We start from the raw sequence: 57671 nt of genomic DNA on the forward strand, positions 1-57671 counted from the left end.
CGCTGCAAGGGTGGCCCGCCGTCGTCGTACTTTCTTTGCTTCAGACCTTGGCGCCGCTGAGGAGTTCGTCCAGCCGCTCGTAGCCCTCGCTCATGCCGCCTTCCATTCCGGACTGTGCCATCCCGTCGCGCGCCTCCTGGCTGGGATAAACGGAGTGGCCCCGCATCCGGGTCCGCCCGTTGCCGAGGTCCTCGAACGTCATGAATTCCAGGCTGACGATGTCCGGGTAGCCGCCAAACTCAAAGGTTTGGATGGCAAACTCGTTGTCGCGGACGGTGTGGAAGATCCCCCTAAATTCATAGGGGACCCCCTCGGGCCCGGTGTGGAGGTAGCTGTAGCTGCCGCCGGTGCGGAAATCGTAATGGTCGATCTCCATCTTGTAGCCCCGCGGGCCCAGCCACTGGACGATCAGGTCAGGTTCCTTGTGGGCACGGAAGACGTCCGCCACCGGGAAATCGAACTCGCGCTCATAGTCGATGAAGGGGACGCCCTCAGGAACGCTGAGTTTCAGGGAATTGCTCATGATGACTCCTTGGAGATTAGTCGCTGCCAGACGCAGCATGTGATCTAAGTACGGCGTCGAGGTTCCGGAACTGCCCTTCGCGTACCAGCCTGTACTGGTCGATCCAGGCGGTCAGCGCCTCAAGCCGCGCCGGGTTCAGGTGGACGGGCCGGCGCTGCGCATCCCTGGTCCTGGTGACCAGTCCCGCCTGCTCGAGTACCTGGATATGTTTCGAGACCGCCTGCTTGGAGATCTCGAACGGTTCTGCCAATTCGTTCACGGTGGCCGCACCCCGGCTGAGCCGGGCGATGATGCTCCGCCGCACGGGATCGGCCAGGGCCATAAAGGCCGAGTCCAAGGCCGCGCTTTCGGAACTCATCAGAGCCCTCCTTAATCAATCTCTTCGTTTATCAACCTTTCGGTTGTTTAAGACTAGGCGTGTCCCGCTGCCCTTTCAAGCCTCTTGGCCTTGTTTCTGGCTCACGCGATTTGTTAGTATGTCAGTACAAACTCTGAACGGAGCGAAACATGCCGCTTGTGCGCATTGACGTAAATGAAGGACGCAGCCGCGGGGAGCTGCAGCAACTCAGCAGGGGAATCCATGATGCCATCCTCGCTGAGTACGCCATCCCCGAGCGCGACTACTTCCACATCCTCACCGAGCATCCCGAGGGGCAGATTTTTGCCCAGGATGCCGGCCTGGGGTTTGAGCGGACCCGGGACGTGGTGATGATCCAGATCTTCACGCAGGGCGGCCGGTCCCAGGAAGCGAAGCAGCGGCTGTTCGCTGCAGTGGCGGAAAAGCTCGCCGAGGCGGGCACTGCGGGGGAGGACGTGTTCATCGGCTACGTGGAGAACACTGCCGGTGACTGGTCCTTTGGATTTGGCCGTGCGCAGTATGTCACCGGCGAGCTTGCTGTGCCCAAAAAGTAGCCCCTCCGTGCGGGGCGGCTGTGTGCATTTTCATAGCCACGTCTCGTTGTAAGTATGTCAGTACAAACCTTTGACAGGACATCCAAACTAGGGCAAAGTAGTGCCCGTGGCGTAAGTCACGGCAGCGAGTCCAGGGCTCCCTCAGAACAGGTTTAGAGTTCCACACCAGAAAGGTCCACGATTACCGTGACCCACGAGCTTCTTACGATCGGGCGCATCAGCGTTGATATCTACCCGAACGACATTGGGGTTGACCTGGAGGACGTGACGTCCTTTGGGAAGTACCTTGGCGGTTCTCCGTCCAATGTCGCCGTCGCTGCCGCCCGGCATGGCCACCGGACGGGTGTGATTACCCGCACCGGGGACGATGCGTTCGGAAAGTACCTCCACCGCGAACTGCACAAGTTCAACGTCGATGACACCTTCGTATCATCCGTCACGCAGTACCCGACGGCCGTGACCTTCTGCGCCATCAAGCCGGCTACGGACGAGTTCCCGCTCTACTTCTACGGACGGTTCCCCACTGCTCCGGACCTGCAGATCAGGGCAGAGGAGCTGGACCTCGATGCCATCCGCGAGGCCGGTATTTTCTGGTCCACGGTAACGGGCCTGTGCCAGGAGCCCAGCCGCAGCGCGCACCTTGCCGCCCATGAGGCCCGGCCGCGCACCGCCCTGGCCGAGGGCCAGTTCACCATCCTGGACCTGGACTACCGGCCCATGTTCTGGGACTCGGAGGAGGAAGCCCGGGCCGAGGTGGCCAAGATCCTCCCGCATGTCACCGTTGCCATCGGCAATGACAAGGAGTGTGCCGTGGCTGTGGGGGAGGGCACTCCGGATGAGCAGGCGGACCGGCTCCTGGCAGCGGGCGTGGAAATCGCCGTCGTCAAGCTCGGACCGGAAGGCGTGATGGCCAAGACCCGCACCGAGCGCGTGGTCTCCGCCCCGGTCCCGGTAGAAACCGTCAACGGCCTGGGCGCCGGCGACTCCTTCGGCGGCGCCTTCTGCCACGGACTGCTGTCCGGCTGGCCGCTTGCCCAGGTCCTCGATTACGCGAATGCCGCCGGCGCGATCGTCGCCTCCCGCCTCTCCTGCGCCGACGCCATGCCGACGCCGGATGAGGTCACCTCGCTGCTGGCCGAACGCGGCCGCCCGGTTCCCGGCACCTCTGAGCAGCTTGCCACTGAAGGAGCAGCACTGTGACCCTTACGCCTCTCGCCTCGAACAATGACGTGGACGACGACCCCCGCCGCTATGAGCACCTGAGCACCATCCGGCTCGAAGACCCGGATGCCGTAGCCCGGGCCGCCAAAGCCCGCCGCCGCCATCCCGGCGTGAAGTCCGGCCGGCAGAACTTCATCGTCGCAGCCGACCACCCCGCCCGCGGCGCCCTTGCCGTCGGCAGCGACCCGGTGGCCATGGCGGACCGCCGGCAGCTGCTGGACCGGCTGCAGATCGCGCTGGCCAACCCGGCCGTTGACGGTGTCCTGGCCTCGCCGGACATCATGGATGATCTGCTGCTGCTCGGTGCACTGAACGGCAAGCTGGTCTTCGGCTCCATGAACCGCGGCGGCCTTGCCGGGCTGGTCAATGAGTTCGACGACCGCTTCACCGGCCACACCGCTGCAGCGCTCGAAGCCTTGGGTGCGGACGGCGGCAAGATGCTGACCCGGATCTGCCTGGGCGACCCCGACACGGTGGTGACCCTCGAAGCTACCGCCAAGGCCATTGACTCGCTGGCCGAGCGGAAGCTCATCGCCATGGTGGAGCCGTTCCTTTCGGTCCGCGAAAACGGCAGGGTCCGCAACGACCTCACGCCGAACGCCGTGATCAAGTCGATCGCCATCGCCGAGGGCCTGGGCTCCACGAGCGCCTATACCTGGATGAAGCTGCCGGTCGTGGCGGAGATGGAACGCGTTATGGCCGCCACCACCATGCCCACGGTCCTCCTGGGCGGGGATCCGGACAGCAGCCAGGATGAGGTTTTCGCCAGCTGGCAGGCAGCCCTTGCCCTCCCCGGAGTGCAGGGCCTCACCGTTGGACGAACCCTTTTGTACCCTGCTGACGGGGATGTGGCAGGCGCCGTGGCCACCGCCGCTTCCCTCCTCAGCCACAACGCAGAAGCATCGGAGTAGCTTTCCATGGGAACCACATCAGGAACGCGCAGGATGACGGTGGCGCAGGCCGTCGTCGAATACCTTTCCAAGCAGTACACCGTGGACTCGGTCAACGGGGTGGACTACCGGGAGCGCCTGATCCCGGGAACGTTCGGCATTTTCGGGCACGGCAACGTGGCAGGCGTGGGCCAGGCGCTGAAGCAGTACCAGCAACTGGACCCGGCCATCATGCCGTACTACCAGGGACGCAACGAGCAGGCCCAGGTCCACCAGGCCGTGGGGTATGCCCGGCACACCCGCCGTCGCCAGACGTTCGCGGTCAGCACCTCCATCGGCCCGGGTTCCTCCAACCTGCTGACCGGCGCCGCGCTGGCCACCACCAACCGGCTGCCGGTGCTGTTGCTGCCCAGTGACACGTTCGCCACCCGCGCCGCGGACCCGGTGCTGCAGCAGCTCGAGCAGCCCTACGCCTACGACCTGACGGTCAATGACGCGTTCCGGCCGCTGTCCAAGTTCTTCGACCGGGTCAACCGGCCCGAGCAGCTGTTCTCCGCCTTCCACCACGGCCTGCGGGTGCTCACCGACCCGGCCGAGACGGGAGCGGTGACCATTTCGCTGCCGCAGGACGTCCAGGCCGAAGCCTTCGACGTGCCCGAGGAATTCCTGGCCGAGCGGGAGTGGCGGATCCGCCGACCGGAGGCGGACGACGACGACATCCGCCGCGCCGCCGAGGCGATCCGTGCCGCGAAGCGCCCGCTGATCATCGCCGGCGGCGGCGTCCTCTACGCCTACGCCAACGACGAGCTGGCGAAGTTCGTGGAGCTGACCGGTATCCCGGTGGGCAACACGCAGGCAGGCGTCGGCGTCCTGCCCTGGGACCACAAGTTCAGCCTGGGTGCCATCGGTTCGACCGGCACGACGGCGGCGAACGCCATCGCTGCCGAGGCGGACCTGATCATCGGCATCGGCACCCGCTACGAGGACTTCACCACCGCGTCCCGGACGGCGTTCCAGAACCCGGACGTGCGCTTCATCAACATCAACGTCGCCCCGATCGACGCGTACAAGCACGGCACCCCGCTGCCGATTGTCGCCGATGCCCGCAAGGCACTGGTCAAGCTCAACGCAGCCCTCGGCGGCTACCGCGTGGGCGGCGACCTTGAGCGACGCGTCGCGGCGGAGAAGGAGCGCTGGGACGCCACCGTGGATGAAGCCTTCGACACCCGCTACACCCCGCTGCCGGCGCAGAATGAAATCATCGGCGCCACCAACCGGGCCATGGACGCCCGCGACGTGGTCATCTGCGCGGCAGGGTCGCTGCCCGGTGACCTGCACAAGATGTGGCGCGTCCGCGACCCCTTCGGCTACCACGTCGAATACGCCTACTCCTGCATGGGGTACGAAATCCCCGGCGGCCTCGGCGTGAAGCGCGCGGTCCTCGCCGAAGCGGCAAGCACGACGGCGGCAGGCGGGTCAGGCGATCAGGTGCGGGACGTCGTCGTCATGGTAGGGGACGGCTCCTACCTGATGATGCACACCGAACTCGTCACCGCGGTCGCCGAACGCATCAAGCTGATCGTCGTCCTGATCCAGAACCACGGCTACGCCTCCATCGGTTCCCTCTCGGAGATGCTCGGCTCGCAGCGGTTCGGCACAAAGTACCGGGCACTGGATGAGGAACACCACAGCTTCGACGAAGGCGAAACGCTGCCGGTTGACCTGGCCCTGAACGCACAGTCGCTGGGTGTAAAGGTGATCCGGATCGAACCGGGGGAGAAGGTCATCGCCGAACTCGAGCAGGCCATCCGCGACGCGAAGGCCGCACCCGAGCGCGGTGGACCGATCCTGATCCACGTCGAATCCGATCCGCTGCTGGACGCGCCGTCCTCTGAATCCTGGTGGGACGTGCCCGTCTCCCAGGTCTCCGAACTGGAATCCACCAAGCAGGCCTTCCAGACCTACGCCGACCACAAGTCCCGCCAGCGCAAACTGCTCGGCTGACCCCCTTTCCGCTACTCAAGGAAGAGTCCAATGACTGCCACCACCACTGAGACCACCACCATCAACCACTTCATCAATGGCGCCGAAACCGCCGGTGAAGGTGACCGAAGCGCTCCCGTCTACAACCCGGCCACCGGCGCCGTGTCCGCCCAGCTGCGCCTGGCCAACCGCGCCGACCTGGACGCCGCCGTCGCCGCCGCCCGCAAAGCAGCCGACACGTGGGGCGACATCTCCCTGGCCAAGCGCACCGCCGTGCTGTTCAAGTTCCGTGAACTCGTCGCTGCCCACGTGGACGACCTCGCGGCCCTGATCACGGCCGAGCACGGCAAGGTCCTCTCCGACGCCAAGGGTGAGATCGGCCGCGGCCTGGAGGTTGTGGAGTACGCCTGCGGTATCCCCACCCTGCTCAAGGGCGACTACTCGGACCAGGTCTCCACCGGCATCGACGTCTTCTCCTTCCGCGAACCCCTCGGCGTGGTAGCCGGCATCACCCCGTTCAACTTTCCCGTGATGGTCCCGCTCTGGATGGCGCCGATGGCCATCGCCACCGGCAACGCCTTCATCCTCAAGCCCTCCGAACGCGATCCGTCCGCCTCGCTCCTGCTGGCGAAGCTGTGGAAGGAGGCCGGGCTGCCCGACGGCGTGTTCCAGGTCCTGCACGGCGACAAGGAAACAGTGGACGGGCTGCTGACCCACCCGGACGTTGACGGCATCTCCTTTGTCGGCTCCACCCCGATCGCCCAGTACGTCCACGAGACCGCCACCAAGCACGGCAAGCGCGTGCAGGCCCTGGGCGGGGCAAAGAACCACGCCATCATCCTGCCCGACGCCGACCTGGACAACGCCGCAGACCACCTCGCCGCCGCCGCATTCGGCTCCGCCGGTGAACGCTGCATGGCCATCTCTGTCGCCGTCGCCGTCGGGGACGCCGCGGACCTGCTCGTGAAGAAGGTCGAAGAGCGCGCCCTGGCCGTGAAGGTCAACAACGGCACCGCCCCCGACGCCGAAATGGGCCCGGTCATCACCCCGGCCTCCAAGGAACGCATCGTCAGGATCGTCACCGAAGCCGAAACCGCCGGCGCTGTCATGGTGGTGGACGGCCGTGGCCTGGTGGTCCCCGGCCACGAAGACGGCTTCTGGGTGGGACCCACCGTGATTGACCACGTCAAGACCGAAATGACCGCCTACAAGGAGGAAATCTTCGGACCCGTCCTCGTGGTGGTCCGCGTGGATACCCTCGAAGACGGCATCAAGCTCATCAACGCCAACCCCTACGGCAACGGCACCGCCATCTTCACCTCCTCCGGCGCAGCAGCCCGGAAGTTCCAGCGCTCCGTCACCGTCGGCATGATCGGCATCAACGTGCCCCTGCCCGTCCCGGTGGCCTACCACTCCTTCGGCGGCTGGAAAGCCTCGCTCTTCGGTGACAAGCACATCTACGGCCCCGAAGGCGTCTCCTTCTACACCCGCGGCAAGGTCATCACCTCCCGCTGGCCCGAAACCCACCACGCCTCCGGCGCCTCCTACAACTTCCCGTCCCACGCCGACGACAGCCATGCCGTCCGCCACGACGGAATCGCAGAAGGCCTCCCTGACGAGCTGGCGCACGGCGAAGACGCCGTTCCAGGCCGGGCCGACGATGCAACTGAAGGCCGCGGACGGCGCGATTGACCCCCTTCGCTATCCCAGCTGAGCACCCCGACAATAGAAAGACAACGCTGTCATGACTGAGAACAAGCTGATCATCGGCACCGCTCCGGACTCCTGGGGCGTCTGGTTCGCGAACGATCCCAAGCAGACGCCGTGGGAGCGGTTCCTCGACGAAGTGGCCGAATCCGGGTACAAGTGGATTGAACTGGGCCCCTACGGCTACCTGCCCACCGACCCCGCCCGCCTGGCCGAGGAGCTCAAGGCCCGTGACCTCAAGGTCACCGCCGGCACAGTTTTCACCGCCTTCCACCGCGGCCTGGACCAGTGGGAAACCGCCTGGGAGCCGGCCCGCAAGGTGGCCGAACTGACGGCAGCAATGGGCGGCGAGCACATTGTGGTCATCCCGGCCATGTGGCGCGACGACGTTACGGGTGAGGCTGTGGAAAGCGGCACCCTGAGCGACAAGGCCTGGAGTGACCTCTTCGACGGCCACAACCGCCTGGGCAAGACCCTGCTGGAAGACTTTGGCCTGAAGCAGCAGTTCCACTCCCACGCCGACTCCCACGTTGGCGCGCAGGAAGACATCGAGCACCTCCTGGCTGCAACCGATCCCAAATACCTGAACCTTTGCCTGGACACGGGCCACGCCGAGTACTGCGGGGCGTCCAGCCTCGAGCTCATCAAGAATTACCCGGACCGCATCGGCTACCTGCACCTGAAGCAGATCAACCCGGAGATCCTGAAGAAGGTCAACGAGGAAAACATGACCTGGGCCGCAGCCAACCTGGCCGGCGTCATGACTGAACCGCCGAACGGACTGCCGGACCTCCGCGCGGTCATCGAGGCTGTGGAAGGCTTGAACCGTCCTATCTTCGGCATCGTGGAACAGGACATGTACCCGGTGGCGTTCGATGTTCCGATGCCCATTGCCAAGCGCACCCGCAATTACCTGCTGTCCTGCGGCTCCCGCACAGCCGTCAACTGATTACCTCCAAGACACTTAAGGAAAAGACAATGACTGAAACACTGCGCGTAGCCGTCATCGGCGCCGGCCGCATGGGCGCGGACCACATCCAGCGCCTCAGCAAGCGCATCCACGGAGCCGAAGTTGCCGCCGTCGTGGACGTGGACCTGGCCCGTGCCCAGGCCGCCATCGAAGGCATCCCGGGCGCCGTGGCACTTGCCGACGCCGAGGAAGCCCTCAACAACGGCGACGTCAACGCGGTACTGATCGCCACCCCCGGTTTCCTGCACGAGGACATCCTGTTCAAGGCCCTCGCCAAGGACATCCCCATCCTCTGCGAAAAGCCGCTGACCCCCGACGCCGAATCCTCCTGGAAGATCGTCGAGGCCGAGGTGGCGCTGGGCCACAAGCGCATCCAGGTGGGCTTCATGCGGCGGTTCGACGCCGAGTACGCGGCATTGGGCGGAATCATCCGGAACGGCGAACTGGGCGAATTGCTCATGCTGCACCACCAGCACCGGAACCCCACCACACCGGATGGCTTCACCAACGAGATGCTGATCAACGACTCCGTGGTGCACGAGTTCGATGCCATCCGCTACTTCACCGGCGAGGAAATCACCAGTGTCCAGGTCCGCCTGGGCAAGGCCACCAAGAACGCGCCCGCAGGCCAGCACGATCCCCAGCACGTCCTGCTCGAGACCGAGTCAGGCGTCCTGGCCGACGTCGAGATCTTCGTCAACGCCAAGTTCGGCTACGAAGTGGCCACCCAGGCTTCCTTCGAAGAAGGCATTGTCAACATTGGCGGCGACAAGGGACCATACACCCGCAGCGCCGGCCACTGGGGCGGCAACGTCACGCCCGGCTTCGAGGAGCGCTTTGGCGCGGCGTACGACGTCGAAATCCAGTCATGGGTGGACGCGGCGCTTAAGGGCGAAATTGGCGGTCCCACCGCCTGGGACGGCTACGCCACCGCAGCGTGCTGCGAAGCAGGCGTCGAAGCGCAGAAGAACGGCGAAAAGGTCGCCGTGAAGCTCGCCGCAAAGCCCCACCTCTACAAGTAGCCCCCGCCCTGCCGTTCTGATCCACGATGGAGTGTTTTCGTGAAAATCGCACTTGACCCCACGCCGTTCCACCACTCGCATAGCCTGCTTGAGTTCCCCAAGGTGGTGGCGGACCTCGGCTACAAGTACATGCAGATGACCCCGCACGCCGATTTCATCCCCTTCTTCAACCATCCCAAGGCGGATGACGAACTGGTGCGCCAGCTGAACAAGGCCTGCAAGGACGCGGGAATCGAAATCGCCTCCGTGCTGCCGGTGCTTCGCTGGTCCGGACCGGACGAGGATGCCAGGGAAGCGGCTGTCCGCTACTGGAAGCGTGCCATCCAGATCACCGTGGACCTTGGCGTGAGCACCATGAACACTGAGTTCAGCGGCCGCCCGGAGAAGGCGGAGGAGTCCGAAAGGGCCTTCTACCGATCCATGGAAGAACTGCTGCCCATCATCGAACGTGAAGGCATCGACCTGCTGATCGACCCGCACCCGGACGACTTTGTGGAAGAGGGCCTCGCCGCCATCCGCGTGATCCGCGGGGTCAATTCGAAGAATGTGGGCATGGTCTACGTGGCCTCGCACAGCTTCCACATGAAGAACGCGCCCCTGGACATCATGCGCGCCGCAGGTGACAAGCTGCGGCTGGTCCACGTGGCGGACACCATGGACCATCACGCCTCCCATGGCCTGCGCTACATCACCAACCCGCCGGGCAACCCGGTCCGTGTCCACCAGCACCTGAAAATCGGCGATGGCGACGTGAACTGGGATGAGTTCTTTGGTGGCCTGAAGGAAATCGGGTTCCTGGACCGGGATGACACGGTCATGGTGTCCAGCGTTTTTGCCGAGGACGAGCATGCGGAGGACGTCTCCCGGTACCAGCTGGAGACGATGCAGCAGTACGTCCAGAAAGTGAATGGATGAGTACCCCTGTTCCAACCGACACAAAATCCAAGCAGCCAGCGAACCACAAACGGGCGCTCCGCACTGTCACCATCATCTCCACCTTTGGCGGCCTGCTCTTCGGGTATGACACCGGCGTCATCAACGGCGCCCTCCCGTACATGCAGGAGGACCTGGGGCTGACTCCGCTGACGGAGGGGCTGGTGACGTCCTCCCTCCTCTTCGGCGCCGCCTTCGGTGCCCTGTTCGGCGGCCGGCTGGCAGACCGGAACGGGCGCAGGAAGATGATCATCGTCCTTGCGGTCATCTTCCTGCTGGGTACCTTGGCCTGCACTTTTGCGCCGAATACGGAGGTGATGATCGCTGCCCGGTTTGTGCTTGGTCTCGCCGTCGGCGGTGCGTCGGTTACGGTGCCCGTCTACCTGGCCGAAGTTTCCCCCAGTGCCCGCCGCGGCAGGATCGTCACGCAGAACGAGCTGATGATCGTCACCGGGCAGCTGCTGGCCTTCATCTTCAATGCATATTTGGGGAACACCTTCGGTGAAGCAGGCGGCATCTGGCGGTGGATGCTCGTCATTGCGACGCTCCCTGCCATCGCCTTGTGGATCGGGATGAACTTCATGCCGGAAAGTCCGCGCTGGCTGGCTTCCATGGGCAGCTTCGGCGAAACGCTCAGCGTGCTGCAGCGCATCCGTTCGCAGGCTGAAGCGCGCGCGGAGTTCGAAGAGGTCAAGGCCATGGCCGTAGAGGACTACAAGTCCAAGATGGGCTCCTGGAGGGATCTGGGCATTCCCTGGCTGCGGAGGATCTTTGTGGTGGGCCTCGGCCTGGCGGTGATCCAGCAGATCACGGGCGTGAACTCGATCATGTATTACGGCACCCAGATCCTGGCGCAGTCCGGCTTTGGCCGGGAGGCGGCGCTGACTGCCAACATCGCCAACGGCGTCATCTCCGTGCTTGCCACGTTCGTGGGCATTTGGCTCCTGGGCAGGGTGGGCCGCCGGCGGATGCTTATCACCGGGCAGGTAGGGACGACGTCGGCCCTGTTGCTGATTGGCTTCTTCTCGCTGATACTGCCGGAGGGCGCTGCGCGGGGTTTCGTGATCCTGTCACTGACTGTGACATTCCTGGCCTTCCAGCAGGGAGCTATTTCGCCCGTGACCTGGCTGATGCTCTCCGAGATCTTCCCGCTGAAGATGCGCGGCCTCGGTATGGGCGCGTCCGCCTTCGTACTTTGGATCGTGAACTTCCTTGTGGGCTTTGGCTTCCCGCAACTCCTGGCCGCCATTGGGCTCTCCAACACCTTCTTCGTCTTTGCCGTGCTGGGGGTTGGGGCTATCGCCTTTGCCACCAGGTACGTTCCTGAGACCAAGGACAAGAGCCTCGAGGACCTGGAGCATTACTTTAAGAATGTGGCTGGGGAGCGGCCCGGAGCTGCGGCGGCCCGCGACGGCGAGGCCGTGCCGAACGCACGCTGAATCCCCTGATGATGCCCCCTTGAGACCATCTCAAGGGGGCATTTTCATTGTCCGCAGATGTCCCGGGGACTGTGTCGAACGGCTTGGACACCACGGAAGGGCAAGTTTCCTTACGTTAGAACATGCTAATGTCAGGACAAAGTGTTGACTTTTGTGAACCGGATCACCATGATCTAGTTGAAGGCATTTTCAACACACGCGATGAGGCGTGTTGTCAGCCCGAAATCGAAGGAGATTTATCGTGAAGAAGTTTTCCTGGCGGAAGGCGGCGCTCGTAGCCGCGGTCGTCCCCATGATGGCACTTAGCGCCTGCTCCAGCACCGGCGGCAGGACCGAACAGGGCGGCACGTCCGGCGGCGGCCAGGTCGCCACCACTGAGCGCATGAAGATTGCGCTGGTCACCCACGCCGCTCCGGGTGACACGTTCTGGGACATCCTGCGCAAGGGCGCCGAGGAAGCCTCTGCCAAGGACAACGTGGAGCTGCTCTACACCTCGGACCCTGAGGGCGGCCGCCAGGCGCAGCTGATCCAGCAGGCTATCGACCAGAAGGTGGACGGCATCGCGGTGACCCTCGCCAAGCCGGATGCGCTCAAGGACGCGTTGAAGAAGGCAACGGACGCCGGCATCCCGGTGGTGAGCCTCAACTCCGGAGCCGACGTCTGGCAGGGCCTCGGCGCCTTCACCCACTTCGGTTCGGATGAAAACCTTGCAGGTGCCGCCGTGGGTCAGAAGCTTCTGTCCATGGGCGTCAAGCGTCCCATCTGCGTCATTATGGAGCAGGGAAATGTCGCCCTTGATTCCCGCTGCGCCGGAGTCAAATCCAAGATTCCGGCCACCGAGAACCTGTTCGTCCAGGGCACGGACATGACGCAGGTTTCCTCCACTGTCACCGCGAAACTCCAGGCCACGCCTGAAGCCGATGCCATCATCGGGCTTGGAGCCCCGTTCACGCTGACGATCCACAAGGCCGTGGAGTCCCTGAACCTGAAGGACAAGGTCAAGATTGCTTCCTTCGACATGAACGGCGATCTTGCGCAGGCGATCATCGATGGCAAGGTTGCCTTCACAGTGGACCAGCAGCCCTGGCTGCAGGGCTACGGCGCCATTGACGCGCTCTGGCAGGCCAAGCGTGCAGGCATCCATGTTGGCGGCGGCCAGCCCGTGCTGACCGGCCCCTCAATCGTCGACCAGGCAGCAGCCCCCGACGTCCTCAAGTTTGCCAAGGAGGGTGTCCGCTAGGACACCCGCCCCGCTTGGTCCGCGGCCACATGCCGCGGGCCAGGCGCTAGGTAGGAGAAACATTATGACCATCACCCAAAGTGTGACCAAGTCCCAGGCGGTCCGCGACGAACGCGTCAGCAAGCGGAACCCCTTCCAGAAACTCCTGGCACGTCCCGAAGTAGGCGCCCTCGTCGGCGCAATCGTCCTCTTCGTCTTCTTCGCTTCCGTCTCGCAGACATTCATCCAGCCGAACGCCTTCGCCACTGTCCTCTACGGCAGCTCAACCATCGGCATTATGGCCGTTGGGGTGTCGCTGCTGATGATTGGCGGCGAGTTCGACCTTTCAACCGGTGTGGCCGTGATCAGCTCCGCACTGACAGCCTCGATGTTCAGCTGGTACTTCAGCATGAATGTGTGGGTGGGCGTGGTCCTGGCCCTCCTAGTGTCCCTGGCCATTGGTTTCATCAACGGCTGGATCCTGATGAAGACCAAGCTGCCGAGCTTCATCGTCACCCTTGCCACCTTCCTGATGCTCACCGGCCTCAACCTGGGCCTGACCCGTATGATCGGCGGCGGCGTGTCCTCCCCGTCAATCTCGGACATGGATGGCTACCAGGCGGCGCGTGCCATCTTTGCCTCCTCGGTGAAAATCGGCGGCGTGGACGTCAACAACACCGTTTTCATCTGGATCGCGCTGGTGGCCGTGGCGTCCTGGGTACTGCTGCGGACCAAGGTGGGCAACTGGATTTTCGCCGTTGGCGGCGACGCTAACGCCGCCCGCGCTGTGGGCGTGCCGGTCAAAGCCACCAAGATCGGCCTCTTCATGGCGGTCGGTTTCTGCGCCTGGATCCTGGGCATGCACAACCTGTTCGCGTTCGATGCCGTGCAGTCCGGTGAGGGCGTGGGCAACGAATTCCTCTACATCATCGCTGCCGTCATCGGTGGCTGCCTCCTGACCGGCGGCTACGGCTCAGCCGTCGGTGGCGCCATCGGTGCCTTCATCTTCGGCATGGCCAACAAGGGCATCGTTTACGCCCAGTGGAATCCTGACTGGTTCAAGTTCTTCCTGGGCCTGATGTTGCTCCTGGCCACCATCGTGAACCTGTACGTCAAACGCCGCGCAGACGCAAGTAAGGGCTGATAACCATGAACGCCAAGCAGATTGACCAGCAGCAGCTCCTCAAGGACGAAAAGGATCCGCTGACCCACACGCCCGTGCACCTGCTGTCCCTGGAGAGTGTGGGCAAGCACTATGGCAGCATCGTTGCCCTCACGGATGTCACCATGGCCGTGGACAACGGCCGCGTTACGTGTGTCCTCGGCGACAACGGGGCCGGCAAGTCCACGCTGATCAAGATCATCGCCGGGCTGCACCAGCACGACGAGGGCGTCCTGAAAGTCATGGGGGAGGAGCGCAAGTTCAGCTCTCCAAGGGACGCTCTGGATGTAGGCATCGCCACCGTGTACCAGGACCTGGCCGTGGTGCCACTGATGCCGATCTGGCGCAACTTCTTCCTGGGCTCGGAGCTGACCACCGGCTTCGGACCGTTCAAGAAGCTGGACGTCCAGAAGATGAAGGACGTCACCAAGAAAGAGCTCGCCGACATGGGCATCGACCTGCGCGACGTAGAGCAGCCCATCGGCCAGCTCTCCGGCGGTGAGCGGCAGTGTGTCGCGATCGCCCGCGCAGTCTACTTCGGTGCCAAGGTCCTCATTCTGGACGAGCCGACGGCGGCCCTCGGCGTAAAACAGTCGGGTGTAGTACTGCGCTACATCCTGCAGGCCCGCGACCGCGGACTCGGCGTCATCTTCATTACCCACAACCCGCACCACGCCTTCCCCGTCGGTGACCGGTTCCTGCTGCTCAAGCGCGGCAGGTCGATCGGCTACTACGACAAGAAGGACATCACCCTTGATGAACTGACGGCACAGATGGCCGGCGGCGCCGAGCTCGCCGAACTCGCCCACGAGCTCGAACAGATCGGCGGGCACGGCGACATCGTCAAGGAAGTACAGGCCGAGGTCGCCGACGTCGGCGACAAGCGCTGACGCCGGCTGGACAGCAGCCACACTGAGCCCAGGCCCGCTTCCCGGGTGCGCAGGGGCCCGCCACGCTTCTTGCGGACCCCTGCGCCGGGGCAGTGGAAAGACCAAAAACCAGACGGGAAGACAGAATGACGATTCGGGTTGGCGTCATCGGCGCCGGTGTTATGGGTGCAGACCATATCAGGAACCTCTCCACCACCATCAGCGGCGCCGAAGTCACCTATGTGGCAGACCTCGACGCCGGACGTGCGGCAGCGGCTGCACCACCATCCGCACGGGTCACCACGGATCCATCCGAGCTGATCAACGCCAGCGACGTTGACGCTGTGGTGGTGGCTTCGCACGACTCGACGCACGCCGGTTTGGTGCTTGAGTGCTTCGAGGCAATGACACCGGTTCTGTGCGAAAAGCCGCTTGCGCCCTCGCTCCTGGAAAGCCTTGAGGTGGTCGAGGCTGAGGCCGACATCATTGCAGCGACCGGTACCCGGCTGCTGTCCATGGGGTTCATGCGCCGCTTCGATCCGGGATACGTGGCTCTGCGCCAGTCAGTGGAGGACCGGGTCCAGGGCGAGCCGCTGATAGTCCACTGCACCAGCCGCAACGCCTCGGCCGGTCCCGGCACCACAGCCGAATCCGCCATCACCAATTCCGCCATCCACGAACTGGACATCGTCCCCTGGCTGCTGCACTCGCCCATCGCGGAGGTCTCGTGGCAGGCGGGCCGGAGTTCCCGCTGCGCCGCCGGCGGCCTCCAAGACCCGGCGTTCATGCTGTTCCGCCTGGCAGACGGAACCCTCGCCACCCTGGAGTTGTTCCTCAATGCACAGTACGGCTACACAACCGCCTGTGAGGTCGTGTCGGAGCGGGGCACCACCGCCCTGCCGGAACCGGCGGTCCTGGCCGTGCAGGAGGAAGGCCAACGGCGCTCACGGATTCCCGCTGACTGGCGTCCCCGCTTCGCCGACGCCTACCGGCTCCAGCTGCAGGCGTGGATCTCCGCGCTCGAACTCGGTGAACCGGCCACGCTTGCCACGGGAGAAGACGGCCTGCGGGCATCCCAGGTTGCCCAGGCAATGATCCGGTCGCTGCACAGCGACGGTGCCTACACGAAGGTCATCTACTGATGGCGCCTGCACGCCTCCCCGCGGCGCGCGTGCCTGACTCCATGGAAGCCCCCGTCCTGCGCTGGGGGATCATGGGACCCGGCTGGATCGCTGAGCGCTTCACCGAGTCAGTCCAGGCGCACACGGACCAGGTGATCGCCGCCGTCGCGTCCCGCTCGCTCACCCGCTCCAAGGCGTTCGCCGAGTCCTTCGGCATCCCGGCAGCCTATGGCAGTTATGAAGAACTGGCGAACGATCCGGGCATCGACATCATCTACGTGTGCACTCCGCACACCGGGCACCACCCGGCGGCTGTACTGGCGCTCAACGCCGGCAAGCACGTCTTGATCGAGAAGCCCATCGGGCTCAACGCGGTACAAGCGAATGACATCGCGAGGCGGGCAAAGGCCGCGGGCGTTTTCGTTGCTGAGGCAATGTGGAGCTTCTTCCTGCCCAAGTTCGATGTGGTCCGGCAGGTCCTCGAGGCGGGGACTCTTGGCACAGTCACCACCGTCCTGGCGGAGTACGGCGAACACTTCGAGCGAAGCCACCGGATCTTTGATCCGGCCCTGGCCGGCGGGCCGCTGTTGGACCTCGGAACGTACCCACTGGCGCTGATCACCGAAGTTCTGGGAGCTCCCAAACAGATCCTCGCCCTGGGGCAAAAGCACGAATCAGGGGTTAATGCCCAGCTCTCCGCTGTCATGGAATTCGACGGCGGAAGCCAGGCCGTCATGAACACACATCTCCACAACTTTACGCCCACGGCGGCAACGATCGTAGGCTCCAAAGCCACGCTGACCCTGAATGGTCCGTTCAACATGCCCGGCGGATTCGAGCTGCGGTTCCCGGACGGATCACGGCTCCGCTATGACGAACCGCCCGGAGCCCACTTCGAGGGCCTGCACTACGAGGCCGCCGCCGTGGCCCGTGCCGTCGCAGGCGGCCTGGTCGAGGTGCCGGAACGGACGCTCGCCGCTTCCATCCGGACCATGGAGGCGGCCGACGAAATCCGGCGCCAGCTCGGCATTGGCTTCCCGGGCGAGGGAAAGCCACCCCTCGAAACACTGCAGTACACAACCTCGAAAGGATGAGCCCTTGGCTTACATCACCCAGAACCCCACGGTGGGCCCAGTACCGGTACGGATCGGTCTTATCGGCTCAGGCTGGATGGGTGCGTTCCATGCCGAAAGCATTGCCCGCCGCGTCCCCAGCGCTGACCTGGCCGCCATCGCCGACCCCAACCTCGAGTCCGCGCAGAACCTTGCCCTGGAGCTGGGTACCGCCAAGGTGACGGCCAGCGCTGATGACATCTTGGCCGATCCGGAGATTGACGCCGTGATCATCGCCAGCCCTGCACGGTTCCACTCAGCACTCATCGCGCAGGCGGCCGCCGCCGGGAAGCACGTTTTCTGCGAGAAGCCCGCCGGCCAGACCCTCGCCGAACTCGACGCCGCGCTCGCCGCCGTGGACGAGGCAGGTGTCCACTTCCAGATCGGATTCAACCGCCGGTACGCCGATGACTTCAAGGCAGCGAAGAAGGACCTCGCCGCCGGAACGGCAGGAACCCCGCAGCTCCTGCGCTCGCTGACCCGTGACCCGGGGAACGGAAGTATCCCCCATGCCGCCAGGGTCCCGGCATGGACAATCTTCCTTGAAACCTTGATCCATGACTTCGACACCCTCAACTGGTTCAACGAGGGGGCCGAACCCGTGGAGGTCTACGCCGTGGCCGATGCGCTCGTGGAGCCGTCCCTGCGCGACCAGGGGTTCCTGGACACCGCCGTGGTGACCATCCGGTACAGCAACGGCGCCGTGGCGGTGGCCGAAGCAAACTTCAGTGCACTCTACGGGTACGACGTCCGTGGCGAAGTCTTCGGCTCCAAAGGCATGGTGCAGGCCGGCCGGTCCACCGAAACGGCGGCCCGGCGCTACACCGCCGAAGGACTTTCGGCGGATACACCGCGCCTGAACGTGGAGCTGTTCCGCCAGGCCTACACGGACGAACTCGCCGACTTCGCCGCGGCCGTGCGGGCAAAGCGCGACGGCGTGCCGTCGCCGTCGCCCGATTTCACGCTGACGCCCGGCGCCGCCGATGCCCGCCGTGCCCTGGCCATGGCCCTGGCCTGCATCGAATCGGTCAAACGCGGGGCCCCCGTCATCGTCAGCGAGAAGGCAGCCCTCTGATGCGCCTGGCCGTCTGCGCCGAGATGGTCTTTTTGGACCTGCCGTTCCTGGAACGGGTGCGCAGGATCCATGAGGCGGGATTCGACGTCGAACTCTGGGACTCCCGGACCAAGGACGTCCGGGCACTGAAAGCTACCGGGGCCGTCTTCTCCTCCATGACCGGCTACACGTCCGGCAGCCTGGTGGACCCGGACACGGCCGACGACGTGGTGCGGTCAGCTGAAGCGCTGATCCCCACCGCCGTCGAGCTCGGCGTCAGCCGCATGGTGGTGCACCCGGCTGAACTGGTGGACGGCCGCGCCGCCCGCCCGGTATACCGCTCCACCGGACGCATGTGGGCCACGGGCGCGCGTACCCTGCAGCGGCTGGGCGCCTTGGGCGAAAAGCACGGCGTGACGTTCTGCCTGGAGAACCTGAACACAATCGTCGACCATCCCGGCATTCCGCTGGCACGCGCCAAGGACACCCTCGCACTGGTGGAGGCCGCGGGGCACCCGAACGCCAAACTGATGCTGGATCTCTACCACGCCCAACTGGGGGAGGGGAACCTCATCGAACTGGTGAGGTCGGCAATGCACTACATCGGTGAAATCCAGGTGGCGGACGTGCCCGGACGCTGCGAGCCGGGCACCGGGGAAATCAACTACGCGGCTGTGGCCCGGGCCCTGGCCGAGGCCGGCTATGAGGGCACAGTAGGCATGGAGGCGTGGGCGAAGGATGACAGCAACGCAGCCCTCGACGCCTTCCGGACCGCTTTTACCGTCTATGCAGAGGAAAAATCATGAAGAATGTAGCGCTTGGCTTGGTCGGCGTAGGCCGGATCGGCGTCATGCACGCCCAGAACATCGCCGCCCTCAACGAGGTGTTGAATCCGAAGGGAATTAACGTGACCCTCCGCCTCACGGACGTGGCTGAAGAGCATGCCCGGAGCGTTGCCGCGGGCCTCGGCGCCGAGTACCATTCTTCCGTGGATGCACTGCTCGCCTCCCGCATTGACGGCCTGGTGGTGGCCACGGGCACCGCGACCCATCCCGAGCTGATCAAGGCGGGAGTGGACGCTGGCATCCCGGTCTTCTGCGAAAAGCCGGTGGCCATGAACGTTGCGGACGCCCTGCCGGTCCTGGACTACATCCGGGACAACAACGGCGTGGTCCAGATCGGCCACCAGCGGCGTTTCGATGCCGGATACCTTGAGGCACGGCGGGCGTACCAGGCCGGCGAGCTTGGATGGATCCACTCCCTGCGCGCGGTCACCTGCGACATGGCTCCGCCGCCCGTGGAGTTCCTGGCAACCTCCGGTGGACTCTTCCGGGACTGCTCGGTCCACGACTTCGACATCCTGCGCTGGCTGACGGGCCGCGAGATCGTCGAGGTCTACGCCAAGGGCTCCAACAACGGTGACCCGGCAATCGGCGAAGTAGGGGACGTGGATACGGCCCTGGCGCTGGTGACGTTCGACGACGGGACGGTAGGCACGGTTTCGGCCACGCGGTACAACGGGGCGGGCCATGACGTGCGCCTGGAAATCCAGGGGTCCAGCCGGTCGCTGATGGTGGGCCTGGACGAAAAGACCGCCATGGCCTCGGCCGAGCCCGGCGTCGTTTTCCATTCGGGTGAGCCGCACAGGACCTTCGCCGAGCGTTTCGACCAGGCATACCGTTCCGAAATGGCCGCGTTCGTTGAGCTTGTCCTGGGCGAGCGGGACAACCCGTGCACGCCCGAGGACGCTGTGGCCGCCTCCCGGGTGGCAGACGCCGCGCAGGAGTCCCTGGCCAGCGGCCTCCCGGTGCGGGTGGCAGGAGCTACGGTCAGCCAAATGTCCTGAGCGACCTTGACGGGTCAGGAAACTGCGTGCAGCTTGGGTAGCGCGTCCACCAGGGGGGCCAGCTCAGGGATGTCCTGCGCCGCCCCCAGTGCACGTTCGAGGGTGGCGTCGTGCACCGGCCTCGCTTCCTCAAGGAGGCTGAGGCCTGTGGGCGTCAGCTCCGTATAGATTCCCCGGCGGTCGTCAGCGCACAGGATGCGCGTCAGCAGGCCCCTGTCCTCCAGCCGGTTGACCAGCCGGGTGGTGGCACTGGGGCTCAAAGCAGAAGCGCGGGCCAGCTGCTGCATCCGCATGTGCCAGCCGTCCTGCCTGCTCAGGGCATCCAGGACCGTGTATTCCACCACCGATAGCTTGTACCGGGACTGGAGGGAGCGCTCCAATTCCGTCTCGATGAGGCCGTGGAGGGCCGCAAGCGTGCGCCAGCCTTGCGCGCGGACCTCAACGGCGTCGTCCTTAATGCCCATGGTGGTACTCCTCACCCAGATAGTTGCTTGCGCGGTATATTTGCGTGTGCAACAATAAATCCCGCGCCTGCAACTAGTTTACGCGCAATCCTGCGCCCACCAACATGCGCGTCCCCACACAACACGGAGGAGTACCGGCATGCCTGTCGGATTGATAGCACTGGCCCTTGGAGGCTTTGGAATTGGACTTACGGAGTTTGTGATCATGGGCCTGCTGCCCGAGGTGGCAGCGGACTTCGGTGTCACCGAAGCGGAAGCGGGCTGGCTCATTTCCGGCTACGCGCTGGCGGTGGTGGTGGGCGCCCTGGGCCTCACCGCGGCCGTCACCCGTTTCCAGCGGAAGCCGGTGCTGGCGGCGCTGCTGGTCCTGTTCATCGCAGGCAACCTGCTGTCGGCCACCGCAGCCGACTACTGGCCCATGATGGCAGGCCGGGTTGTCGCGGCGCTGGCCCACGGCGCCTTCTTCGGCATCGGCTCGGTGGTGGCGGCAGGCATGGTTGCCCCTGCGAAGAAGGCGGGCGCCATCGCGCTGATGTTTACCGGCCTGACGGCGGCCAACGTCCTGGGTGTGCCGTTCGGCACCCTCCTGGGCCAGGCTGCGGGCTGGCGTGCCACCTTCTGGGCCATCACCATCATCGGTTTCCTGGCGCTCGCCGGGATCCTGGCGCTCGTCCCCAAGGCAGCCGGAGCGCGGGGCGAAACCGGAGGGCTGCGCGGCGAACTGCGGGCCTTCCGCTCCGGGCAGGTATGGCTCTCGATTGTGGTGACCATCCTCGGTTTCGGGGGCATGTTCGGCGCCTTCACCTACATCGCCTACACCCTCACCGAAGTGTCCGGTTTCGCTGCCGGCACGGTGCCCTGGCTCCTGATCCTGTTCGGCCTGGGGCTCTTCGCGGGCAACACGCTCGGCGGAAAAGCGGCTGACCGGAACCTGGACCGCACCCTACTGGTGGTTCTCGCGGCCCTTACCGCCATCCTCGTCGTCTTTGCCCTCACGGCCACCAGCCAGGTGCTCACTGTGGCCTCACTGGTACTTATGGGCGGCTTCGGTTTCGCCACCGTACCCGGCCTGCAGATGCGGGTGATGAACTACGCCAGCAGCGCCCCCACCCTGGCCTCCGGTGCAAACATCGGGGCGTTCAATGTGGGCAACGCACTGGGCGCGTGGCTTGGCGGCGTCACCATTACTGCAGGGCTCGGCTACACCTCGCCCATCTGGGCAGGAGCGGGCATTACAGTGCTGGGCCTGGCGGTCATGGCTTTCGCAGCGGCTGGCGCCAGGCGCAGCAAAACACCGGCGGGAGTCCTGGAAGCGGCGCCGTCGGACGTCGAAGACGCCCTCAAAGTGTGAGTCGCCCTCAAAGTGTGAGTCTTCGTCCAGATGTGCAGGGCTGGATGGCTGACGACTCCACCCTGCCATCGGGGGAGGGGTGCCGGACGGCGTCCAGGGCCCGCGCCGCGTTCAGGCGCCGAACGGCAGCCGGGGGTCGATGTCCTGTCCGTCCCACGTCTGGCGCACCCAGCCGTGGTGCGGATCGTCGCTGATGAGCCACTCGCGAACCGGTCCCGGGCCGGCCATGACGTTCAGGTAGTACAGGTCATAGCCCGGGGCCGCCATGGCGGGGCCGTGCCAGCCGTAAGGCACCAAGACAACATCGCCCGTACGCACCTCGGCGGACACGTCGATGGGGCGCTCATCGGAGGCGTACACGCGCTGGTAGCCCATGGCATCGGCGTCGGCCGGGGCTGCGGAACTGGCAGCCACCTGCGTTTCGAAGTAGTAGATCTCCTCCAGCTGCGTCTCGCCGTCCTTTTCCTCGTCGTGCTTGTGAGGGGGATAGGAGGACCAGTTGCCGGCGGGAGTGAGTACTTCACAGACGATGAACCTGTCGGCCTCCAGCGCGGCGGGCGTCCCGAAGTTGTGGACCTGGCGGGAGCAGTTGCCCGCCCCGCGGAGTTCCACGGGGGTCTCGACGGCGGTCACCAGGCGGGTGGGGTACGAATCCTTCGCCGGTGCTGTGGCAATCGCCACGCGACCGCCGTCGGCCGAGCTGATGGTGACCTCCCGGCCCGCGCCGGAGTAGAGGACGTCGCTGGGGCCGTGGAACACGGAGGCACGGCCCGCCAGCTGGTATTCCGTGCCGTCCACGGTGACGGTGAACGAGCCGTTGAGCGGGACCACAATGCGTTCCTCTGCCGCGGCGGGAAGGACGACGTCGGCCCTTGCGGCCAGGGTGGCCACCTTCAGTCCGGTGTGTGCCCACCCCTCCACGGAGAGGGAGGAATCGGACGTCCCGATCGAAACATCCCACTTGCCGTCGGCGGCTGTGCCCAGGGGATAGACCCAGTTGGTCATGCAGTTGGCTCCTTGAACTAGCGCTGTACGAGTGTCATTTCAAAGCTGTAGGAATCCGCGCGGTACACATGGTGGCCGGTTTCAACCCGGCGGCCGGTGTCGTCCACTGCGGTGCGTTCCATGGTGACCAGGGCGGATCCCTGCTCGGCGTCGAGCATGCCGGCCTGGTATTCGTTAGCGGTCATTGCCCCGATCCGCTGGGTGGCCAATCGGAAGTTGACGCCCCCGCGGCGCAGGATGGCGTAGAGCCCCTCGGCGGACAGCATCGCCTCGTCCATCTCCGTGATGTCGTCGCGGACCCAGTTCTCCATCAGGGCCAGGGGCTTGCCCCCCACTTTCCGCAGCCGGGTGAAGTGGTAGACCTTTGCACCGGCCGGGAGCTGCAGCGTGGACAGGGTGGCCTCGTCCGCCTCAATGTGGGAGAAGCTCAGGACCTCGGTGGTGGGTTTCTTGCCGTTGTTGGTGAGGTCGTCATAGAGGCTGGAGAGCTCCAGCGGGCGCCGCACCTGGCTTGACACCACCTGGGTTCCCACGCCGCGTTTCCGCACAAGCAGCCCGGACCGGACCAGTTCGTCCATGGCCTTCCGCATGGTGGGGCGCGAGAGGTTCAGTTGGGCGGCAAGGTCGATTTCGTTGTCGAGCCGGCTGCCCGGTTCCAGCACGCCACTGTAGATGGCCGCTTCTATGCCCTGGACCACCTGGTGGTACAGGGGCACGGGGGAGGAGCGGTCGATACTGAGACCCAGGTTGTTTGCCACGGTACGTTCCTTTCTGCGGCTTCAGCCCGATCGGGAGCCAAACGCAGTACGGCAACTTTGCCGCTATATGTTCGCTTGATAGGACATACTTCCATTTGATCGTAGCAGGCACCGGCCCGGCAGGCCAAGGTCTCCGAGGGCCAGCCCATTCCGGAGCTCCTGACAGGCGGAAACCGGCCCCGCTTTGCTTTAGGTTTAGACCGTGAACCTCTCAGGAAACCTGGGCCCCCACCCGCACAACCTCGAAGTCCAGGACCTGGAAAGCTTCGACCGGTTGGTCAGCGCAGGTGCCCTGGACATGCACGGCTGGCACGCACAGTCCCTGGACCTGCGGGGGAGGACCGCTGCGCTGGAGGGCATGCACGTGGAGGGGGCCATCTTCCTCGGCTGCACGTTCGACGACGGCACCGAGGACCTCCTCCGGCAACGGGGAGCGTTGATCTTTCCGCGGCTGGAGGCGGTACCTTTCAACCCCTACCGTGCCACCCTCTATTCACCGCAGGAGCTTTACGCGGGGCTGCCGCACTCCCCGTATGAGCAGCTCCCGGATGCCCGGATCTACCAGTGGAGCATCCACGACGGCCAGCGGCACCGGCTGGATGCCACCCTCGCCTCGGCGCTGCACGACCACGCCATCGGCGACGCCCTGGACGAGCTGACCCGGGCAGCGCCGTGGCGGGACCGGGCCATGGTGGGAGTGATGGGCGGGCACGCGGCGCAGCGCGGCAGCACGGACTTTGCCCAGGCCGCGCTGCTGGGCCGGCTGCTTGCGCGGGACGGTCGCGTGGTGGCCACCGGCGGAGGGCCGGGGGCCATGGAGGCGGCCAACCTGGGCGCGTACCTCAGCGAGGCGTCCGACGGCGAGGTGCGGGCGGCGCTGGACACGCTCGCCGCCGTCCCCGGCTTCCGTCCCTCGGTGTCCGCGTGGGCGCGCGCCGCTGCCGCCGTCGTCGAACGCTTTCCCGGCGGGACGCCGTCGCTCGGCATTCCCACGTGGTTCTACGGGCACGAGCCGCCCAACTACTTCGCCACGCACATCGCCAAATACTTTGCCAACGCCATCAGGGAAGCCATCCTGCTGGAACTGTGCAAGGGAGGCATCGTCTTCCTTCCCGGCGCCGCGGGCACGGTGCAGGAAATTTTCCAGGACGCCTGCGAGAACTACTACGGCGCGCGGGAAAAGGTCACGCCCATGGTGCTGGTGGGCAGGGACCACTGGGAACACCAGTACCCCGCCTGGCCCATGCTCCGCAGCCTGGCAGCCGGCCGGCCGATGGAAGAACACATATTCCTGGTGGATTCCGTGCAGGATGCGGTTGAGGTGCTGCAAAGCCAGTTGGGCCCAGGGCGGGCCTCCTGAAATCTGGCGGGCCCCCTGAAACCTGGCAGGTATGCCGGCCCGGCCGGTCAGAGGTCCTTGCGGCACTGGGCCTTGCCCAGCTCAAACAGCCCGTTGAGGTCTCCGGCGGACAGCCCCTCCGGCGTGCCGATCTCCGGGTACATCAGCTGCGTGGGGTCCTCCACGTGGTCAAGTCCCATGACATGGCTGAGCTCATGCAGGATCACGGCGCGTGCGTAAAGGTGGCCATCGGGGTTCAGGAGTTCGTCGGCGATCTGCGGTGAGTCCAGGTCCAGGCCGCCTGTGACGAAGGCCTTGGGGCCGTCGTCGTAACTGAAATGGGTGCTGCCCCCGGTGCCGATCACCTTGCCCCTGAGCTGCGGAGCCACCTCCGGTGTTGTCCAGGCGATGAGCAGCGGCGCCCAGCGCTCGCCGTAGGCCTCCGGCTGGTACGGCGGCCGTTGGGGTGAGGGCAGTTCACGGGTGGTTCCGTCGTAGGTGAACTGGATGCCGGTGGCGGCCGAGATGGTGCTGATGGCCTCCGCAATGAGCTGCTGTGCTCCGGCAGGGGCCAGCTCATCATTGACCACATAGTGCAGCGGCCTGCAGGGGGAATACCCCACCGGGCTGCCGTCCCCGTTGACTGTCAGGAAACGGTAGGAAGCACTGCCCGGCGGCGGCGGGCTGGCCGCTCCCAGGGGAGCCTCCGACTCCTCGAATCCCGGAGGCGGCGTTTTGGTCCGGCCCTCGGCCGGCGGTGCCTGGCCTGCGTGCCCGGTGGGGCCGGCGCCCTGCCGGCCTTCCGGCTCCCCGGACGTTCCGCCTGGCGGGCCGGTTCCCGGGCCGATGCGGACATCCAGGAATCCCTTGACCCGCGGATCGCTGACCGCCACGGCCGCACCGAACACGGCAGCCGTGGTCAGCGCGGCGATGACCAGGAGCCTGCCAATACCGCGTGCGCCCCGGCGGACCCTGACCCGCGCATGGCGGGACCCCGCGCCGTGGTCCTCCACTAACGCGCGCCCATTAGCAGGCCACCGCTAGCCCACCACGGTGCCGAAGACGAGCCCCAGCAGGTAGGTGACTGCCGCCGCGCCCAGGCCAATGGCCAGCTGGCGGATCCCGCGCGTCAGGGGTGACGTGCCGGACAGCAGGCCAACGGTGGCGCCGGTGACCAGCAGGGCGAGGCCCACCAGGACGCCCGCCACCACCAGTGCAGGCACGCCGGTCAGGCCGAACACAAACGGCAGGACGGGAACAATTGCCCCGGACGCGAAGAAGCAGAAGCTGGAGAGGGCCGCGCCCCATGCGGTGCCAACAGCCTCGTGCTGGTCATCGACGTCGGGCAGTTCCGGCTGCAGCGAAAGGCTGGGGTCGCAGTCACAGGGCAACAGGCCGGTGCGCTCGGCCACCCGGTGCTCCGCCGCTTCCTGGGTCATGCCCCTGGCCAGGTAGACCAGGAGCAGTTCGTTGTGCTCGAGGTCCAGCTTGGGAGCCGCCACCAGGGTGACCTGTGTGGGCCGGGTTGCCGCCAGCAGTTCCCGCTGGGAACGGACGGAAATGAACTCGCCGGCCCCCATGGACATGGCACCGGCCAGGAGGCCGGCGATGCCGCTGAGCAGCACCACGCTGCTGGCCACGCCGGAAGCGGCCATGCCCATCACCAGGGACAGGTTGCTGACCAGTCCGTCATTGGCGCCGAACACCGCCGCGCGGAAAGTTCCCGCCAGGCGGTTGCGTCCCCGTGTGGCCAGCCCGCGGACCACTTCCTCGTGGATCTGTTCATCAGCGGCCATGGCGTCCGTGGCGTTGGGATCCTTGGCGTAGGGGGAGCGGCCTTCGGCGCGCTGGGCCAGCGCCAGCACGAACACGGAGCCGAAATGCCGGGCCAGGAAACCGAGCAGCCGGCTGCGGAGTGACGCCCGCCGGGGCTTGCCCGCACGGTCTCCCAGCAGACCCAGCCAGTGTGCTTCGTGGCGGCCTTCGGCCTCGGCCAGGGCCAGGAGGATGTCGCGTTCTTCGCCCTGCCGGTTTTGCGCGAGGTCCCGGTAGACGGCGGCTTCGGCGCGCTCGTCCGCGAGGTATTGCCGCCATCGCTTGATGTCCGACGGCGACGGCTGGGGCTGCTGGTCCGGTACGGATGCTTCCGGTGCAGCTGCTTCGGGTGCAGCGGGAAGGGGCGACGCCTGGGGCGTGGCGTTGCGGTTGTTCTGGGCGTGCGGAGACACGGACACTCCTGGGCTGGATGGGGCATGGTTCGGCCCCATTGCAGTGCCAGCTTACTGCGAAAATCCGCGGATTTTTGGCAGGTATTCCTCCCTGGGAGGTTTCGGTCCGCCGTAATCCAGGGCAGGCCCTGAGGGTGACTCCGGCCGGTTATTTGCGCTATTGACCCGTATGCCGGGCGGTGCTGTGATGAAAGTGTGGCGCAGCCAGCGCCCTCACTGAAAGAGCACGTCAGGCGAACAAACGGAGGTTCAATCATGAGCACCACCGGACAGCACCCGGACATGCCGCACCTGGATGCCGTAGAGGCGGACCCCGCCTATGACTACGCAGAGGATGCACCGGTAGTTGAGGACGACTGGGACACCGAGGACGAATACCTGGACGAAGAGGAGCCGGTAGTCCAGCCGCCTCCTGTCGTCATCGACGCCGAGGACCGCCCGGTCCCGCTGGAGGACCCGGACGAGGTCCGCGAAGCCGAGCAGGACTGACGACGGCGGCACCTCCTTCGCTGTAACGCGGGAGGAGGTGCCGCCGTCGTGCTTTACCGTGGAACCTTCCGCCGGGCCTGGCGGGCCCTGCCGGATTTAGCGGATTTAGCGGATTAGCCGACGGCGGCCGGAGCCGGCACCTCTTCGTTGTCCTGCCCGGCAACCCGGCGCTGCCAGTTGCGCATGACCTGCGGGTCGGTGGGCCTGGTCAGCAGGGACACCGCAATGTAGGCCACGGCGGAGGTCAGGAGGCCGTAGTAGATGGGCTCGTTGGCGTAGATGCCGTCCAGCGGCGCCTTGGCGTTGACTTCCAGGATGATCATGGTGCCCAGGGTCACCACGGATCCCACCGCCATGGAAACCGCGGCGGCCAGGCCTGTCCCGCGCTTCCATACCAGGCCGCCGAGGATTGCCACCAGGAGGCCGCCAACCAGGATGTCGTAGGCGATGGTCAGGGCTGCCACCACGTCCTTGGTGATGATGGCGATGACGATGGCCACGATGCCCAGGGCGAGGACCCAGGCGCGGTTGGCTTTGACGTCGTGCTCCGGGTTGTCCGTGTCTTCGGTGTTGATGGTCTTGCCGAACCAGCTGGCAACAAAGGGCAGGACGTCTGCACGGGCCACGGTGGCCGCGGCGATAAGGGCGCCGGAGGCTGTGGACATCATGGCGGCCACGGCTGCAGCGAGGACCAGCCCGCCGATGCCGACGGGGAGCAGGGTCTGGGCAACCTCTGCGTAGACGTCGTCCTTGGCCGCGATCTCAACATTGGCCAGGGCAACGCTGGCGGCCATGCCGATCAGGGCGCCGGCCACGCCGTAGAGGATGCAGTAGATGCCGGCCGTGGCACCGCCCCAACGGGCAACGCCCGGGGTCCTGGCCGTGAAGACGCGCTGCCAGATGTCCTGGCCGATCAGCAGGCCAAGGGTGTAGACCACGAAGTAGGTGATGATCGTCTGGAGCCCGATGCCGTCAATCTGGAAGAAGCTTTCGTCCACGCGGCTGCGGATGCCGTCCAGGCCGCCGGCGGCGCTCAGGGTGAAGGGGAGCATAAGGAAGAAGATGCCCACCGTCTTGATGACGAACTGCACCTGGTCGGCCAGGGTGATGGACCACATGCCGCCCACCGTGGAGTAAACCAGCACGATTGCTCCGCCGACCGCGATGGCAAGCGCCCTGTCCCAGTCGAAGAGGACCACGAAGATGGTGGCGTAGGCGCCGGTGGACGTGGCGCACAGCATCAGGGTGTAGGCGAGCATCACGATCCCCGAGGCTTCGGTGGCCCGGCTGCCGTAGCGCAAAGTGAGCATCTGCGAGACGGTGTAGATCTTCAGTTTCTGGATGGTGCCGGCGAACAGGAGGCTGAGCAGCAGGACGCCTGCGCCGATGGCCACCACCAGCCACATGCCGGAGATGCCGAACTTGTAGCCCAGCCCCACGCCACCGACGGTTGAGGCGCCGCCAAGGACGACGGCGGCCATGGTGCCTGTGTAGAGGAAGGGGCCGAGGCGCCGGCCGGCTACCAGGAAGTCGCTGTTGTTCTTGGTGCGGGACTTGCCCCACCAGCCAAAAGCCAGCATCGCCAGCAGATACACCACCACGATTGCGATGTTGATGACATTTACGTCCATGTTGGCTCCTTGGAGCGTGTTGGCAGCGGGCCCGGTCCGGGTGCCGGGGAAGCCGGGCAACCGCTGCGGAAATGGGGGAAGGTTCTCGGTTATTGCTATATAGGCAACAACTGTTGTCCAAAGCTAGGCTGTGACGGCGGTAACAGTCAAGGGAGGTTTACGGTCCCCGGGCCACGCCTGCAATGACGCGTCACAGTAGGGGTGGCCCATTAGGATTGCTCCAGAGCGGAGCCGGGCGGCCGGCCATGAAAGGTTCGTAGATGAAGGCACTGCCAGTTGAGCCGAGCAACGTTCCGGTAGCCATCGGTTCCAGGATCCGTGCGGCCCGGCAGTCCCAGCGGCTCACCATAGAGCAGGTGGCCGATGCCACGGGCCTCACCAAGGGGTTCCTTAGCCGCGTGGAGCGGGACCTGACGTCGCCGTCTGTCGCCTCGCTCGTGACGCTGTGCCAGGTGTTGTCGATTTCAATCGGCGATCTGTTCGCGGCCCCCGAGACGCACCTGACCAAACGCAACGAGGGACCAAGGATCTCCCTCGGCGGCGAAGGCATCGTGGAGCGGCTCCTCACCGCCCGTTCGGAGCGGCGCATCCAGATCATCCAGGCCTCGATCGACCCGCGCGGCCGCGGCGAGTCCGAGCTCTACGCCGTGGACTGCGACGTTGACGTGCTCCACGTGATCAAGGGCAGCATCCGGCTGATCCTCACCAATGAGGAATACGACCTCAATGCCGGAGACACGGTGACCTTCCCGGGCCGTGAACCGCACACCTGGGTCAACCCCACGGACAAGCCGGTCGAGGTGCTGTGGGTCCTGGTTCCCGCCGCCAGCCGGTAACTCCTGCCCAACCGCGTGCGTTCCTTCCCGGTTGCTCACGGCGGCACGTTGTTGCAGCCGCCCGTTCTGTGGGAACTCGTCCCGCCCAACGGCTGATGTCCAACAGTAACTGGGCTGGAGCGCATGCAAATCAGTGAGCTGTGAAGTGCCGGGCCGCCAACACGGTCCTAATTTCCGCCATGACCTGGTCCGGGCTGAACCACACGTGCTCGGGCATGTAGCGCAGGACGGAATACCCGTTGACGGTGGAGGTGTTGTTGCGGTTCCGGTCGCGGAGCATGTCCTCGCGTTTGGAATGGAACGCGAAGCCGTCGATCTCCACGATGAGGAAGCCATCCAGCAGGAAGTCCACCCGGCCAATCCCGGGCAGGAAGACCTGCGCCTCGTAGTCGATCCCGTTACTCCGGAACAGGTGCTGCGCATCGACCTCGACGATGGATTCGGCGCGCACGTCGAGTTCCCGCAGTACGCGGAGTGCTGTGCCGGAACGGTCTGCCCGCAGGTGGTGCGCCAGCAGTTCCGGGGATACGCCATGCAGCCGGATTGCCGACGTCGCCATCGCGGTGGATGCTGGCGGTGGGAGGCAGCCCAAAGCATGCAGGGCTACGTCTTCCACTGCGGCTACCGGTGCGAACGGATGCCCCTCGAACCTGACTGTGCGGTGGCGGACAAAGCCGCTGCCGTGGCCATGGTTGCAGGCCAGGTGGAGCCGTGAAGGTGGCTGTCTCAGCCAGAGCCCATAGTGGGCGGCGGCGCTGGCGCAGCTGAGCCGGCCGTTGTGCCGGATTGCCGCCTGGTAATCCTCATCGCAGCCCGGGAGGGCGAAGACCCCGCGCCTGGGCTGGCTGGCTCCGGACTCCCTGAGCCGTAGCAGGTCACGGCGCGAGAAGCCGGCGTGGAGGAGTTGGGCCGATCGCGCGACTCCGCCGGCCTTCTGCAGATACTCAAGAATGTCCACATCGCCATCTGATCGCCGCAATTGCCGCAGGGGAATCGGATGCCCGCCCTATGTGGACACTCCTGCCCGACCGTGTGTGCGTTCCATCCCAGTTACCTGCCGTGCGCCGGGTTCCTGCTGACGCGGAGTGCCGGAATCCTGCGGTTGAGGTGGGAGGGCCCGCGGTGGCGCCGGGAGTAACTGGGCAGGAACGCACGGGTCTGCTGGGCCACCGAGTAGAAAGTAAACATATGATGCTCTATGGAAAACAAGCTGTATGATGGCAATCACAACAGTCCCTCAACTCCTCGAAGGAGAGGCCTCCAGTGGAAGAGCTGCGCATCGAAGCCAACGGCAACCTTGGCCCCATCGATTCATCCCGGATCCCGCGCTACGCGGGTGCTGCCACATATGCCCGCCTGCCGCGGCTGGACCAGGTGGCCAAAGCTGATGTCACCGTGGTGGGCGTGCCGTTCGATTCGGGCGTCTCCTACCGCCCGGGTGCCCGCTTCGGGTCCAACCACGTCCGCGAAGCCAGCCGGCTGCTGCGCCCTTACAACCCGGCATGGGATGTCAGCCCGTTCGAGAACATCCAGGTTGCCGACGCCGGGGACATGGCGGTCAACCCGTTCAACATCCATGAGGCGATTGAAACCATCCAGCAGAACGCGCTGGACCTCACCGCAGGCGGCAGCAAGCTGGTAACGCTGGGCGGGGACCACACCATCGCCCTGCCGCTTCTCCGCGCAGCGGCTGAGCGGGCGGGAGCGCCGGTCGCCATGCTCCACTTCGACGCACACCTTGACACCTGGGACACCTACTTCGGCGCCGAATACACCCACGGCACGCCGTTCCGCCGCGCCGTCGAGGAAGGCATCCTCGACACGGAGGCCATCAGCCACATCGGCACCCGCGGCCCTCTCTACGGCAAAAAGGACCTCGAAGACGACCATCGCTTCGGGTTCGGCATCGTCACCTCGGCGGACGTCTACTATCAGGGCGTCCTGGAAACTGTGGCCAAGGTCCGAGACCGGATCGGCAACCGTCCGCTGTACATCTCCGTGGACATTGACGTCCTGGACCCGGCCCATGCCCCCGGCACCGGCACTCCCGAGGCCGGCGGCATCACCAGCCGCGAGCTGCTGGAAATTATCCGCGGCTTCCGCGGCATGAACCTGGTGGGCGCCGACGTCGTGGAGGTCGCTCCCGCTTACGACCACGCCGAGATCACCGGCGTCGCCGCAAGCCACGTTGCCTACGAGCTGGTCACGCTGATGGCGGACAATGCCGTAGAAGGGGACCGCTTCGGCGCGGCAACAGGCTACGCCGCCCAGTCCCTCGGCCAGGAGGCCCGCCGCCCGGCAGGCTTCGCGCCGGCAGGCAAGGAGTAACGGAGATGGCCGATCACGATCCGGATCAGGCAGCTGTGCCCGCAGGGAATGGTCCACGTACCGGCACCCGCAACGGCGGGGACCTCGTCGTCGAGACACTCGAAGCGCTGGGCGCAAAAACCGTCTTCGGCATCCCCGGCCAGCACGCCCTGGGACTCTTCGACGCGATGGGCCGGGGCAACCTGCAGTTCGTTTCCTCGCGGGTGGAGAACAACTCCGCCTTCGCCGCAGACGGGTACTCACGGGCAACGGGTGAAGTGGGCGTCCTGTTCCTCTCCACCGGTCCCGGTGCACTGACGTCCCTGGCTGGGCTGCAGGAGGCCTATGCCACCGGCGTGCCGATGGTGGTGGTGGCGAGCCAGATTCCGCTCGACGGTTTGGGCGCCCGGCGCAAGGGCATGCTGCACCAGCTCGATGACCAGAAGGCCTCGGCCGCGAACGTCACCAAGAGTCAGCGCCTGATCCAGCATGCCTCCGGCATTCCGTCCGCAATCCAGGACGCGTGGACCGAGGCGATCTCCTCGCCCCAGGGGCCGGTGTGGCTTGAGATCCCCCAGAACGTCCTGCTGGATCCGATCATGGTCCCGCCGGTGGAGGATGCGCTCGCGGAAGCGGCGGACAACCCGCCGCGTGTGGAACTGGTCCGCGAAGCCGTGAAGTGGCTCCAGGCCGCGGAACGCCCGGCCATCATTGCCGGCGGCGGCACCCGCCGGGGCCGGGCGGAGAAGTCCTTGCTGTCCATCGCGGAGAAGCTCCGTGCCCCGGTGATCTGCACGCCGGGCGGCAACGGCGCGTTCCCGTGGAACCATGAGCTCTCGCTGCAATCCTGGATCGAGGACCGCTACATGACGGACCTGCTCGAGGACGCCGACGTGCTGGTGGTGATCGGCTCGTCCCTGGGCGAGGTCACCTCCAACTACTTCACCTTCGAACCTCGCGGCAGGATCATCCAGATCGACGCCGAACCCCGGGTCCTGGAATCCAACCGGCCCGGGCTGGGCATCCGCGCTGACGCCGGCCAGGCGCTGGCTGCCCTGGACGAGGCGCTGGAGGTGGGGCCCGCGCATGCCACGCCCAGCTGGCACGGCACCGCTCCGGAGGACCTGGTCAAGGAAACCCTGGCGAAGGTCCGGGCCCGCCTGGAATCCCAGGACCTCGCCAAGGAGCTGAAGTTCATGGCAGACATCCGGGAAGCGGTCCCGGCGGACATGCAGACCTTCTGGGACATGACCATCGCCGCATACTGGGGCTGGAGCTGCTGGGACGCCCGGGAGGGCCAGTTCCACTCCGCCCAGGGCGCCGGCGGCCTGGGCTACGGCTTCCCGGCGGCGATCGGCGCGGCCGTAGGGCTGGAAACAGTCGGCAAGCCGGGCCGGGTGCTCGCGGTCTCGGGCGACGGCTCGTCCATGTACTCCATCTCCGAACTTGCCACAGCGAAGCAGCACAACGTGCCGGTCACCTGGCTCATTGTGGACGACGGCGGCTACGGCATCCTGCGTGAATATATGGTGGGCGCCTTCGGCAAGGCAACGGCCACCGAACTGGCCCGCCCGGACTTCGTCAAACTCGCTGAGGCCTTCGGCGTGCCGGCCACGAAAGTGGCTCCCGAGGACGTGGGGAAGGCGCTAAAGGCGGGCTTCGCTGCGGACGGGCCCAACGTCGTCGTGGTGGAAACACTCCTGAAGATGTTCGCCCCAACCCACCTCCCTCAATAACGCGCGAACCCAGCCGAATACGCAGTGAAGGGTCCCGGCATCCACAGGATGCCGGGACCCTTCGTCATCTCCGCCCACGCTTTAGTTTCCCAAAGCAACCAAATAGCTATATAGTTGCTTCAGGCAAACAAGTAGGGAGGCCTGAACCCATGGCAGTAGCACCGGACACGGCGGCCGATCTCGTCTACCAGATTTTCGATCTCCAGCGCGCGGTGCGGTGCATTGCCGCCGCCGGCGTGCGCGGGCAGGAAACCGGAGTGGCGCTCCAGGGCGTCCTGCGGTTCGTGGGGGAGGGGGAGTCCCGCGCCACGAGCCTGGCCGAACGGCTCGGAGTCAGCGCGCCGGTCCTCAGCCGCCACATCGCGGACCTGGAAGAGCACGGCCTGGTGGTCCGCAGGCAGGATCCCGACGACGGCCGGGCGCAGCTGGTTGCCCTCACGCCCCTCGGAGCGGACAAACTCCGGAGCATCGAGGAGCAGCGGACGGCAGTCCTGCAGGGCTACCTGCGGGACTGGAGCGAGGAGGACGCCGGCAACACGGCGAAAACCCTCCACAAGCTCACCGAATCACTCAGGAAATCAGCCCGGGCAACGGCGGCCGGCACTATCACCACCTCCTAGGAGCAAAACCTATGGCAACCACAGCCGCCCCGGCCACCACGCCGAGTTCACCCGCTGCACCGCCCGAAATGTCCCACCGCCAGATCATGGAAGCCCTCACCGGGCTCCTGGCTGCCTTCTTTACGGCGATCCTCAGCAGCACGATCGTGGCCAACGCCCTGCCCACTATCATGTCCGACCTGCACGGAACCCAGACCGACTTCGCCTGGGTGATCACCGCCGCTCTGCTGGCCAACGCGGCCACCACCCCCATCTGGGGGAAGCTGGCCGACCTCTTTAACAAGAAGGTCCTGGTGCAGCTCAGCATCATCATCTTCGTTGCAGGCTCCGTCATGGCCGGCCTGTCCGAAACCATCCCGCTGCTGCTTGGCGCGCGGGTCATCCAGGGTGTGGCCATGGGCGGCCTCACGGCGCTTGCCCAGGCCATCATCGGCACCATGATCCCGCCCCGGAACCGGGGCAAATACTCCGGCTACATGGGCGCGGTCATGGCAGTTGGCACCGCCGGCGGACCGCTGTTGGGCGGCTTCATCGTGGACAGCCCGCTCGGCTGGCGCTGGACCTTCTTTGTCTGCGTGCCGCTCGCCGTCGTCGCCCTGATCCTGCTGCAGGTCACCCTCAAAATCAGCCACATCCGGCGGCCCGCCAAGATCGACTGGCTGGGCTCCATCCTGCTGACCTCCGGTGTGAGCCTCTTGCTGATCTGGGTCTCCTTCGCCGGCAACCCCGCCTACTACGACTGGATCTCCTGGCAGTCCGCCCTCATGGTGGGCGGCGGAATCCTCCTGCTGGCCCTCCTGGTCCTGGTGGAATCCAAGGTGGAGCAGCCCATCATCCCGCTCAAGATCATCTCCGAACGCACCACGGCGCTGGCCATCCTCGCCTCCGTGGCCGTGGGCATCGCGATGTTCGGTTCCTCAACCTTCCTGGGGCAGTACTTCCAGGTGGCCCGAGGCGCCACCCCCACCGAGGCCGGACTCCTGACCCTGCCCATGATCGCCGGCAACCTGGCGGGCTCGGTGGCCTCCGGCCTGCTGATCAGCCGCACCGGAAAGTGGAAGGGCTACCTGATCGCGGGATCCATCCTGCTGATCGGCGGGCTGGGACTGGCAGGCACCATGGACCACACCACCGAGCTCTGGCAGGCCGGCGTCTTCACCGCCGTTCTGGGCCTTGGGCTGGGCATGCTGATGCAGAACCTCGTGCTGGCGGTCCAGAACACCGTCCGGGCTGCGGACATTGGAACGGCCAGCGCCTCGGTGGCGTTCTTCCGGTCCGTGGGCGGCGCCATTGGCGTCTCCGTGCTGGGCGCCGTCCTGGCCAACAGGGTCAGCGAACTGGCCACCCAGGGCATGGCGGCGGCCGGCATCCCGGTCCAGGGCGGCGCGGCGGGCTCCAGCATGGACCTGGCCCACATGCCGGAACCGGTCCGCGAGATAATGCGGGCCGCCTACGGCGACGCCACCGCGGAGGTGTTCCTGATCTCCGCCGCCGTGGGTGTCGTGGCCCTGGTGTCCGTGCTGTTCATCAAGGAAAAGCCGCTGCGGCGCACAGTTGACATCCAGGCGGCGCCGGAGGAGGCGCGCCAGCAGGAAAGCACGACGGCGGAGCCCGCCCCGGCGGGCAGGTGACGGGCGGAAGCACTCCCGGCGGATGATCTTTCGCGGGGCCGGTTTCACCGCGGGGAGGAGTTTCGTAGAGTTGGAAAGCTACGGATGTCAGCCCCGGCTGCTACTACTTAAGCCTCGTGCTTTTACGAACCCATCGTCGAACCCATCCTAAGGACCCGCGGGCATGCTCCTGACCCTGATACGGCAGTTTTCCAGGCCGTACAAGCCGTACATAGTGGCCGTCATTGTTCTTCAGCTGGCATCCACCATGGCGGCGCTGTACCTGCCCAGCCTTAACGCCCAGATCATCGACGAAGGGGTTTCCCGCGGGGACACGGACTTCATCTGGCGCACGGGCGCCGTGATGCTGCTGGTGGCCTTCGTCCAGGTGGGCACCGCCATTGCCGGTGTCTACTTCGGGTCCAAGACCGCCATGGCCATGGGCCGCGACCTGCGGCGCGGTGTGTTCCGCAAGGTCACCAGCTTCTCGGCCAAGGACGTGAACGCCTTTGGCGCCCCCACGCTCATCACCCGCGGCACCAACGATGTCCAGCAGGTCCAGATGCTTGTCCTGATGGGACTGAACTTCATGGTGGCCACGCCTATCATGTGCGTGGGCGGCATCATCATGGCGCTGCGCGAGGACCTCAACCTGTCCTGGCTGGTGTGGGTTTCGGTGCCCCTCCTGACAGTGGTGGTGGGGTACCTGGTGGTCCGGCTCATGCCGCTGTTCCGGTCCATGCAGAAGAAGATCGACCGCATCAACGCCGTGCTGCGGGAACAGATCATTGGCATCAGGGTTGTCCGGGCCTTTGTGCGCGAACCCCATGAAACGGAGCGCTTCGGTGAGGCCAACAAAGAACTGACGGATGTGTCGCTGAAGATCGGCGCACTCTTTGTCCTGATGTTCCCGGCCATCAGCATGATCCTGCACCTGTCCACCGCCGCCGTACTGTGGTTCGGCGGGCAGCGCGTGGACTCGGGCGACATGCAGGTGGGCGCCCTCACCGCCTTCCTGCAGTACCTGCTCCAGATCCTGGTGGCCGTCATGATGGGCACCTTCATGGCCATGATGATTCCGCGCGCCTCGGTGTGCGCGGACCGCATCGGTGAAGTGCTCGACGTCGAACCCTCCATCCACGATCCGGAGCGTCCGGAGGCGCCGGCCGCCCTGCGCGGCGTCGTTGAATACCGGAACGTCACCTTCGCCTACCCGGGCGCTGAATCGCCCGTGCTGAGCGACATCAGCTTCACGGCGCGTCCCGGGCAGACCATCGCCATTATCGGCTCCACCGGTGCGGGCAAAACCTCCCTCCTGTCCCTCCTGCCGCGGCTTTACGACCCCGTGGAAGGGGAAGTGCTGCTGGACGGTGTCCCCGTGAGCCGGATGGACCGTGCCGACATCACCAAACGCGTTGCCCTGGTGCCCCAGCGGCCCTACCTGTTTTCCGGCACCATCGGGCACAACCTGCGGTTCGGGAAGACGGAAGCCACGGACCAGGAGCTGTGGGAGGCCCTGCAGGTGGCGCAGGGTGAGGAATTTGTCCGGGCCAAGAAGAACGGGCTGGGCTCGCGCATCGCCCAGGGCGGCACCAACGTTTCCGGCGGCCAGCGCCAGCGCCTGTGCATCGCCAGGGCCCTCGTCACCAGGCCCCGGGTGTACCTGTTCGACGACTCCTTTTCGGCCCTGGACGTGGCCACGGACGCCCGGCTCCGCGCCGCGTTGAAGGGCATTACGGCGGACGCCACCGTGATCATCGTGGCCCAGCGGATATCCACCATCACTGAGGCGGACCAGATCCTGGTGCTGGACAACGGACGGATCGTGGACCGCGGAACCCACCAGGAACTCCTGGAAACCTCGCCCACCTACCAGGAAATCGTTGAATCCCAGCTGAGCGTGGAGGAAATGGCATGAACGCCCCCAAGCAGGACTCCACGGACACCAGCGAAACAGCCGCAGCCCAGGCCAAGCTGGGCGCGGGAGACGCGCCGGTCGAGGACGACGATTTCGTCGAGGAGGAGTACACACCCTCCGAAGCCGACGGGGACATGTTCGGCGGGATCCCCGCCAAGAAAGCCCAGCACTTCTGGCCGTCCGCCAAGCGGCTGATGGGGCTGCTGAAGCCCGAAGCCCTGGGGATCTACGTCGTGGTGGGCATGGTGGTGGTCGCCGTGGTCCTGAATGTCATCGCCCCCAAGATCCTGGGCCAGGCCATGGACGTGATTTTCGCCGGCGTGGTGGGCAAGCAGCTTCCGGCGGGCGTCAGCAAGGAACAGTTTGTGGACGGGCTGCGCCAGCAGGGCCAGGGCAACTTCGCGGACATGGTGTCCCGGATGGAACTGGTGCCCGGTGCCGGCATCGACTTCGATAAGCTCACCACGCTCATCGCGGTGGTCCTGCTGATGTACTTCGTGGCCAACATCTTCCTCTGGCTTCAGGGCTATGTGCTCAATCGCATCGTGATGAAGGTGATCAGGCGGCTACGCGATGATACGGAAAAGAAGCTGAACCGGCTTCCGCTGAACTATTTCGACACCCGCCAGCGCGGCGACGTGCTCTCCCGGGTGACGAACGACGTCGACAACATCCAGCAGGCGCTCCAGCAGGCCTTCGCCCAGCTGATCAACTCGCTGCTGACGGTGGTGGGCATCGTGATCATGATGTTCATCGTGTCCTGGCAGCTGGCCCTGATCGCCCTGGTTGCGCTTCCGCTTTCCGGCGTCGCAGCGGGCATGATCGGGGTGCGCAGCCAGAAGCTCTTCGCAGCGCAGTGGAAGAACACCGGTTCCCTCAACGGCCAGATCGAGGAATCATTCTCGGGCCACGACCTTGTCCGGGTCTTCGGCCGGGACGCGGACATGCTGGAACGGTTCGAGGAACGCAACGAGGCCCTGTACAAGGCCAGCTTCGGGGCCCAGTTCGTGTCCGGCATGATCTTCCCCGTGATGCAGTTCGTTTCATACCTCAGCTATGTGGGCATCGCTGTGGTGGGCGGCCTGCGGGTTGCTTCGGGGTCCATGTCCCTGGGTGATGCCACCGCGTTCATCCAGTACTCCCGGGAGTTCACGCAGCCGCTGGGCCAGATGGCCGGGATGGCCAACATGCTGCAGTCCGGGGTGGCGTCCGCTGAGCGGGCCTTCGAGTTCCTGGATGCCGACGAGCAGGACACGGAAACCGCCACGGAGCACCTGCCGGCCAGGACCGACGGCCATGTGGACTTCAAGAACGTTACCTTCAGTTACACGGAGGACAAGGCGCTCATCGAGAACCTGTCCTTCACGGCGGAACCGGGAAACACCGTGGCCATCGTGGGGCCCACCGGGGCCGGAAAGACAACCCTGGTGAACCTGGTGATGCGGTTCTACGAGCTCAATGCCGGCTCCATCATGCTGGACGGTGTGGACATCACCCACCTCAGCCGCTCCGAGCTCCGGTCAAAGGTGGGCATGGTGCTGCAGGATGCCTGGCTGTTCGGCGGTTCCATCTACGACAACATCCGCTACGGCAACCTGGACGCCACCGAGGAACAGGTGATGGCGGCGGCAAAGGCCACATTCGTGGACCGCTTTGTGCGCGCCCTGCCGGACGGCTACAACACCGTGATCGACGAGGAAGGCAACAACGTCAGCGCCGGTGAAAAGCAGCTGATCACCATTGCCCGCGCATTCGTGGCGAACCCCTCGCTGCTGATCCTGGACGAGGCCACGAGCTCCGTTGATACCCGCACCGAACTTCTGGTGCAAAAGGCCATGGCAGCCCTGCGCACGGACCGCACCAGCTTCGTCATTGCACACCGACTTTCCACCATCCGCGATGCCGATACCATCCTGGTCATGGAAAACGGAAAGATCGTGGAACAGGGCAACCACAAGGCCCTCCTCGCCGCGCAGGGCGCATACTACCGCCTGTACATGTCCCAGTTCGCCGGAGCGGACGCAGAGGAAGTCCCGTTGGATGATTCGACGGCGGTGCACAGTTGAGCACGCAGGAGGCACCCGCCCAGCACGAAAGCCCGGCGCAGCGCACGCAGGCGCAGCAGGACACCCCAGCGCAGCCAGGCACCGACGGCGGCCGGCGGATCGAGGTCCTGGTTCCCATGCGCTGGGGCGACATGGACGCGTACGGGCACATCAACAACGTCCAGATTGTCCGGATGCTGGAGGAAGCCCGGATCGCAGCCTTCGGCCCGCCCCGGGGCGCCGGGCTGCCCGGGATCGAACCGCACGTTTCCCTCTTCAACGACGTCCCGGAGGGCACCATGGCGCTGGTGGTAGACCACAAGATCCGGTACGTCAGGACCCTCGAATACCGCAACGTGCCGGCCGTGGTCCTGGTGTGGATCGGGGCAGTGAAGGGGGCCAGCTTCGACATCCACTATCTGGTTCAGGATCCGGTCACCCGGGAGGACTGCGTGAAGGCAAGCAGCCACCTGGCGTTCGTGGACGAAGCCACGGGCCGGGTGCAGCGGCTTACCCGGGAACAGAAGGAACGGCTGGCACCGTTCACGGCCTGAGCCGCAGTGCGGGGGCACTGCCACCCATTGCGCAGCGGGCGCCTGCATCGGAAACTGAAAGCCCAACCAAGGAGCAGCGAACATGGCCAAGAAAAAGACCTGGAAGGAAATGTCTCCGTCAGCCAAGGCAGGCACCATTGTGGTGGGCATCGTGCAGATGTCACTGCTGGTAGCAGCGCAGCGGGACATCTCCAAGCGCCCGGCCGCAATGATCAACGGTCCCAAGGCGGCTTGGCGTGCGGCGTCCTTCATCAACTTCATCGGCCCCATGGGCTACTTCATTTTCGGCCGGAAGAAGCCCGTCACCGCCATGTAGGGGGCCAAGCCGAGCCGGCCGTTCACAGTCTGTTGAGCGCCCGTCCAGCTTGACCCTGTAAATTTGAATTCATGACCCCCGCCTCCACTGCTGCCATGACCCGCGCCCTCGGCATTTCAAAGGAGATTGAGGATGCAGCGTGGTTCGTATTGGGCCCGGGGCTTCTGGGAAAGCCGTCTGCCCTGGATGGCCGGACGCTGACGTGGACGGCGGACGCGGCGGCTGAGCTCCTGGAGCGCCTGGAACGCGGGACGCCGGACCCGAAAGCCCCCATGATGACCAACCTCCGGCATAACCTGGAGGGCGCCTCCCGGGAGGCGAAGCAGCTGGCCGTAGAACTGCTGTTCCTGCAGTCCCTCCCGCTGGCCCATGAGGTGAAGTCACTGAAGGTCAAGCGTGCCCGCGTGGCCGAGGCTGCTTCATGGCTGGAGCCTCCTCTGGAGCTGCCCGACGAGCTCTACGAGGGCATGACGGACCACGGCGTCATCAGGGACCGCACCGCCGAGTTCAACTGGACCATCTGGGACCACCTCAAATGGCTGTGCCGCTTTGTCCAGCACGTGGACCAGCAGCCCACGGCGGCCATCGCCGCCGCCCTCCAGGACCCGCTGGAGTTCCACCGCCTGGCTTCCGCCACACCGGACGACCAGCCCGCCATCCGCCGCAGCATCGAGTTCCTCACCTGCCCCAGCTACTTCGAGCCCGTGGTGGCGGACGTGGAGCGGCAGGAGATCCGGGACGCCTTCGCCTCGCTGGTGGGCGGCGCGAAGGGGGATGCCGAAGAGGACGTCACCGCTGACATCCACCGCATCCGCCTGCACCTGGACGAGCAGGCCGGCCAGCGCATCGACTGGTACTCCCGCCAGCTTGTCAGCCAGTGGCGCAAGGTGGGCGACCCCGGCCGGCGGGCGTGGCTGCTGCGCACGCACAGCGACAACACCGAGCTGCTCACCGCCTGGCAGGGCGAGGAGAAGGTGACCCTCGACGTCGAACATCTCCGCCTGCTGGACCCCGGCGTTACCGCAGGGCTGGTCCAGCACGCCGTGGACGAGGACTACAAACACCTCGGCTATGTGGAGCGCGAGGACACCAAGACGGCGGTCTTTGCCTTCCTGACGGTGATGAAGCCGGGGGACCTGGTGCTGTACCAGCACGCGGGCGCGGTGCGGCTGGGTGTGGTGCTGGGGGAGCCCGAACACAACGACGACAACCGGCGGCTGCGCCGCAAGGTCCGCTGGTTCGACGAAGGGCACGCCACCACCAGCCTGCCCCGGCACGTCCAGCGCCAGCTGGCCACGCCCGGAATCGTTGTGGACGTGACCAAAGTGGTGCAGGCGCTGCAGGCCCTGCTGCCCGCAGAAGCGGAAACGGAGCCCGACGGCGACGCTGAAGCGGCCGCCGTCGCACCTCCCGTCCAGGAGGGCTTCCGCCCGCTGACCCGCGAGTTCGCCGACTCGCTGCACATGGAGCTTGAGCCGCTCCAGGAGATCGCCGAACTGCTGGAGGAGAACCGGCAGCTGGTCTTGTATGGGCCGCCGGGCACCGGCAAGACCTACTTGGCCAAGCACCTGGCCGCCGAGCTGGCGGACGACACCACGGACGAGCGCGTCAAACTGGTCCAGTTCCATCCCTCGTACGCGTATGAGGACTTCTTCGAGGGATACCGGCCGGACAAGACGGACGAAGGCCAGGTGTCCTTCAAGCTGGTGGCGGGGCCGCTGCGCCGGCTCGCGGAGGAAGCGGCGAAGCCCGGCAACGAGAAGAAGCCGTACTTCCTGATCATCGATGAGATGAACCGCGCCAACCTGGCCAAGGTGTTCGGTGAACTGTACTTCCTGCTGGAATACCGGGACGACCGAATCTACCTGCAGTACAGCCCGAACGAGCCGTTCACGCTGCCGGACAACCTGTACATCATCGGCACCATGAACACCGCGGACCGCTCCATCGCCATGATGGATGCAGCCATCCGGCGCCGGTTCTCCTTCATCGAGCTGCACCCGCAGACCGAACCCGTGAAGGGCTCCCTGCTGCGGTTCCTCCACTCGCGCCAGCTGGACATCACACCCGCACTGCTGCTGGACGCCCTGAACAGTGCGATTGACGAGTGGGACCGGGACCTGATGATCGGCCCCTCCTACTTCATGAAGCCCGCTGCCCAGACGCTGGCCGGCCTGCGCCGGATCTGGAAGTACGAGCTCATGCCGCTGCTGGAGGAGCACTACCACGGCCAGTTGACCCGCGCGCAGCTTGAGGAGCGTTTCGGGCTGGACCAGCTGCTGGGACGCCTTGCGGGCCGCTGACCCCGGCGCGTCCGTCCGGCACCTGGTGCTGGACGAACTGTCCCGCGGCATCGTGGAGCGGCTGGACCCGGCCAGCGCTTCCTTCCTGAATTCCAGCGGCCTGGCCAAGGCATCACCCATGGGCCTTGGGCTGTACCGGATCGAGCCGGTAGGCAAGGTGGGTTCGGTGCGCACACCCACGGTGCAGCTGGATGTGCGTCCCAAGGACAGGCTGGGGCTGAGCAGGCTCCTGTTCCTGCTCAGCTACGCCGGAGAGCAGGGCTTCCGCCCCGACTCGGTCTCCGCCGTGGAGGACCGGGAGCTGTGGAGCGCGCTGGCGGAGTCGCTGGCGCAGCTGGCCGAGCGGGCCCTGGGCCGCGGCGTGCTGCAGGGCTATCTCACGGTGGACGAATCGCTCCGGACGGTCAAGGGCCGGATCCGGATTTCGGACCAGATCTCCCGGCGTCCCGGCATGCTGGTGCCCCTTGAGGTGTCCTATGACGAGTTCACCGAGGACATTGCCGAGAACCGGATCCTGCGCGCCGCGCTGGAGCGGATGGGCCAGGTGCCGCGCGTCCGCCCCGAGGTGCTGAGCAGGCTGCGCCAGCTCAAGGGAAAGCTCGACGCCGTCACGCGCCTCCCGGCCGGAGCGCCGCTGCCCCGGTGGAAAGCCACCAGGATGAACGTCCGCTACCACGCCGTGCTGCGCCTGGCGGAGCTGATCCTGCGCAACGCCTCCGCGGAAGCCGGCGAAGGCATGCAGCAGACCGCCTCCTTCGTGGTGGACATGTCCCAAGTGTTCGAGGATTTCGTGGGCACGGCGCTGCGGGAGGCAATGGCCGCCTACCCGGGCGAGCTCCGGCTCCGGTTCAATGCACTCCTGAGCGAGGCGGTGCATGACGCCGACAGGCTGTCGGTGCGCCCGGACGCCGTACACCTGCTCGGGGGGCGGCCGGTAGTGGTGTACAACGCCAAGTACACCGCTGCTTCAGATTCCGGCGCCTCCCTGACGGCGGACCACTACCAGATGCTGGCCCACTGCACCGCACTGGCAGTGCCCACCGCCTGGTTGGTCTACGCCGGGGCGGGGGAGATGAAGCTCCGCCGCATCCTCAACACGGATATCGACATCGTGGAATTTCCGCTGGACCTGTCCAGGCCGCCGTCGGAAATCCTCGCGTCCGTCCGGGAACTGGCCCGCCAGTCCTGGGGCGAGGTTGTCCGGCAGGCTGGGCCCACGCCCGCAGGGTTCCCGGGCTGAGCTTGCCAGGTTAGGGTGCGGGTGGGGACGCTCATGGCGCTTCGGTGTGGGGCAAGGAAGGCCATGCCTATCCGGCACGAGGGGCACGTCCAAAAGGACGTGCCCCTCGTGTGTCCCGACGACGTGACGCCGCCGGAGCAGGAATCGGGTGTTGGTCAGGCTGCGTCGCGCAGAACTTCGCGCAGCGCCTCGTACTGTGGCTTCGGGTTGTTGTGCATGTCGTACAGCAGGCCTGCGCCCTGGCCGGTGAACCAGCCCGGGATCCAGGAATTCGCGTCGGACACGCCCCATACCGTGTATGAGTTGCACGCCTCAACGGCGAGACAGTCCTCAAGGGTCTGTGCCCACCAGTCAACCTGCTGGTCGGCCTCGGCAGGGTCCACCGGGGTGTTGGTGTAGGTGCCGTTCGGCTTCTGGGCGACGTAGGTCCGGATATCGACCTCAGTCAACGCGACCTCCAGACCCAGGTCGGCGAATCGCTGCAGGTTGTTGCGCAGGTCAGGGTAGCCGTACTGCGTGTCCAGGTGCCCCTGGAAACCGACACCGTGAGTCGGCACACCGTCCGCGAGCAGTTCCTGCACGAAGGCATACGCAGCGTTGCTCTTGGGGCCGGTGAACTCCAGGTTGTAATCGTTGTAGAAGAGCAGCGCATTCGGGTCGGCCTCGTGCGCCCAGCGGAATACGTCGGCGACGTACTGCTCGCCCGGCAGGCCGAGTTCCTCGTATGCCTGGTACCAAACGGTCTCGCGGAAGCTACCCTCGGCGTCGTCGTTGAAGATCTCGTTGACGACGTCCCACTGCTGGATGTCGCCCGCGAAGTGCCCGGCGACTGTCCGGACGTGGTTCTCCAAGATCACGCGCAGCTCTTCGGCGCTATAATCCCCCGTTGTGAGCCAGGTGGGCAGCTGGTTGTGCCACACGAGCGTGTGCCCCCGTACCACCTGGCCGTTCGCCTCGGCGTTGGCGATCAGCGCCTCCGCCGCGGCCCAGTCGTAAACGCCGGGAGCCGGGTTCAGCGCCTCCCACTTCATCACATTTTCGGCGGTGACGCTGGAGTACTGGGTGTTGACGATGTTGCGGTACTTGCCGTTTTGTTCCAGCAGATCGGCATTCACGGCGACACCGATCTTGATGCCGGCTTCGTCCGCGAGGGCGCGCAGGCTGTTCTCACTGATGACGGAAGAGTGCTCTGACGCCTTTGGGTCTGACGGCGGAGCCGGAGCAGCGAAGGCCGTGCTCGGGACGATCACCACAGAGGCCAGCGCCAGGACGCTCGCGAGTAGGGGACGAGTTGTGCGCATAAATACTCCTTTGTACGAGGGGCGTGGCGGGCGGATTAGCTTTCTCCTCCCACCGACCCATAGTTAGCCAGAATAAGTTGCGCCTGTCAACAAATACTTCCTGAATGTCACGCCCTTCCTCGATTCCTCCGACCGACGGCGGACCGACGCCGCGTGGTGTGGCACCGTTCGACTGGGGAGTTGCGCTCACGATCGGACGTCCACCCGCTGCGGGGCGCTGGGTCACTACTTGTCAGCCCGTGCTTATCCGTACCAGCGCATAGGCTGTAATAATGAGAACCGCGAAAATCCGCAGGATTCTGGGCGGCACTGGCACGTGTTGTCAGCACGGCCCGGGCGGGCGGTGCTGTCGCCTTTGCCGGGCAGAACTATGAGCTGGATGCCATCGCAGCGGTATTCATCGGCGGTGCGGCGGTCCAGGTCGGAAGAGGAACCGTCACCGGTTTCAACAAGCGCCGTTCCGGGGAGATGAGCGACTACAACGGATTTCGAGAGGCATAGTGTTGACGGCTTCACAGCTGAGGAAGCTGGACGGTACGCGAAGAACCAAGGCGGCGCCGCTCCATAGCACGGACACGATCCGGCGCACCAACTTGTCGTTGATTTTGGGCCTGCTCCACAGGGGAGGACCGCTGTCGCGTGCCGACCTGACGAAGCGGACGGGGTTGAACCGCTCAACTATAGGCGCCCTCGTGGCCGAGCTCGGGGACCTCGGACTTGCCTACGAAACAGAACCGCCTGCCATAGGGCGTGTCGGACGGCCAAGCCCCCTCGTTCATCCCAACGAAAAGGTCGCGGCCTTAGCCATTAATCCAGATGTAGATGCCGTGACCGTCGGGCTTGTCGGCCTCGGCGGTCACGTTCATCGCAGGATTCGGTATGAGGCAGCCACACAGCCTTCCGTAACGGAAACAGTGAACATTAGCCGGGCGATTGTAGAAGGAATGCAGGCCGACCTGGACGCCATGGATCGGGTTACAGGCGTTGGGCTTGCTGTTCCCGGACTCGTCAGATCGTCCGACGGGCAGATACTAGTGGCACCGCACCTCCAGTGGGCCGATGAGCCCTTGGCGGCCTTTCTTGAGCAAGCCCTGGCCCGTCCGGTGCGTGCCGGGAACGATGCCACTCTGGGTTCGCTCGCCGAAAGTATTTACGGGGCGGCCGTAGGCATCTCGGACGTTGTGTATCTGAACGGAAGCGCCAGCGGCATCGGCGGTGGCGTCATGTCCGGAGCCAGGACTTTGCGGGGTTCTGCAGGTTTTGCCGGCGAGCTTGGACACACTCTGGTGCGAACCAATGGGGAAAAGTGCCATTGCGGAAGGTCCGGGTGTTTGGATGCCGAAGTCCGCCTCGAACGGCTGCTCGCCCCGCTCGGCCTTGCCCGGGCGGATCAGGACGAGCTGGAGCGTGCCATTGCCGAGCCTCCGTCCCGGGAGCTGCAAAAGGAAGTTGAACGGCAGATCGACCTCCTTGCGGTGGCACTGACGAATTTTGTCAACATTTTCAACCCCGAAATGATCGTGCTCGGCGGGTTTCTGGGCTCGATCTTCTCCCTGGACCCCGAGCGCCTTACCTCGGCCGTGGCCCGGGAGACGATCGGGGGACTCGGAGCGGACGTCAAGATTAAAAGGGCGGTTCTCGGGTCCGAATTGCTATTGGTCGGCGCCGCCGAGCTGGCATTTGCCCAGCTTCTCGCTGACCCCGCCGGGACGGCCTAGACCTTCCCTCGAGATACCCGGGGCATCAGGTCAACCGTTGCTGGTCCTTTTTGTCGAAGGCCGGAGGCCTGCGCCCTAGACCGGAACCCGGAATGTGAAGGTGGTCCCCTCGCCGAGGGTGCTGTCCACCCCGATGGTTCCGCCGTGGGCTTCGACGATCGCCTTGCTGATCGGCAGGCCCAGGCCGACGCCGGGGATGCCCGTCCGGCGGACACTGCTGGAGCGGAAGAACTTGGCGAAAACCTCGGACGCGTCCTCGGGGCTCATGCCCATGCCGGTGTCGGTGATCCGGCAGGCCAGGTGCCCGTTCTCCTGCGCCAGGGAGACCAGCACGCTGCCGCCGTCCGGGGAGTACTTGATGGCGTTGGACACCAGGTTGTCCAGGACCTGGGAGATCCTCGCACCGTCAACGTGCGCTTCCAGCCTGTCCGGGGTCCGCGCTTCGAGTTCCACGCCCGCCGCTGCCGCCCGGGGTATGGCCGAGGAAACGCTGGACCGCACCAGCTCGGCGACGTCCACGGCCTCCGGCGTGACGATCAGCTGCCCGTTGCGGCTGGACAGCAGGTCCGAGACAAGGGTCAGGAGCCGCTCGGAGTTCCGCCGGATAATCTCGAGCATCTGCCGCTGCTGCTGCTCCAGCCCGTCGTCGAGCAGGATCTCCACGTAGCCCAGGATGGAGGTCAGCGGCGTCCGGAACTCATGGGACACGCTGGAGACAAAGTCGTCCTTGGCCGCCAGGGCGTTCACCAGGTCCGTCACGTCGCTGAACGCGATCACCGAGCCCACGAACACGCCGTCGTCGTCCTTCATGGCCCGGGCGGTGGTCACGAACGCGCGCTGGCCGCTGCCGGAACCCAGCCACACCAGGTAGTCCGTGAAAGTCTCACCCAGGACGGCGCGGCGTACAGGCCGCTCCTCCACCGGGACCGGCGTCTTCCGGTCCGGCCCGAATACCAGCAGCTGGGACTCATTCGGATCTGCGATGTCCCGGGGCCGGGCCAGCTCGTGGTTGCCGCGCTGCTTGCGGTTCATCAGGACGTCGTGCCCTCCGGCGTCCACCGCAAGGACGCCAAGGTGGACCGTGTCCAGGACGGTGTTCAACAGTGCTTCCTGCCGCTGGCTGGTCCGGAGGTTGGCCTGCAGCTGGGCGTCTTTTTCCTCAAGTTCGCGCTGCTGCCGCATCATGCTGAGGGTCAGGACGCTCACGGACACCCCGATTCCGAGCACAATCACCGGAAGAAGCAAGGAACGCGCCAGGTCCTGCGGCGTAAAGTTCCCCTTCAGCAGCAGCGGAACCCAGATGATGGCCAGCGGCCCCAGGAAGGACAGCCACAACGCCGCCCTGGGGTGATATCCGGACGCGCACAGCCAGATCACGGGGAATACTGCCAGCAGGCTGATGCCCGCGAGTCCTTCCTGCCCGCCCTGCCGGCCGACGCCGATGGAGACGAAGTCCAGCAGCGGAATGACCAGGAAGCTCGTGTAGGGCAGCCGCTCCCAGGGAACCACGTAGCAAAGGCCCATGATGGCGAGCTGGGAGATCACGAAGGCAACAAAGAGCGGATTGTCCATGGTGCCGGGGAAGAAGGCCCACACCAGGAACACCGTCAACAGCGTGGTGACAAACAGCGGCATCTGGCTCAGCCCCACCCGCTGGGTCAGGCTGTACTCGTGGAAAGGCCGCCGGAAAAACCTCAACTTACCCGAGGCCCACGCCACTGGGTGGCTCATGGCGCGCATACGTACGGGAGCGGGGTGTGTGGAGCCATACCAGCAGGATATCGGCAGCCAGCTATACTTCTGACGTTGGCTGCTGAGGGGGCGCTATGAGTGATGCACGAGTGGGACTGGTCATCGAGGATGACCACGACATCCGGGAACTGGTACGCACCGTCCTGTCACAGGCCGGTTTCGAGGTGAGCGTTGCCAGCAGCGGGGCGGAAGGCGTCCTGATCGCCAAGACCCTCAGCCCGGACGTGATCACCCTGGATCTTGGGTTGCCGGACATTGACGGATTCGAGGTTTCCCGCCAGATCCGCGAGTTCTCCGATGCCTACATCGTGATGCTCACGGCCCGCACCGAGGAACTGGACACCCTGATCGGGCTGGAGTCCGGGGCGGACGACTACCTCACCAAACCCTTCCGGCCCCGGGAATTGCGCGCCCGCATCGCCGCGATGATGCGCCGTCCCCGTTCCGTCGCGGATCCTGCCGACGCCCTGTCCACGGACAGCACAACGGACGGGGGAGCCCACCCCGAGCGCGGGAACTTCAGCCACAACGGGCTGGAGCTGAGCTACTCGTCCAGGACCGTGGTTGTTGACGGCAAGGAAATGAACCTGACCCGCACGGAGTTTGAACTCCTGCACGCGTTGCTGGAAGCGGGACGGACAGTGCGGACCAAATCGGACCTGGTGCGGCGGCTGCGGGACGAGGATTACGACGTCGGCAGTTACATCAGCGAGGCGGACGAACGGTCCGTCGAGGTGCACATGGGCAACCTGCGCAAGAAGCTGGGCGACTCGCCCCAGAAGCCACGCTGGCTGCAGACAGTCCGGGGAGTGGGCTACCGGCTGGCGCCGGAAGCGAACTGAGCCTGCAGGCGGTGCGTCGTTTGCCCGCTGCAGTGGTTGATGGGCCTCAGGAAGGCCACGGCCAACTGGGGCAGGAGGACGGCCACGTCAGCCTTGCGGGCCTCGGTGCGGATTTCCACTTCCAGTTCCATGGCCAGGCCGGCCAGCCGCTCCGCACCCACCATCTGGCTGGAGGTCTTCAGGCTCAGGACCGCGTCCACTGAACCTTCCAAGTCTCCAGTGGTCAGCGCGAGGCGGAGCCGCCCGATCCGTTGCGGCAAGTACTCGATGAAGTTCCCCACGAAGACCCTGCAGTACCCCTCGTCCTCCTCGAGTTCTTCCCGGAGCCGGTCCAGGACGGATTGGTCCACCAGGGGCCGGGGGGCATCATCGGCGGCGCTCATGGCGGTCCTTTCGGTGGGTGCGGTCCATTCCTGGAGGGGGCATTTATGTGGGGCATGGATGTCACTTCAGGTTAGGTCTGTTGCTTTGGTGGAGAAGGTTTCCCGGCGAGAATTGTGGGTTTCTTGATGGGACTGGATGCCTGCGCCGGGGGAACCATTCCAGTCCTCCGGGGCGGCCTCCGGGGGGGCCCAAAGCCCAAAGCGGCGCTGAACACCCCGTGGGGTCAGCGGCGGGTTTCCAGGAACTGCACCAGCTCGGCTTCCAGGGCCGAGCTGTCCTTGAGCTCGCACTCCCACACCGTCAGGACGTCCCAGCCGGCATCCTCCAGCAGCCGGCGCTGGCTGGCGTCCCGGTCTCGGGTCCGTGTGCGTTTGGCAGCCCAGAATTCGGCGTTGGCCTTCGGCGCATGCTGCCCCACCCGGCAGTCATGGAAGTGCCAGAAGCAGCCGTTGATGAAGATGACTTTGCGGCGTCCGGCGAAGACCAGGTCCGGGTTGCCGGGCAGGCGGGTGCTGCCAGAGCGGCCGTGCAGCCGGTACCGGTAGCCCTTGGCATGGAGAAGCCTGCGCACCAGCAGCTCGGGCTTGGTGTTCTTGCCCCGGATCCGGGACATGTTCCAGCTGCGCTGTTCAGGGGTGAGCTTGTCCGCCATGCCCTCAGTCCGCCATGCCCTCAGTCCGCCAGTGCCCTCAGTCCGCCATGCACTCCGTCCAGGAGCTCCTAGATTTCCCGCTCGGGCTGTTCGCCGAACTGGAAGTGCCGGCCGCTGACGGACGTGGGTTCGATTTCCACGTAGAAGTCCTTCAGGGTGGGGACCCAGGTTTTCAGGCCCAGTTCCTCCACGGCGGCCAGTTCCGCGGAGTTGCTGATCACGCGTGCCTTCCCGCGCAGCACCACGGACCAGGCCTCCTCGGAGAGGATGCCGTCCGTTTCGAAGAGGACAGCGGAGTTGATGGTGAGCTGGGCAAGCTTGTTGCCCGGCGCCGTCCTCAGATAGAGCTTCCGGGCGGACGTGACGTAGTTGACCGGGAAGATGTCAGGTTCACCGGCGACCGACACCACGAGCCGTCCGTGCTTGGTGCCCTCCAACAGGCGCCAGGACTGCTCGTCATTGAGTTCCAGTACGGGTTGTCCATCTGCATGTTCAAACATCATGCAGCCATTCTTCTACGTTATGTAGAAATATTCCAGAGGTTTGATGAATTTGCTTCCTGTGACGGGGTGGCCGTTCCGTGCCGTGAGCAGGTTGCCCGCCAGGCAAGGGGTGAGACCTGCACTTTCAGGCGGCGTCCGCATTCCGGGCAGTAGCGCGGTGGTTCCAGTTGCAGCCGCACGGTGCACCCCTGGTGGCGGGCGCCGCCTTGGTGAACGTACGACGGCGCGGTGCTGCCGCCGTCGGACGTTTCCTTTCTCAGGGCCTCGCCGCAGAGGGCGCAGAACAGGGCGGCGGCTGGACCCTGTGCGGGGTTGCTCATAGGGTCTTCTGGAGTTCCGTGATGGGCATGTTGAGGTCCACCAGGAGGTTGAGGTCGGCGGTTGCGGGGCGGCCGAGGGTTGTCAGGTAGTTGCCGACGATGACGGCGTTGATGCCGCCGAGGAGTCCCTCGCGGGTGCCCAGGTCGCCCAGGGTGAGCTCCCGGCCGCCGGCGTAGCGCAGGACCGTGCGGGGCATGGCCAGCCGGAAGGCTGCGATGGCTCGGAGGGCGTCCTTGCCGTCCATGATCTGCTGGTTCTCCAGCGGTGTTCCCGGGCGGGGATTGAGGAAGTTCAGCGGGACCTCGTGGGGTTCCAGCGCCGCCAGCTGGGCTGCGAGTTCGGCCCGCTGCTCCAGGGATTCGCCCATGCCGATCAGGGCGCCGCAGCACAGCTCCATTCCGGCCTCCTTGACCATGTTGCAGGTGTCCAGCCGTTCCTCGTAGGTGTGGGTGCTGACCACCTGGGGGAAGTAACTGCGGGCAGTCTCGAGGTTGTGGTTGTAACGGTGGACGCCCCAGCCGGCCAGCTGGTCCACCTGGTGCCGGGTGAGCATGCCCAGGGAGCAGGCGATGTTGATGTCCACCTCCTCGTTGATGCGGCTGATGGCGAACTTGATCTGGTTCATGAGCTTGATGTCCGGCCCGCGGACTGCGGCCACGATGCAGAACTCGGTGGCCCCGGTCGCCGCGGTTTCCTTGGCTGCCTTGACCAGTTCCGGGATGTCCAGCCAGACGCCGCGGACCGGGGAGTCGAACAGCCCGGACTGGCTGCAGAAGTGGCAGTCCTCAGGGCAGCCGCCGGTCTTGATGGAGATGATGCCTTCCACCTCCACGGCCTCTCCGCAGTGCTTGAGGCGGACCTGGTGGGCAAGCTCCAGGGCGGCCGGAACTGCGTCGTCGGGAAGCCGGAGGACCTCCACCAGCTGCAGCTCCGAGAGGCCGACTCCGCCCTCCAGGACCTGCTGCCGGGCGGTCTCGAGGATGGGGTGTTCCACATGAAGCGGGTGCGTCATCATTTCAGTCCTTCGGGTTGGATTAGGTCTCCTTCTGACCGTAATTCTGTCCTTGCCCGCCGTTTTTGTGGCCCGGCAACAATGCAGGGCTTCCGGGTTTGTTTACACGGGTAGTCAAATGCTTAACGCCGCGGAAACAACCTGGTGACCGGCCCGTCGATCTTGCTGGATAGCGTCGCGTTAGACCCCTTCAGCAAGGAAAGCGACGCACATCATGAGCAACGACAAAGAGACAACGCAACTGCTGGAACCGCCGGCACCGTCCGGCGCCGCCGTCGTCGGAAGCGCTCCGGCAGCGACGGCGGGCAACGCTGCGGCGCTGAGCGCCACCAAGGAAAGCCTCGAGGACTACACCCTGCGGTTCGCGCCGCGCTCCTACCGGAAGTGGAGCGCCGGCGTGGTGGCCACCAGTGCCCTGGGCGGCATTGCCTACCTGGCGGACTTCTCCATCGGCGCGAACATCGGCATCGCGTACGGCACCGTCAACGCCATTTTCGGCATCCTGGTGGCGGCGGTGATCATCTTCGCCACAGGCTTCCCGTTGGCCTATTACGCGGCCCGGTACAACATCGACCTGGACCTCATCACCCGCGGCTCCGGCTTCGGCTACTACGGGTCCGTGGTCACCAACGTCATCTTCGCGACATTCACGTTCATCTTCTTCGCCCTTGAAGGCTCCATCATGGCCCAGGGCCTGGAAGTGGGCCTGGGGATTCCGCAGTGGCTGGGGTACGCCGCATCCACCGTGATCATCATTCCGCTGGTGATCTACGGGATGAACACCCTGGCCAAGCTGCAGGTGTGGACCACCCCGCTGTGGCTGCTCCTGATGGTGGTTCCGGTGGGCTACCTGCTGGTTTCGCACCCGGAGAGCATCGGCACTTTCTTCGCCTTCACCGGGGAATCTGGCGACGGCGGGCCCAACCTTGCGTCAGTGATGCTGGCTGCCGGCGTGTGCCTGTCCCTGATGGCGCAGATTGCCGAGCAGATCGACTACCTGCGCTTCATGCCGCCCCGCACGGAGGCCAATAGGGGTGCGTGGTGGCGGGCAGTGATCCTCGCCGGGCCCGGCTGGGTGATCTTTGGCGCCATCAAGCAGATCGTCGGGCTGTTCATTGCCATCTACCTGATCGCTACTTTGGATCCGGCTGCCTCCGCCACCGCCAACGAGCCGGTGCACCAGTTCCTGGGCGTCTACCGGGAGATGATGCCCGCCTGGCTGGCCATGACGCTTGCCGTGGTGCTGGTGGTCATCTCGCAGATCAAGATCAATGTCACCAACGCCTACTCCGGCTCGCTGGCATGGACCAACTCCTTCACCCGCATCACCAAGACCTACCCCGGCCGCATGGTCTTCGTGGTGGTCAACCTGGCCATTGCCCTGGTCCTGATGGAAGCCAACATGTTCGACTTCCTCAACACCATCCTCGGCTTCTACGCCAACTGCGCCATGGCCTGGGTTGTCACGGTGGCGTCCGACATCGCCATCAACAAGTACCTGCTGAAGATCTCGCCCAAGGTTCCGGAGTTTCGCCGCGGCATGCTGTATGCGGTGAACCCGGTGGGGTTCGTCTCGATGCTCGTTTCCGCGGGGATCTCGATTGCCGTGTTCTTTGGAGCCTTCGGGGCCGCGATCCAGCCGTTCTCGCCCATCTTCGCGGTGGGCCTGGCGCTGGTTCTTCCGCCGGTGCTGGCCCTGGCCACCCGCGGGCGGTACTACCTCCGCCGCACGGACGACGGCATTGACCTGCCCATGTTCGACGCCGATGGGAACCCGAGCGACGCCAAGCTCCTGTGCCACGTGACCGGCATTGAGTTCGAGCGGCCGGACATGGTCCGTTCCGCGAAGGACGCTCCCGACGGCGGCCCGCAGTATGTTTCGTCGCTCGCCTTGTCCACGGACAAGACAGGGGAGTTGGTGCTGCCGCCGCAGAAGTAACCGCTCGACATATCTGTCATAAGGAAAGCCGGTGCTTTTGTGCCGGCTTTCCTTATGACTTTTTCCGTGACCCTTGGTGATGGTAAAACCGTGCCGGGGTAGCTGTGGATAAGTTTGATCGCTGAATTGTGACCTGGGCTACCCTTAAGTCATTGTCCGGAGCAAGCCGTCTTGAAACTACTGGGGGATTAGCGGCCCATGACATCACAGAACGTCCCTACGTCTTGGCGGGCCCGGCCCAGTGCCGCCGCCTTCCTTGTTGCAGCGGGGCTATTGCTTGCCGGTTGCGCTGGTGGCGCTCCCGCAGATCCCGGCACGGCAACTCCTGCGGGTACAGAGTCGGCCAGCCCCAGCCCCAGTCCCAGCCCTTCCCCGACTCCAACGCCGACCGCCGTCTACAAGCCAGCCGACGCATCCGGCCCTGCCCAGAACGTTCCGGTCCCCGTGCTGCCTGAGGTTGCAAAGACGGAGACGAAGGAGGGGCTTGAGGCTTTCGCGAGGTATTGGTATTCAACCCTCAGCTACGCCTACGAAACCGGGGATATGAGGCCTTTGGAGGCGATATCAGGCCCCTCTTGCGGGAGCTGCGCGAAGGTAAGGGCAGAAGTCACCGATTGGCATGCAGAGGGCCGCTGGTTGGCAGGCGGAAGAATGGTTGTGGAAGGCGTCCACAGTGACTTCGTTGAAACCGGCCCAAGAGAATATCAAGCAGTCGTTCAGGTGTACCAAGACACCGTTGATTATCACTTGCCAGACGGCACTATCAAGGGGTCGGTACCTCGCAAGCCGGCTGTAGGCGACATCGTCGTCGCAGAATTTGCTGATGGGGGCTGGAAGGCCAAAACGGTAGAGCACCTGGTGCAGTGATGAGGCGCGGAGACGTCCGCGATCGCAGCCTTGAAGTAGCGGTAGCGGTCTTCTTGCTTTTTTGGTTTCCAACTGCGGGAGCCTGGGCCAACACGGCAGGTTCACCTTCCATCGGGACGGGATGGGAGGGCAACGGTGCAGCAGCCTCCGGGTGGTACCAAGATCCGGCGAGCAAGGGTTGGACGACGATACCGATTGGTGTTCCTAACGACCCCTTCAAATACCGCTTCAAGTATGTCTGTCGGGCCGATCCGACACTAGACGGCTCCAATTGCAGCGGGCCGGATGTTCAATGCGCCGACGGTGAAAATGGGCGCACTGTAAATTGGTATAGGTCGTTGAAGGCACTCGATGTCTACTCCTTTTTCGCTGGCCCAACCTGCATCTATGACGAGAAGCCGGTAGATGCGTTGGAACAGATCGCCGCTGACATCCAGCGGCAATTCCAGAGCCTTCCGGTCAACGCCGGAACAGTGGTGGCCCAACCAAGTCCGCACACGTTGAGGGGTGCCGAGACCAACTTCTACGCGGAGGCGGCTGAACAGCAGTTTGACGTCACCATGTTCGGGCAGCAGGTGCACATCATTGCCACGCCGGTCCAGTACACCTGGAACTACGGGGATGGGACCGTCTTCGGTCCCCAGCCGTCAATGGGCGGGCCGCTGCCGCAGGACCGCTGGGGCGAGAAGACCCGGACGAGCCATGCCTACGGAGCCACGGGCGACTTCCAGGTGGTGCTGACCACGGCCTTCCAGGGAACGTACTCTGTCAACGCCGGTCCGGCCCTGCCGATACCGGGCCAGGGCCAGTTCAGCGCTCCACCCCAGACCATCAGCGTGTGGCGCTCGCTCACCAGGAACTACGCCGATGACTGCAACGCCAATCCCCAGGGCCAGGGCTGTCCGGGCGGCCAGCGGTAGGGGCTCAATAAGAGCCACGGCGCCCGGCGAACCTGCTGTGATTCGCATCGCAGCCGGAATAGCCGCCGGTGCTTCCAAGTTGGCAAGGACAGTAGTCTTCAGCCTTCGAAAGGAACTGCGCATGCTGTTTTCCCCCCTCACCCTCGGCGAACTTGAACTCCCCAACCGCCTGGTCATGGCGCCTCTGACGCGGCTCCGCGCAGGTGAGGAAGGCGTCCCCGGTCCGCTCGTCGTCGAGCATTACCGCCAGCGGGCGTCCCTCGGGCTCATTGTCAGCGAAGGAACCTATCCCGCCCCTGCCGGCCGGTCCTACGCCGGCCAGCCCGGCATCGTCACCGAGGAACAGGTGGCCGGCTGGAAGAACGTCACTGACGCCGTCCACGCTGAAGGCGGCCGCATGTTCGCCCAGGTCATGCACGGCGGACGCGTCTCGCACCCGGACATCACCGGCGGCCTTGTACCGGTGGCTCCCAGCGCCGTCGCCATCGAGGGCGAGGTCCGCACCCCGCTCGGCAAGCAGCCCTACCCGGTGCCGCATGCGCTGACCACGGATGAGCTGCCCATGGTGATCCAGGAATTCGTGAATGCCTCGCTCAACGCCATCGAGGCCGGTTTCGACGGCGTGGAACTGCACTCGGCCAACGGATACCTGCTGCACGAATTCCTGGCCCCCAACTCCAACGTCCGCACCGACAGCTACGGCGGCTCGCCGGAGAACCGTGCCAGG

General features: G+C 65.3%; 52 protein-coding genes and 2 pseudogenes (1 of these 54 running past the window's edge). 38 read left to right on the forward strand and 16 right to left on the reverse strand.

Annotated features, from left to right (window positions below; all coding sequences use genetic code 11):
• Positions 1-40 precede the first annotated feature (40 nt).
• Positions 41-523, reverse strand: a complete 483-nt coding sequence (locus tag FHJ30_RS04785) for an SRPBCC family protein (protein WP_139028170.1) — start codon at positions 521-523, stop codon at positions 41-43.
• A gap of 16 nt (positions 524-539) precedes the next feature.
• The gene (locus tag FHJ30_RS04790) at positions 540-881 is read right to left on the reverse strand and encodes a helix-turn-helix transcriptional regulator (RefSeq protein WP_139028171.1); all 342 of its coding nucleotides are present in this window, start codon (positions 879-881) and stop codon (positions 540-542) included.
• 149 nt (positions 882-1030) lie between these two features.
• On the opposite strand from FHJ30_RS04790, the gene FHJ30_RS04795 reads away from it, so the two are divergent.
• The 17 genes and pseudogenes from FHJ30_RS04795 to FHJ30_RS04875 all read left to right on the forward strand — a co-directional run bounded on the left by FHJ30_RS04795 (position 1031) and on the right by FHJ30_RS04875 (position 19983).
• Positions 1031-1435, forward strand: coding sequence for a tautomerase family protein (locus tag FHJ30_RS04795; RefSeq protein ID WP_139028172.1), 405 nt, complete (start codon positions 1031-1033; stop codon positions 1433-1435).
• A gap of 186 nt (positions 1436-1621) precedes the next feature.
• Positions 1622-2635: a 5-dehydro-2-deoxygluconokinase gene (gene iolC / locus FHJ30_RS04800; RefSeq protein ID WP_139028173.1), complete on the forward strand. Its 1014-nt coding sequence runs from the start codon at positions 1622-1624 to the stop codon at positions 2633-2635.
• Entirely contained in the window at positions 2632-3567 is a 936-nt protein-coding gene (locus FHJ30_RS04805) for a deoxyribose-phosphate aldolase (protein WP_139028174.1), read from the forward strand. The genes iolC and FHJ30_RS04805 overlap by 4 nt, the downstream gene beginning before the upstream one ends.
• A 6-nt stretch (positions 3568-3573) precedes the next feature.
• Entirely contained in the window at positions 3574-5550 is a 1977-nt protein-coding gene (gene iolD, locus FHJ30_RS04810; protein ID WP_171058922.1) for a 3D-(3,5/4)-trihydroxycyclohexane-1,2-dione acylhydrolase (decyclizing), read from the forward strand.
• Positions 5551-5580: 30 nt separating this feature from the next.
• Positions 5581-7092: pseudogene (locus FHJ30_RS04815) on the forward strand (CoA-acylating methylmalonate-semialdehyde dehydrogenase); the annotation flags it as partial.
• Positions 7093-7273: 181 nt separating this feature from the next.
• Complete coding sequence (locus tag FHJ30_RS04820; RefSeq protein WP_139028175.1) at positions 7274-8185, forward strand: sugar phosphate isomerase/epimerase; 912 nt, start codon at positions 7274-7276, stop codon at positions 8183-8185.
• A gap of 29 nt (positions 8186-8214) precedes the next feature.
• A complete protein-coding gene (locus FHJ30_RS04825; RefSeq protein WP_139028176.1) occupies positions 8215-9228 on the forward strand; it encodes a Gfo/Idh/MocA family protein in 1014 nt (337 codons plus the stop codon).
• Positions 9229-9267: 39 nt separating this feature from the next.
• A complete protein-coding gene (locus FHJ30_RS04830; RefSeq protein ID WP_139028177.1) occupies positions 9268-10143 on the forward strand; it encodes a sugar phosphate isomerase/epimerase family protein in 876 nt (291 codons plus the stop codon).
• Positions 10140-11600 carry a sugar porter family MFS transporter gene (locus tag FHJ30_RS04835; RefSeq protein WP_139028178.1) on the forward strand — a complete coding sequence of 487 codons (1461 nt, stop codon included), beginning with the start codon at positions 10140-10142 and terminating at the stop codon, positions 11598-11600. The genes FHJ30_RS04830 and FHJ30_RS04835 overlap by 4 nt, the downstream gene beginning before the upstream one ends.
• 241 nt (positions 11601-11841) lie before the next feature.
• On the forward strand, positions 11842-12840 hold the full coding sequence (locus FHJ30_RS04840) for a substrate-binding domain-containing protein (RefSeq protein WP_139028179.1): 999 nt from the start codon (positions 11842-11844) through the stop codon (positions 12838-12840).
• A gap of 64 nt (positions 12841-12904) precedes the next feature.
• Positions 12905-13963 (forward strand): ABC transporter permease, encoded by a 1059-nt coding sequence (locus FHJ30_RS04845; protein WP_139028180.1) that lies wholly within the window; start codon positions 12905-12907, stop codon positions 13961-13963.
• A gap of 5 nt (positions 13964-13968) precedes the next feature.
• On the forward strand, positions 13969-14871 hold the full coding sequence (locus FHJ30_RS04850) for an ATP-binding cassette domain-containing protein (protein WP_139028181.1): 903 nt from the start codon (positions 13969-13971) through the stop codon (positions 14869-14871).
• A gap of 125 nt (positions 14872-14996) precedes the next feature.
• Positions 14997-15992, forward strand: coding sequence for a Gfo/Idh/MocA family oxidoreductase (locus tag FHJ30_RS04855; protein WP_139028182.1), 996 nt, complete (start codon positions 14997-14999; stop codon positions 15990-15992).
• Positions 15992-17065, forward strand: a complete 1074-nt coding sequence (locus tag FHJ30_RS04860; RefSeq protein WP_139028183.1) for a Gfo/Idh/MocA family protein — start codon at positions 15992-15994, stop codon at positions 17063-17065. Before FHJ30_RS04855 ends, FHJ30_RS04860 begins: the two co-directional genes overlap by 1 nt.
• A gap of 4 nt (positions 17066-17069) precedes the next feature.
• The gene (locus FHJ30_RS04865) at positions 17070-18158 is read left to right on the forward strand and encodes a Gfo/Idh/MocA family oxidoreductase (protein ID WP_139028184.1); all 1089 of its coding nucleotides are present in this window, start codon (positions 17070-17072) and stop codon (positions 18156-18158) included.
• Positions 18158-18943, forward strand: a complete 786-nt coding sequence (locus tag FHJ30_RS04870) for a TIM barrel protein (protein ID WP_139028185.1) — start codon at positions 18158-18160, stop codon at positions 18941-18943. Before FHJ30_RS04865 ends, FHJ30_RS04870 begins: the two co-directional genes overlap by 1 nt.
• The gene (locus tag FHJ30_RS04875; RefSeq protein ID WP_139028186.1) at positions 18940-19983 is read left to right on the forward strand and encodes a Gfo/Idh/MocA family oxidoreductase; all 1044 of its coding nucleotides are present in this window, start codon (positions 18940-18942) and stop codon (positions 19981-19983) included. The genes FHJ30_RS04870 and FHJ30_RS04875 overlap by 4 nt, the downstream gene beginning before the upstream one ends.
• A 14-nt stretch (positions 19984-19997) precedes the next feature.
• Here the strand turns inward: FHJ30_RS04875 and FHJ30_RS04880 are convergent, their stop codons facing one another.
• On the reverse strand, positions 19998-20447 hold the full coding sequence (locus FHJ30_RS04880) for a MarR family winged helix-turn-helix transcriptional regulator (RefSeq protein WP_139028187.1): 450 nt from the start codon (positions 20445-20447) through the stop codon (positions 19998-20000).
• A 139-nt stretch (positions 20448-20586) separates the two neighbouring features.
• Between FHJ30_RS04880 and FHJ30_RS04885 the strand changes: the two genes are divergently transcribed.
• Positions 20587-21798 (forward strand): MFS transporter, encoded by a 1212-nt coding sequence (locus FHJ30_RS04885; protein WP_139028188.1) that lies wholly within the window; start codon positions 20587-20589, stop codon positions 21796-21798.
• Between the two features lie 111 nt (positions 21799-21909).
• On the opposite strand, the gene iolB is transcribed toward FHJ30_RS04885, so the two are convergent.
• Entirely contained in the window at positions 21910-22803 is an 894-nt protein-coding gene (gene iolB, locus FHJ30_RS04890) for a 5-deoxy-glucuronate isomerase (protein WP_139028189.1), read from the reverse strand.
• A 17-nt stretch (positions 22804-22820) separates the two neighbouring features.
• Entirely contained in the window at positions 22821-23561 is a 741-nt protein-coding gene (locus FHJ30_RS04895) for a GntR family transcriptional regulator (RefSeq protein ID WP_139028190.1), read from the reverse strand.
• A 202-nt stretch (positions 23562-23763) separates the two neighbouring features.
• Here FHJ30_RS04895 and FHJ30_RS04900 point away from each other — a divergent pair, with 202 nt between their 5' ends.
• Positions 23764-24921, forward strand: coding sequence for an LOG family protein (locus FHJ30_RS04900; protein WP_139028191.1), 1158 nt, complete (start codon positions 23764-23766; stop codon positions 24919-24921).
• Positions 24922-24968: 47 nt separating this feature from the next.
• Here the strand turns inward: FHJ30_RS04900 and FHJ30_RS04905 are convergent, their stop codons facing one another.
• On the reverse strand, positions 24969-25913 hold the full coding sequence (locus tag FHJ30_RS04905) for a matrixin family metalloprotease (protein WP_240793587.1): 945 nt from the start codon (positions 25911-25913) through the stop codon (positions 24969-24971).
• A gap of 27 nt (positions 25914-25940) precedes the next feature.
• Entirely contained in the window at positions 25941-27128 is a 1188-nt protein-coding gene (locus FHJ30_RS04910) for a VIT1/CCC1 transporter family protein (protein ID WP_139028192.1), read from the reverse strand.
• A gap of 255 nt (positions 27129-27383) precedes the next feature.
• On the opposite strand from FHJ30_RS04910, the gene FHJ30_RS04915 reads away from it, so the two are divergent.
• A complete protein-coding gene (locus FHJ30_RS04915) occupies positions 27384-27617 on the forward strand; it encodes a hypothetical protein (RefSeq protein ID WP_139028193.1) in 234 nt (77 codons plus the stop codon).
• A 113-nt stretch (positions 27618-27730) separates the two neighbouring features.
• On the opposite strand, the gene FHJ30_RS04920 is transcribed toward FHJ30_RS04915, so the two are convergent.
• Positions 27731-29248 carry a sodium:solute symporter gene (locus FHJ30_RS04920; RefSeq protein ID WP_139028194.1) on the reverse strand — a complete coding sequence of 506 codons (1518 nt, stop codon included), beginning with the start codon at positions 29246-29248 and terminating at the stop codon, positions 27731-27733.
• Positions 29249-29508: 260 nt separating this feature from the next.
• Between FHJ30_RS04920 and FHJ30_RS04925 the strand changes: the two genes are divergently transcribed.
• Complete coding sequence (locus FHJ30_RS04925) at positions 29509-30084, forward strand: helix-turn-helix domain-containing protein (RefSeq protein ID WP_139028195.1); 576 nt, start codon at positions 29509-29511, stop codon at positions 30082-30084.
• Positions 30085-30214: 130 nt separating this feature from the next.
• Here FHJ30_RS04925 and FHJ30_RS04930 read toward each other — a convergent pair whose 3' ends face one another.
• Positions 30215-31042 (reverse strand): type IV toxin-antitoxin system AbiEi family antitoxin domain-containing protein, encoded by an 828-nt coding sequence (locus tag FHJ30_RS04930; RefSeq protein WP_139028196.1) that lies wholly within the window; start codon positions 31040-31042, stop codon positions 30215-30217.
• A gap of 92 nt (positions 31043-31134) precedes the next feature.
• On the reverse strand, positions 31135-31272 hold the full coding sequence (locus FHJ30_RS21300; protein ID WP_171058923.1) for a hypothetical protein: 138 nt from the start codon (positions 31270-31272) through the stop codon (positions 31135-31137).
• A 75-nt stretch (positions 31273-31347) separates the two neighbouring features.
• Here FHJ30_RS21300 and speB point away from each other — a divergent pair, with 75 nt between their 5' ends.
• The 10 genes from speB (at position 31348) to FHJ30_RS04980 (ending at position 44733) form a co-directional block, all read left to right on the forward strand.
• Entirely contained in the window at positions 31348-32412 is a 1065-nt protein-coding gene (speB, locus tag FHJ30_RS04935) for an agmatinase (protein ID WP_139028197.1), read from the forward strand.
• A 5-nt stretch (positions 32413-32417) separates the two neighbouring features.
• Positions 32418-34127: a thiamine pyrophosphate-binding protein gene (locus FHJ30_RS04940; RefSeq protein WP_240793588.1), complete on the forward strand. Its 1710-nt coding sequence runs from the start codon at positions 32418-32420 to the stop codon at positions 34125-34127.
• Between the two features lie 149 nt (positions 34128-34276).
• Positions 34277-34747 carry a MarR family winged helix-turn-helix transcriptional regulator gene (locus FHJ30_RS04945; RefSeq protein ID WP_139028198.1) on the forward strand — a complete coding sequence of 157 codons (471 nt, stop codon included), beginning with the start codon at positions 34277-34279 and terminating at the stop codon, positions 34745-34747.
• Positions 34748-34758: 11 nt separating this feature from the next.
• Complete coding sequence (locus FHJ30_RS04950; protein WP_240793589.1) at positions 34759-36378, forward strand: MFS transporter; 1620 nt, start codon at positions 34759-34761, stop codon at positions 36376-36378.
• A 163-nt stretch (positions 36379-36541) separates the two neighbouring features.
• Entirely contained in the window at positions 36542-38275 is a 1734-nt protein-coding gene (locus tag FHJ30_RS04955) for an ABC transporter ATP-binding protein (RefSeq protein WP_139028199.1), read from the forward strand.
• Positions 38272-40341, forward strand: coding sequence for an ABC transporter ATP-binding protein (locus FHJ30_RS04960; protein ID WP_139028200.1), 2070 nt, complete (start codon positions 38272-38274; stop codon positions 40339-40341). The genes FHJ30_RS04955 and FHJ30_RS04960 overlap by 4 nt, the downstream gene beginning before the upstream one ends.
• A 116-nt stretch (positions 40342-40457) precedes the next feature.
• The gene (locus FHJ30_RS04965; protein WP_139028299.1) at positions 40458-40874 is read left to right on the forward strand and encodes a thioesterase family protein; all 417 of its coding nucleotides are present in this window, start codon (positions 40458-40460) and stop codon (positions 40872-40874) included.
• 82 nt (positions 40875-40956) lie between these two features.
• Entirely contained in the window at positions 40957-41190 is a 234-nt protein-coding gene (locus tag FHJ30_RS04970; RefSeq protein ID WP_139028201.1) for a PLDc N-terminal domain-containing protein, read from the forward strand.
• 71 nt (positions 41191-41261) lie between these two features.
• Positions 41262-43493 carry an McrB family protein gene (locus FHJ30_RS04975; RefSeq protein ID WP_139028202.1) on the forward strand — a complete coding sequence of 744 codons (2232 nt, stop codon included), beginning with the start codon at positions 41262-41264 and terminating at the stop codon, positions 43491-43493.
• Complete coding sequence (locus FHJ30_RS04980; RefSeq protein WP_171058933.1) at positions 43480-44733, forward strand: 5-methylcytosine restriction system specificity protein McrC; 1254 nt, start codon at positions 43480-43482, stop codon at positions 44731-44733. The genes FHJ30_RS04975 and FHJ30_RS04980 overlap by 14 nt, the downstream gene beginning before the upstream one ends.
• Before the next feature lie 155 nt (positions 44734-44888).
• On the opposite strand, the gene FHJ30_RS04985 is transcribed toward FHJ30_RS04980, so the two are convergent.
• Positions 44889-46034 carry an endo-1,4-beta-xylanase gene (locus tag FHJ30_RS04985; RefSeq protein ID WP_139028203.1) on the reverse strand — a complete coding sequence of 382 codons (1146 nt, stop codon included), beginning with the start codon at positions 46032-46034 and terminating at the stop codon, positions 44889-44891.
• A 294-nt stretch (positions 46035-46328) separates the two neighbouring features.
• Here FHJ30_RS04985 and FHJ30_RS21610 point away from each other — a divergent pair.
• Together FHJ30_RS21610 and FHJ30_RS04995 are read left to right on the forward strand one after the other, a co-directional pair.
• A pseudogene (locus FHJ30_RS21610) lies at positions 46329-46478 on the forward strand (sugar ABC transporter permease); the annotation flags it as partial.
• Positions 46479-46726: 248 nt separating this feature from the next.
• The gene (locus FHJ30_RS04995; protein ID WP_240793590.1) at positions 46727-47752 is read left to right on the forward strand and encodes an ROK family protein; all 1026 of its coding nucleotides are present in this window, start codon (positions 46727-46729) and stop codon (positions 47750-47752) included.
• Between the two features lie 75 nt (positions 47753-47827).
• On the opposite strand, the gene FHJ30_RS05000 is transcribed toward FHJ30_RS04995, so the two are convergent.
• Positions 47828-49483, reverse strand: coding sequence for a cell wall metabolism sensor histidine kinase WalK (locus FHJ30_RS05000; RefSeq protein ID WP_139028204.1), 1656 nt, complete (start codon positions 49481-49483; stop codon positions 47828-47830).
• 95 nt (positions 49484-49578) lie between these two features.
• Between FHJ30_RS05000 and FHJ30_RS05005 the strand changes: the two genes are divergently transcribed.
• Positions 49579-50346, forward strand: a complete 768-nt coding sequence (locus tag FHJ30_RS05005; RefSeq protein ID WP_171058925.1) for a response regulator transcription factor — start codon at positions 49579-49581, stop codon at positions 50344-50346.
• Here FHJ30_RS05005 and FHJ30_RS05010 read toward each other — a convergent pair.
• From FHJ30_RS05010 to bioB, 4 genes are all read right to left on the reverse strand, one after another.
• Positions 50319-50729, reverse strand: a complete 411-nt coding sequence (locus FHJ30_RS05010; protein ID WP_139028205.1) for an Hpt domain-containing protein — start codon at positions 50727-50729, stop codon at positions 50319-50321. The two genes, FHJ30_RS05005 and FHJ30_RS05010, sit on opposite strands and share 28 nt — an antisense overlap.
• Before the next feature lie 224 nt (positions 50730-50953).
• Positions 50954-51382 carry a very short patch repair endonuclease gene (locus FHJ30_RS05015; RefSeq protein WP_139028206.1) on the reverse strand — a complete coding sequence of 143 codons (429 nt, stop codon included), beginning with the start codon at positions 51380-51382 and terminating at the stop codon, positions 50954-50956.
• Positions 51383-51450: 68 nt separating this feature from the next.
• Complete coding sequence (locus FHJ30_RS05020; protein WP_139028207.1) at positions 51451-51885, reverse strand: pyridoxamine 5'-phosphate oxidase family protein; 435 nt, start codon at positions 51883-51885, stop codon at positions 51451-51453.
• Between the two features lie 316 nt (positions 51886-52201).
• Positions 52202-53218, reverse strand: a complete 1017-nt coding sequence (gene bioB, locus FHJ30_RS05030) for a biotin synthase BioB (protein ID WP_139028209.1) — start codon at positions 53216-53218, stop codon at positions 52202-52204.
• A 214-nt stretch (positions 53219-53432) separates the two neighbouring features.
• Between bioB and FHJ30_RS05035 the strand changes: the two genes are divergently transcribed.
• The 4 genes from FHJ30_RS05035 to FHJ30_RS05050 form a co-directional block, all read left to right on the forward strand.
• Positions 53433-55157, forward strand: coding sequence for a cytosine permease (locus FHJ30_RS05035; protein WP_139028210.1), 1725 nt, complete (start codon positions 53433-53435; stop codon positions 55155-55157).
• Positions 55158-55355: 198 nt separating this feature from the next.
• Positions 55356-56024, forward strand: a complete 669-nt coding sequence (locus FHJ30_RS21845) for a DUF6318 family protein (protein ID WP_257223512.1) — start codon at positions 55356-55358, stop codon at positions 56022-56024.
• A gap of 338 nt (positions 56025-56362) precedes the next feature.
• Positions 56363-56944 carry a hypothetical protein gene (locus FHJ30_RS05045; protein WP_240793591.1) on the forward strand — a complete coding sequence of 194 codons (582 nt, stop codon included), beginning with the start codon at positions 56363-56365 and terminating at the stop codon, positions 56942-56944.
• Positions 56945-57065: 121 nt separating this feature from the next.
• Positions 57066-57671, forward strand: the 5' portion of a protein-coding gene (locus FHJ30_RS05050) for an alkene reductase (RefSeq protein ID WP_139028212.1). Its footprint extends 465 nt past the window's final position; only the first 606 of its 1071 coding nucleotides appear in the window; its start codon is at positions 57066-57068; its stop codon lies off the right edge, out of view.

Source organism: Arthrobacter sp. BB-1, assembly GCF_006151685.1.
Lineage (GTDB): Bacteria > Actinomycetota > Actinomycetes > Actinomycetales > Micrococcaceae > Arthrobacter.

What these genes read in the sequence shown, in the direction of transcription:
- FHJ30_RS04785 (WP_139028170.1), bottom strand. Translation starts at nt 523, where the DNA reads ATGAGCAATTCCCTGAAACTCAGCGTTCCTGAGGGCGTCCCCTTCATC.
- FHJ30_RS04790 (WP_139028171.1), bottom strand. Translation starts at nt 881, where the DNA reads ATGAGTTCCGAAAGCGCGGCCTTGGACTCGGCCTTTATGGCCCTGGCC.
- FHJ30_RS04795 (WP_139028172.1), top strand. Translation starts at nt 1,031, where the DNA reads ATGCCGCTTGTGCGCATTGACGTAAATGAAGGACGCAGCCGCGGGGAG.
- iolD (WP_171058922.1), top strand. Translation starts at nt 3,574, where the DNA reads ATGGGAACCACATCAGGAACGCGCAGGATGACGGTGGCGCAGGCCGTC.
- FHJ30_RS04820 (WP_139028175.1), top strand. Translation starts at nt 7,274, where the DNA reads ATGACTGAGAACAAGCTGATCATCGGCACCGCTCCGGACTCCTGGGGC.
- FHJ30_RS04825 (WP_139028176.1), top strand. Translation starts at nt 8,215, where the DNA reads ATGACTGAAACACTGCGCGTAGCCGTCATCGGCGCCGGCCGCATGGGC.
- FHJ30_RS04835 (WP_139028178.1), top strand. Translation starts at nt 10,140, where the DNA reads ATGAGTACCCCTGTTCCAACCGACACAAAATCCAAGCAGCCAGCGAAC.
- FHJ30_RS04845 (WP_139028180.1), top strand. Translation starts at nt 12,905, where the DNA reads ATGACCATCACCCAAAGTGTGACCAAGTCCCAGGCGGTCCGCGACGAA.
- FHJ30_RS04850 (WP_139028181.1), top strand. Translation starts at nt 13,969, where the DNA reads ATGAACGCCAAGCAGATTGACCAGCAGCAGCTCCTCAAGGACGAAAAG.
- FHJ30_RS04855 (WP_139028182.1), top strand. Translation starts at nt 14,997, where the DNA reads ATGACGATTCGGGTTGGCGTCATCGGCGCCGGTGTTATGGGTGCAGAC.
- FHJ30_RS04860 (WP_139028183.1), top strand. Translation starts at nt 15,992, where the DNA reads ATGGCGCCTGCACGCCTCCCCGCGGCGCGCGTGCCTGACTCCATGGAA.
- FHJ30_RS04870 (WP_139028185.1), top strand. Translation starts at nt 18,158, where the DNA reads ATGCGCCTGGCCGTCTGCGCCGAGATGGTCTTTTTGGACCTGCCGTTC.
- FHJ30_RS04875 (WP_139028186.1), top strand. Translation starts at nt 18,940, where the DNA reads ATGAAGAATGTAGCGCTTGGCTTGGTCGGCGTAGGCCGGATCGGCGTC.
- FHJ30_RS04880 (WP_139028187.1), bottom strand. Translation starts at nt 20,447, where the DNA reads ATGGGCATTAAGGACGACGCCGTTGAGGTCCGCGCGCAAGGCTGGCGC.
- FHJ30_RS04885 (WP_139028188.1), top strand. Translation starts at nt 20,587, where the DNA reads ATGCCTGTCGGATTGATAGCACTGGCCCTTGGAGGCTTTGGAATTGGA.
- iolB (WP_139028189.1), bottom strand. Translation starts at nt 22,803, where the DNA reads ATGACCAACTGGGTCTATCCCCTGGGCACAGCCGCCGACGGCAAGTGG.
- FHJ30_RS04915 (WP_139028193.1), top strand. Translation starts at nt 27,384, where the DNA reads ATGAGCACCACCGGACAGCACCCGGACATGCCGCACCTGGATGCCGTA.
- FHJ30_RS04920 (WP_139028194.1), bottom strand. Translation starts at nt 29,248, where the DNA reads ATGGACGTAAATGTCATCAACATCGCAATCGTGGTGGTGTATCTGCTG.
- FHJ30_RS04925 (WP_139028195.1), top strand. Translation starts at nt 29,509, where the DNA reads ATGAAGGCACTGCCAGTTGAGCCGAGCAACGTTCCGGTAGCCATCGGT.
- FHJ30_RS21300 (WP_171058923.1), bottom strand. Translation starts at nt 31,272, where the DNA reads ATGTTTACTTTCTACTCGGTGGCCCAGCAGACCCGTGCGTTCCTGCCC.
- FHJ30_RS04940 (WP_240793588.1), top strand. Translation starts at nt 32,418, where the DNA reads ATGGCCGATCACGATCCGGATCAGGCAGCTGTGCCCGCAGGGAATGGT.
- FHJ30_RS04945 (WP_139028198.1), top strand. Translation starts at nt 34,277, where the DNA reads ATGGCAGTAGCACCGGACACGGCGGCCGATCTCGTCTACCAGATTTTC.
- FHJ30_RS04950 (WP_240793589.1), top strand. Translation starts at nt 34,759, where the DNA reads ATGGCAACCACAGCCGCCCCGGCCACCACGCCGAGTTCACCCGCTGCA.
- FHJ30_RS04955 (WP_139028199.1), top strand. Translation starts at nt 36,542, where the DNA reads ATGCTCCTGACCCTGATACGGCAGTTTTCCAGGCCGTACAAGCCGTAC.
- FHJ30_RS04960 (WP_139028200.1), top strand. Translation starts at nt 38,272, where the DNA reads ATGAACGCCCCCAAGCAGGACTCCACGGACACCAGCGAAACAGCCGCA.
- FHJ30_RS04965 (WP_139028299.1), top strand. Translation starts at nt 40,458, where the DNA reads ATGCGCTGGGGCGACATGGACGCGTACGGGCACATCAACAACGTCCAG.
- FHJ30_RS04970 (WP_139028201.1), top strand. Translation starts at nt 40,957, where the DNA reads ATGGCCAAGAAAAAGACCTGGAAGGAAATGTCTCCGTCAGCCAAGGCA.
- FHJ30_RS04975 (WP_139028202.1), top strand. Translation starts at nt 41,262, where the DNA reads ATGACCCCCGCCTCCACTGCTGCCATGACCCGCGCCCTCGGCATTTCA.
- FHJ30_RS04985 (WP_139028203.1), bottom strand. Translation starts at nt 46,034, where the DNA reads ATGCGCACAACTCGTCCCCTACTCGCGAGCGTCCTGGCGCTGGCCTCT.
- FHJ30_RS05000 (WP_139028204.1), bottom strand. Translation starts at nt 49,483, where the DNA reads ATGAGCCACCCAGTGGCGTGGGCCTCGGGTAAGTTGAGGTTTTTCCGG.
- FHJ30_RS05005 (WP_171058925.1), top strand. Translation starts at nt 49,579, where the DNA reads ATGAGTGATGCACGAGTGGGACTGGTCATCGAGGATGACCACGACATC.
- FHJ30_RS05010 (WP_139028205.1), bottom strand. Translation starts at nt 50,729, where the DNA reads ATGAGCGCCGCCGATGATGCCCCCCGGCCCCTGGTGGACCAATCCGTC.
- FHJ30_RS05015 (WP_139028206.1), bottom strand. Translation starts at nt 51,382, where the DNA reads ATGGCGGACAAGCTCACCCCTGAACAGCGCAGCTGGAACATGTCCCGG.
- FHJ30_RS05020 (WP_139028207.1), bottom strand. Translation starts at nt 51,885, where the DNA reads ATGATGTTTGAACATGCAGATGGACAACCCGTACTGGAACTCAATGAC.
- bioB (WP_139028209.1), bottom strand. Translation starts at nt 53,218, where the DNA reads ATGACGCACCCGCTTCATGTGGAACACCCCATCCTCGAGACCGCCCGG.
- FHJ30_RS05035 (WP_139028210.1), top strand. Translation starts at nt 53,433, where the DNA reads ATGAGCAACGACAAAGAGACAACGCAACTGCTGGAACCGCCGGCACCG.
- FHJ30_RS21845 (WP_257223512.1), top strand. Translation starts at nt 55,356, where the DNA reads ATGACATCACAGAACGTCCCTACGTCTTGGCGGGCCCGGCCCAGTGCC.